The 54324-nt window shown below is 68.7% G+C and carries 56 protein-coding genes (2 of these 56 running past the window's edge); 35 read left to right on the top strand and 21 right to left on the bottom strand.

The features are described from left to right. On the top strand, window positions 1-461 hold the 3' portion of the coding sequence (locus tag Q7J39_RS05925; protein ID WP_304821410.1) for a Coq4 family protein. Its footprint begins 307 nt before the window's first position; 461 of the gene's 768 nt are visible here — the last part of the coding sequence; its start codon lies beyond the left edge, outside the window; the stop codon is at window positions 459-461. Window positions 462-484: 23 nt separating this feature from the next. On the opposite strand, the gene Q7J39_RS05920 is transcribed toward Q7J39_RS05925, so the two are convergent. After that, window positions 485-664 (bottom strand): DUF4169 family protein, encoded by a 180-nt coding sequence (locus Q7J39_RS05920; protein WP_304821408.1) that lies wholly within the window; start codon window positions 662-664, stop codon window positions 485-487. Then, window positions 661-1548, bottom strand: coding sequence for a DUF6807 family protein (locus Q7J39_RS05915; RefSeq protein ID WP_304821405.1), 888 nt, complete (start codon window positions 1546-1548; stop codon window positions 661-663). The genes Q7J39_RS05920 and Q7J39_RS05915 overlap by 4 nt, the downstream gene beginning before the upstream one ends. Before the next feature lie 129 nt (window positions 1549-1677). Between Q7J39_RS05915 and Q7J39_RS05910 the strand changes: the two genes are divergently transcribed. Further along, complete coding sequence (locus Q7J39_RS05910; RefSeq protein WP_304821403.1) at window positions 1678-1914, top strand: DUF2171 domain-containing protein; 237 nt, start codon at window positions 1678-1680, stop codon at window positions 1912-1914. Between the two features lie 41 nt (window positions 1915-1955). On the opposite strand, the gene Q7J39_RS05905 is transcribed toward Q7J39_RS05910, so the two are convergent. Continuing rightward, entirely contained in the window at window positions 1956-3158 is a 1203-nt protein-coding gene (locus tag Q7J39_RS05905; protein WP_304821401.1) for a pyridoxal phosphate-dependent aminotransferase, read from the bottom strand. Window positions 3159-3295: 137 nt separating this feature from the next. Here Q7J39_RS05905 and Q7J39_RS05900 point away from each other — a divergent pair, with 137 nt between their 5' ends. The 9 genes from Q7J39_RS05900 (at window position 3296) to modA (ending at window position 10248) form a co-directional block, all read left to right on the top strand. Beyond that, on the top strand, window positions 3296-3709 hold the full coding sequence (locus Q7J39_RS05900) for a hypothetical protein (RefSeq protein WP_304821399.1): 414 nt from the start codon (window positions 3296-3298) through the stop codon (window positions 3707-3709). Between the two features lie 35 nt (window positions 3710-3744). After that, entirely contained in the window at window positions 3745-4464 is a 720-nt protein-coding gene (locus Q7J39_RS05895) for a TVP38/TMEM64 family protein (protein ID WP_304821397.1), read from the top strand. Between the two features lie 20 nt (window positions 4465-4484). Next, the gene (locus Q7J39_RS05890) at window positions 4485-4745 is read left to right on the top strand and encodes a hypothetical protein (protein WP_304821395.1); all 261 of its coding nucleotides are present in this window, start codon (window positions 4485-4487) and stop codon (window positions 4743-4745) included. Continuing rightward, window positions 4742-5029: a type II toxin-antitoxin system RelE/ParE family toxin gene (locus Q7J39_RS05885; protein ID WP_304821393.1), complete on the top strand. Its 288-nt coding sequence runs from the start codon at window positions 4742-4744 to the stop codon at window positions 5027-5029. Before Q7J39_RS05890 ends, Q7J39_RS05885 begins: the two co-directional genes overlap by 4 nt. 2 nt (window positions 5030-5031) lie before the next feature. Further along, entirely contained in the window at window positions 5032-5652 is a 621-nt protein-coding gene (locus Q7J39_RS05880) for a glutathione S-transferase family protein (RefSeq protein WP_304821391.1), read from the top strand. A 215-nt stretch (window positions 5653-5867) separates the two neighbouring features. Further along, window positions 5868-7466: a 2-isopropylmalate synthase gene (locus Q7J39_RS05875; protein ID WP_304821389.1), complete on the top strand. Its 1599-nt coding sequence runs from the start codon at window positions 5868-5870 to the stop codon at window positions 7464-7466. Between the two features lie 153 nt (window positions 7467-7619). Then, the gene (locus Q7J39_RS05870) at window positions 7620-8504 is read left to right on the top strand and encodes a DMT family transporter (RefSeq protein ID WP_304821387.1); all 885 of its coding nucleotides are present in this window, start codon (window positions 7620-7622) and stop codon (window positions 8502-8504) included. A 49-nt stretch (window positions 8505-8553) separates the two neighbouring features. Beyond that, a complete protein-coding gene (locus Q7J39_RS05865; RefSeq protein WP_304821385.1) occupies window positions 8554-9369 on the top strand; it encodes a phytanoyl-CoA dioxygenase family protein in 816 nt (271 codons plus the stop codon). 105 nt (window positions 9370-9474) lie between these two features. Further along, window positions 9475-10248, top strand: coding sequence for a molybdate ABC transporter substrate-binding protein (gene modA, locus Q7J39_RS05860; RefSeq protein ID WP_304821383.1), 774 nt, complete (start codon window positions 9475-9477; stop codon window positions 10246-10248). A 163-nt stretch (window positions 10249-10411) separates the two neighbouring features. Here the strand turns inward: modA and Q7J39_RS05855 are convergent, their stop codons facing one another. Continuing rightward, window positions 10412-11935: an ABC-F family ATP-binding cassette domain-containing protein gene (locus tag Q7J39_RS05855; RefSeq protein ID WP_304821381.1), complete on the bottom strand. Its 1524-nt coding sequence runs from the start codon at window positions 11933-11935 to the stop codon at window positions 10412-10414. 376 nt (window positions 11936-12311) lie between these two features. Here Q7J39_RS05855 and Q7J39_RS05850 point away from each other — a divergent pair, with 376 nt between their 5' ends. From Q7J39_RS05850 to rodA, 5 genes are read left to right on the top strand one after another with little or no spacing between them, the layout of a single operon-like run. After that, complete coding sequence (locus tag Q7J39_RS05850) at window positions 12312-13355, top strand: rod shape-determining protein (protein ID WP_215341221.1); 1044 nt, start codon at window positions 12312-12314, stop codon at window positions 13353-13355. Window positions 13356-13414: 59 nt separating this feature from the next. Further along, window positions 13415-14542, top strand: a complete 1128-nt coding sequence (gene mreC, locus Q7J39_RS05845) for a rod shape-determining protein MreC (RefSeq protein ID WP_304821378.1) — start codon at window positions 13415-13417, stop codon at window positions 14540-14542. Beyond that, window positions 14539-15054 (top strand): hypothetical protein, encoded by a 516-nt coding sequence (locus Q7J39_RS05840; RefSeq protein WP_304821376.1) that lies wholly within the window; start codon window positions 14539-14541, stop codon window positions 15052-15054. The genes mreC and Q7J39_RS05840 overlap by 4 nt, the downstream gene beginning before the upstream one ends. Window positions 15055-15066: 12 nt before the next feature. Next, window positions 15067-17058 carry a penicillin-binding protein 2 gene (gene mrdA, locus Q7J39_RS05835; protein ID WP_304821374.1) on the top strand — a complete coding sequence of 664 codons (1992 nt, stop codon included), beginning with the start codon at window positions 15067-15069 and terminating at the stop codon, window positions 17056-17058. Then, window positions 17055-18212 (top strand): rod shape-determining protein RodA, encoded by a 1158-nt coding sequence (gene rodA / locus Q7J39_RS05830; RefSeq protein WP_304821372.1) that lies wholly within the window; start codon window positions 17055-17057, stop codon window positions 18210-18212. The genes mrdA and rodA overlap by 4 nt, the downstream gene beginning before the upstream one ends. Window positions 18213-18369: 157 nt before the next feature. Here the strand turns inward: rodA and pip are convergent, their stop codons facing one another. Both pip and Q7J39_RS05820 read right to left on the bottom strand, forming a co-directional pair. Beyond that, window positions 18370-19362: a prolyl aminopeptidase gene (pip, locus tag Q7J39_RS05825; RefSeq protein WP_304821370.1), complete on the bottom strand. Its 993-nt coding sequence runs from the start codon at window positions 19360-19362 to the stop codon at window positions 18370-18372. Between the two features lie 10 nt (window positions 19363-19372). Continuing rightward, window positions 19373-20383, bottom strand: a complete 1011-nt coding sequence (locus Q7J39_RS05820; RefSeq protein WP_304821368.1) for an alpha/beta fold hydrolase — start codon at window positions 20381-20383, stop codon at window positions 19373-19375. A gap of 96 nt (window positions 20384-20479) precedes the next feature. Between Q7J39_RS05820 and Q7J39_RS05815 the strand changes: the two genes are divergently transcribed. Genes Q7J39_RS05815 through Q7J39_RS05805 form a run of 3 tightly spaced genes read left to right on the top strand, consistent with a single transcriptional unit; the run spans window position 20480 to window position 22326 of the window. After that, complete coding sequence (locus Q7J39_RS05815; RefSeq protein ID WP_304821366.1) at window positions 20480-21697, top strand: multidrug effflux MFS transporter; 1218 nt, start codon at window positions 20480-20482, stop codon at window positions 21695-21697. 32 nt (window positions 21698-21729) lie between these two features. Next, a complete protein-coding gene (locus tag Q7J39_RS05810) occupies window positions 21730-22020 on the top strand; it encodes a type II toxin-antitoxin system RelE/ParE family toxin (protein WP_304821364.1) in 291 nt (96 codons plus the stop codon). A 9-nt stretch (window positions 22021-22029) separates the two neighbouring features. Continuing rightward, window positions 22030-22326, top strand: a complete 297-nt coding sequence (locus Q7J39_RS05805) for an addiction module antidote protein (RefSeq protein WP_304821362.1) — start codon at window positions 22030-22032, stop codon at window positions 22324-22326. A gap of 88 nt (window positions 22327-22414) precedes the next feature. Here the strand turns inward: Q7J39_RS05805 and Q7J39_RS05800 are convergent, their stop codons facing one another. Both Q7J39_RS05800 and Q7J39_RS05795 read right to left on the bottom strand, forming a co-directional pair. Continuing rightward, the gene (locus tag Q7J39_RS05800; protein ID WP_304821360.1) at window positions 22415-23404 is read right to left on the bottom strand and encodes a sensor histidine kinase; all 990 of its coding nucleotides are present in this window, start codon (window positions 23402-23404) and stop codon (window positions 22415-22417) included. 189 nt (window positions 23405-23593) lie between these two features. Beyond that, window positions 23594-23902 carry a hypothetical protein gene (locus Q7J39_RS05795; RefSeq protein WP_304821358.1) on the bottom strand — a complete coding sequence of 103 codons (309 nt, stop codon included), beginning with the start codon at window positions 23900-23902 and terminating at the stop codon, window positions 23594-23596. Between the two features lie 267 nt (window positions 23903-24169). On the opposite strand from Q7J39_RS05795, the gene Q7J39_RS05790 reads away from it, so the two are divergent. Continuing rightward, entirely contained in the window at window positions 24170-24811 is a 642-nt protein-coding gene (locus Q7J39_RS05790) for a glutathione S-transferase family protein (RefSeq protein WP_304821356.1), read from the top strand. A 65-nt stretch (window positions 24812-24876) separates the two neighbouring features. On the opposite strand, the gene Q7J39_RS05785 is transcribed toward Q7J39_RS05790, so the two are convergent. From Q7J39_RS05785 to Q7J39_RS05775, 3 genes are read right to left on the bottom strand one after another with little or no spacing between them, the layout of a single operon-like run. Further along, window positions 24877-25221, bottom strand: a complete 345-nt coding sequence (locus Q7J39_RS05785) for a DUF423 domain-containing protein (RefSeq protein WP_304821354.1) — start codon at window positions 25219-25221, stop codon at window positions 24877-24879. Window positions 25222-25225: 4 nt separating this feature from the next. Next, window positions 25226-26656: an amidase gene (locus tag Q7J39_RS05780; protein ID WP_304821352.1), complete on the bottom strand. Its 1431-nt coding sequence runs from the start codon at window positions 26654-26656 to the stop codon at window positions 25226-25228. Window positions 26657-26659: 3 nt separating this feature from the next. Then, on the bottom strand, window positions 26660-27940 hold the full coding sequence (locus tag Q7J39_RS05775; protein WP_304821351.1) for an aminotransferase class III-fold pyridoxal phosphate-dependent enzyme: 1281 nt from the start codon (window positions 27938-27940) through the stop codon (window positions 26660-26662). 82 nt (window positions 27941-28022) lie between these two features. Between Q7J39_RS05775 and Q7J39_RS05770 the strand changes: the two genes are divergently transcribed. Next, window positions 28023-29021, top strand: coding sequence for a DUF1176 domain-containing protein (locus tag Q7J39_RS05770; RefSeq protein ID WP_304821349.1), 999 nt, complete (start codon window positions 28023-28025; stop codon window positions 29019-29021). 4 nt (window positions 29022-29025) lie between these two features. Here the strand turns inward: Q7J39_RS05770 and Q7J39_RS05765 are convergent, their stop codons facing one another. Continuing rightward, window positions 29026-29649: an exopolysaccharide biosynthesis protein gene (locus Q7J39_RS05765; protein WP_304821347.1), complete on the bottom strand. Its 624-nt coding sequence runs from the start codon at window positions 29647-29649 to the stop codon at window positions 29026-29028. A gap of 110 nt (window positions 29650-29759) precedes the next feature. On the opposite strand from Q7J39_RS05765, the gene Q7J39_RS05760 reads away from it, so the two are divergent. Then, window positions 29760-30926 (top strand): MFS transporter, encoded by a 1167-nt coding sequence (locus Q7J39_RS05760; protein WP_370689997.1) that lies wholly within the window; start codon window positions 29760-29762, stop codon window positions 30924-30926. Here the strand turns inward: Q7J39_RS05760 and Q7J39_RS05755 are convergent. Further along, complete coding sequence (locus Q7J39_RS05755) at window positions 30892-31524, bottom strand: hypothetical protein (RefSeq protein ID WP_304821345.1); 633 nt, start codon at window positions 31522-31524, stop codon at window positions 30892-30894. The two genes, Q7J39_RS05760 and Q7J39_RS05755, sit on opposite strands and share 35 nt — an antisense overlap. Before the next feature lie 116 nt (window positions 31525-31640). Here Q7J39_RS05755 and Q7J39_RS05750 point away from each other — a divergent pair, with 116 nt between their 5' ends. From Q7J39_RS05750 to Q7J39_RS05735, 4 genes are all read left to right on the top strand, one after another. Beyond that, window positions 31641-32657, top strand: coding sequence for an NAD(P)-dependent alcohol dehydrogenase (locus Q7J39_RS05750; protein WP_304821343.1), 1017 nt, complete (start codon window positions 31641-31643; stop codon window positions 32655-32657). A gap of 117 nt (window positions 32658-32774) precedes the next feature. After that, on the top strand, window positions 32775-33299 hold the full coding sequence (locus Q7J39_RS05745) for a VOC family protein (protein WP_304821341.1): 525 nt from the start codon (window positions 32775-32777) through the stop codon (window positions 33297-33299). Further along, window positions 33299-33943, top strand: a complete 645-nt coding sequence (locus Q7J39_RS05740; RefSeq protein ID WP_304821339.1) for a carboxymuconolactone decarboxylase family protein — start codon at window positions 33299-33301, stop codon at window positions 33941-33943. Before Q7J39_RS05745 ends, Q7J39_RS05740 begins: the two co-directional genes overlap by 1 nt. 130 nt (window positions 33944-34073) lie before the next feature. Next, entirely contained in the window at window positions 34074-35078 is a 1005-nt protein-coding gene (locus Q7J39_RS05735) for a PhoH family protein (protein WP_304821337.1), read from the top strand. Between the two features lie 7 nt (window positions 35079-35085). On the opposite strand, the gene cysN is transcribed toward Q7J39_RS05735, so the two are convergent. Both cysN and cysD read right to left on the bottom strand, forming a co-directional pair. Further along, complete coding sequence (cysN, locus tag Q7J39_RS05730; RefSeq protein WP_304821335.1) at window positions 35086-37017, bottom strand: sulfate adenylyltransferase subunit CysN; 1932 nt, start codon at window positions 37015-37017, stop codon at window positions 35086-35088. After that, window positions 37017-37955, bottom strand: a complete 939-nt coding sequence (cysD, locus tag Q7J39_RS05725) for a sulfate adenylyltransferase subunit CysD (RefSeq protein WP_304821333.1) — start codon at window positions 37953-37955, stop codon at window positions 37017-37019. Before cysD ends, cysN begins: the two co-directional genes overlap by 1 nt. Before the next feature lie 202 nt (window positions 37956-38157). On the opposite strand from cysD, the gene Q7J39_RS05720 reads away from it, so the two are divergent. The 4 genes from Q7J39_RS05720 (at window position 38158) to Q7J39_RS05705 (ending at window position 43512) form a co-directional block, all read left to right on the top strand. Then, window positions 38158-39669 carry an AlkA N-terminal domain-containing protein gene (locus tag Q7J39_RS05720; RefSeq protein WP_304821331.1) on the top strand — a complete coding sequence of 504 codons (1512 nt, stop codon included), beginning with the start codon at window positions 38158-38160 and terminating at the stop codon, window positions 39667-39669. After that, entirely contained in the window at window positions 39650-40189 is a 540-nt protein-coding gene (locus Q7J39_RS05715) for a methylated-DNA--[protein]-cysteine S-methyltransferase (RefSeq protein WP_304821329.1), read from the top strand. Before Q7J39_RS05720 ends, Q7J39_RS05715 begins: the two co-directional genes overlap by 20 nt. 304 nt (window positions 40190-40493) lie before the next feature. Continuing rightward, a complete protein-coding gene (locus Q7J39_RS05710) occupies window positions 40494-40721 on the top strand; it encodes a hypothetical protein (RefSeq protein WP_304821327.1) in 228 nt (75 codons plus the stop codon). A 175-nt stretch (window positions 40722-40896) separates the two neighbouring features. Beyond that, window positions 40897-43512 (top strand): polar localization protein TipN, encoded by a 2616-nt coding sequence (locus Q7J39_RS05705; RefSeq protein WP_304821325.1) that lies wholly within the window; start codon window positions 40897-40899, stop codon window positions 43510-43512. A gap of 205 nt (window positions 43513-43717) precedes the next feature. Here Q7J39_RS05705 and Q7J39_RS05700 read toward each other — a convergent pair whose 3' ends face one another. After that, window positions 43718-44035 (bottom strand): heavy metal-binding domain-containing protein, encoded by a 318-nt coding sequence (locus tag Q7J39_RS05700; protein WP_304821653.1) that lies wholly within the window; start codon window positions 44033-44035, stop codon window positions 43718-43720. A 184-nt stretch (window positions 44036-44219) separates the two neighbouring features. On the opposite strand from Q7J39_RS05700, the gene Q7J39_RS05695 reads away from it, so the two are divergent. From Q7J39_RS05695 to Q7J39_RS05685, 3 genes are all read left to right on the top strand, one after another. Next, window positions 44220-44681 (top strand): DUF4112 domain-containing protein, encoded by a 462-nt coding sequence (locus tag Q7J39_RS05695; RefSeq protein ID WP_304821323.1) that lies wholly within the window; start codon window positions 44220-44222, stop codon window positions 44679-44681. A gap of 35 nt (window positions 44682-44716) precedes the next feature. After that, window positions 44717-45145: a DUF4112 domain-containing protein gene (locus Q7J39_RS05690; protein WP_304821321.1), complete on the top strand. Its 429-nt coding sequence runs from the start codon at window positions 44717-44719 to the stop codon at window positions 45143-45145. Window positions 45146-45242: 97 nt separating this feature from the next. Continuing rightward, window positions 45243-46529: a SulP family inorganic anion transporter gene (locus Q7J39_RS05685; protein ID WP_304821319.1), complete on the top strand. Its 1287-nt coding sequence runs from the start codon at window positions 45243-45245 to the stop codon at window positions 46527-46529. On the opposite strand, the gene Q7J39_RS05680 is transcribed toward Q7J39_RS05685, so the two are convergent. The 3 genes from Q7J39_RS05680 to Q7J39_RS05670 all read right to left on the bottom strand — a co-directional run bounded on the left by Q7J39_RS05680 (window position 46510) and on the right by Q7J39_RS05670 (window position 50899). Then, on the bottom strand, window positions 46510-47232 hold the full coding sequence (locus tag Q7J39_RS05680) for a M23 family metallopeptidase (RefSeq protein ID WP_304821317.1): 723 nt from the start codon (window positions 47230-47232) through the stop codon (window positions 46510-46512). The genes Q7J39_RS05685 and Q7J39_RS05680 overlap by 20 nt on opposite strands. A gap of 83 nt (window positions 47233-47315) precedes the next feature. Next, window positions 47316-49472 carry a methylmalonyl-CoA mutase gene (scpA, locus tag Q7J39_RS05675; RefSeq protein ID WP_304821315.1) on the bottom strand — a complete coding sequence of 719 codons (2157 nt, stop codon included), beginning with the start codon at window positions 49470-49472 and terminating at the stop codon, window positions 47316-47318. Then, entirely contained in the window at window positions 49469-50899 is a 1431-nt protein-coding gene (locus Q7J39_RS05670; RefSeq protein WP_304821313.1) for a methylmalonyl-CoA mutase family protein, read from the bottom strand. The genes scpA and Q7J39_RS05670 overlap by 4 nt, the downstream gene beginning before the upstream one ends. A 139-nt stretch (window positions 50900-51038) precedes the next feature. On the opposite strand from Q7J39_RS05670, the gene Q7J39_RS05665 reads away from it, so the two are divergent. Together Q7J39_RS05665 and Q7J39_RS05660 are read left to right on the top strand one after the other, a co-directional pair. After that, window positions 51039-52043 carry a nitronate monooxygenase family protein gene (locus Q7J39_RS05665; RefSeq protein ID WP_293492533.1) on the top strand — a complete coding sequence of 335 codons (1005 nt, stop codon included), beginning with the start codon at window positions 51039-51041 and terminating at the stop codon, window positions 52041-52043. A 66-nt stretch (window positions 52044-52109) separates the two neighbouring features. Next, complete coding sequence (locus tag Q7J39_RS05660) at window positions 52110-53138, top strand: alpha/beta hydrolase (RefSeq protein ID WP_304821310.1); 1029 nt, start codon at window positions 52110-52112, stop codon at window positions 53136-53138. Here the strand turns inward: Q7J39_RS05660 and Q7J39_RS05655 are convergent. Both Q7J39_RS05655 and Q7J39_RS05650 read right to left on the bottom strand, forming a co-directional pair. Continuing rightward, a complete protein-coding gene (locus tag Q7J39_RS05655; RefSeq protein ID WP_304821308.1) occupies window positions 53135-53938 on the bottom strand; it encodes an ABC transporter permease in 804 nt (267 codons plus the stop codon). The two genes, Q7J39_RS05660 and Q7J39_RS05655, sit on opposite strands and share 4 nt — an antisense overlap. A gap of 4 nt (window positions 53939-53942) precedes the next feature. Further along, window positions 53943-54324, bottom strand: the final stretch of a protein-coding gene (locus Q7J39_RS05650; protein WP_304821305.1) for a hypothetical protein. The gene runs 452 nt beyond the window's last position; only the last 382 of its 834 coding nucleotides appear in the window; the start codon falls outside the window, past its right edge — the gene reads right to left on this strand; it ends in the stop codon at window positions 53943-53945.

Genomic DNA, 54324 nt, shown 5'->3' with positions numbered 1-54324 from the left:
GCACCGAGCAACTGTCCGCCGAGGGCCTGGCCGAGATCAGCCGCATGGGCGACGACAAGGGCGTCGACCTGCAACACCCCTATGCCTGGATGGGTCGGCGCACCCGCGACGTTCACGACATCTGGCACATCCTCTCGGGCTATCACCGCGACGGCCTGGGCGAAGCCTGCCTGGTGGCCTTCTCCTACGCCCAGACCAAGGGCCTGGGTTGGGCCCTGATCGGCCTCGGCGCCGCTGTGCGCAGCCGCGGAACCGGCCAGCCCTACGCCAAGGCGATCTGGCAGGGCTATAGGCGGGGCAAGGCCGCCGCCTTCCTGCTGGGCGAGGACTATGACCGGCTGCTCAACGAGCCGCTGGAGGCCGCCCGCAAGCGCCTGAACATCACGCCCGCGACGCTCTACAACTCCATCCCGCAGGCGGCTCGCGACTGGAGCCCTGAGCAGATGGCGATGGCCGCCTGACGCCCGGCCGGGTCGGGGAGGGGCTAGTCCTTCTCCCGCTTGGCGCCGTCCAGCAGACGCACGACCTTGTCGGCCTGCGCCTTCTCCACGACCTTCTCGCCCTTGGTGCGGCCGAACTTGGCGCGGTTGGCGGCGGCCGTGACCTTGGCGGCGTCCTTGGCCCTGGCCTTCTTGGCCTTGTTGAAGTTGACGACGTCGTTCATCGCGCCGCCGACTCCCGGGGCTGGATGACCAGGGTGGATTCCAGGTGCAACGGCCGTTCAATCGGCACCGCGTAGGGCGCGCGGCCGGGGAAGACGCAGTTCTGCATCGACAACTCGCGGCGCAGGATCCAGCGGGTGATCGGCTGGCCCTGAGCCTTGCAGGCCAGACCCACGGCCCAGGCCGGATAGGCGGCGGCGACGGGCCAGGCAAAGCCCATGGCCGGACCGGCGGCGACGGCCTCGACGGCGGGCGTCACGTTTTCGCCGCGCGACGCGAAGCTCAGGCGGTCGGGCTGGACCAGGCGCAGGGAGAAGCCGCCATAGCCCTTCACGTCGTCGCTGCCGCCGAGCGAGAGGCCCGGCACGCGGGCGGTGATCTTGGTGTCGAACTCGATCCGCTGGCCGGCCCTGGTGGCGGGGCGAAGGGTGACCTGGGTTACCTCGCGGGCCACATAGGTCAGCTCGTTCTTGGAATTCACGATCCAGTCGACGTCGAGGGTCAGGACCCCGGACCCGTCCGGCTGCCCCTGGAACTTTGTGCCGCGCACGAAGAAGGTCAGGCCCTTCATGAACCAGCCATCGGCCACCACCTCGTCGCCCAGGCGGACCTGATGCCAGGACCAGAACAGGCCGCGCTGGTGCAGATGGTCGGCGGGGCGGTCCTCGGTCAGCACCGTGCCGTCCGGCGCATAGAGCGGATGGACATAGTTCAGCCGGCCGGGCTCGGCGGGGTCGTTGGTGCGGGTCCGGTAGACCAGCACCGTGCGGCCGTTGTCGGTCAGGGTGACGCTGTCGGGCGCCAGCTTGGCGTCGATGGCCGCCCGGGCGGTTCCGGCGGTCGACAACATCAGCAAGGCGGCTAGGGCGGAGGCGAGCTTGATCATGGGCGCAGCCTAGCTTTCCCGGCGCCGTCGCGCACCTAGGCGTCGATGAAACTTTGGAAAGCCCAACGACATGAAACTTGGCCGTGACCTCGGGTGTTTGACCGGAACACCATTCACGAGGAGACCCGTATGATCTCGACCTTAGACATCCGCGAGCACATGGAAGTTGTCGGCTCCGACGGCGGCCACGTCGGCAAGGTGGACCACGTCCTGGGCACGGATATCGAACTGTCCAAGATAGATTTTGGCTCCGGCCTCAAGCACCACCTGATCCCGCTGACCTGGGTCGAGCAGGTCGTGGACGACAAGGTGCAGCTCAACATGACCAAGGACGCGGCCAAGGCGGCCTGGCGCGAAAAGCCGTAGCGCGAAACTCCCTGCCCGGTTCGGGCAGGGAGGTCGGGGTCTTATTTCAGCGAGGCGCAGAAGCGTTGGATGCGCCCGCAGGCGTCCTCCAGCACACTGTTGGCGGTGGCGTAGCTGATGCGGAAGTAGGGCGAGAGGCCGAAGGCCGCGCCGAACACCACCGAGACGCCCTCCTGCTCCAGCAGTTCGACGGCGAAGTCGGCGTCGCTGCCGATCACCTTGCCGCTGGGCGCCGTCTTGCCGATCAGCTTTTCCACCGACGGATAGACGTAGAAGGCGCCTTCCGGGGTCGGGCAGTGCAGGCCGCTGGCCTGGTTCAGCATGGAGACCACCAGGTCGCGGCGCTGTTCGAACAGCTTGGCGTTGGGCTTGATGAAGTCCTGCGGGCCGTTCAGCGCCTCGACCGCCGCCCATTGCGAGATGGAAGAGGGGTTCGACGTCGTCTGGCTCATGACCTTGGCCATGGACTTGATCAGGGCCTCCGGGCCGGCGGCGTAGCCGATCCGCCAGCCGGTCATGGCGTAGGCCTTGGAGACACCGTTCATGGTCAGGGTGCGGTCGTAGAGGGCCGGCTCCACCTGGGCGATGGTCCAGAACTGGAAATCGCCGAACACCAGGTGCTCGTACATGTCGTCGGTGAGGATCCAGACGTGCGGATGGCGCAGCAGCACGTCGGCGATCGCCCGCAGCTCAGCCTTGGTATAGGCCGCGCCCGAGGGGTTGGAGGGCGAGTTCAGGAAGACCCACTTGGTCCTGGGCGTGATGGCGGCTTCCAGGTCGGCGGGCTGCAGCTTGAAGCCGGTGGCGTCGGAGGTGGCCACGGCCTTTGGCGTGCCGCCGGCCAGCAGCACGATATCCCAGTAGCTGACCCAGTAGGGCGTCGGGATGATCACCTCGTCCCCCGGGTTCAGGGTCGAGAGCATGGCGTTCCAGATCACCGGCTTGCCGCCGGGCGAGACGTTCACCTGGGAGGTCTTGTAGGTCAGGCCGTTCTCGCGCTGGAACTTGGCCACGATGGCTTCCTTCAGCTCAACAATGCCGTCGACATTGGTGTACTTGGTCTTGCCGTCGCGGATCGCCTTGATGGCGGCTTCCTTGATGTTCTCCGGCGTGTCGAAGTCGGGCTCGCCCGCGGCCAGGGAAATCACGTTCCGGCCCTGGGCTTTGAGTTCGCGGGCTTTCGCGTCCGCCGCCAGGGTGGCGGAGGGACTAACGCGGGACAGCGCGGCGGATTCAAGCGACATGGCGGGGAAACTCCCGGTCGAAGGGTTTAAGAGGAACGGGCCGGGGTGTAGCCGAAGGGGGCGGCAAGGCAAAGCCGCGAAGCGTCCGGAACACCCATTCGCCGCGCCCGTTTGCCCAAAGGTCACAGGAGACCCCCATGAAACGCGCCGCCTTCGCCGTTCTCGCCGTCCTCTCCCTGGCCGCCTGCGGGCGCAAGGCCGAGGGCCCGCCGCCGCCGCCGCCGATCGGCGGACCGCCGCCCACGCCGCCCAAGCCCCTGCCGCCGCCGGCCTCCTATATCGGCCGCTGGGCGGCGACCGCGCAGCTCTGCGCCACCGGAGCCTGGGTGTTCGAGGCCGACAAGGTGTCCACCGCCGGCGAGGTGAGCTGCCAGTTCGGGTCCGTGTCGCCGACCCCTACCGGCTACGTGATCCAGGCGAGCTGCACGGCGCAGGCCCCGCCGCAGGCCAAGACCTTCACCCTGACCCTGCTCGGCGGCACGCCGCCATCGATGACCGTGGCGGGCGGACCGTGGTCGGCCCCGGTGACCCTGCATCTCTGCGCCGGCTGACTTGACCCTTCGGCGGCGATAGGCGAGGGCAGGCCATGCGTCGCCTTTTCCGCTTCGTGACCGAAATGGACGCCCAGGCGTGGCGAACGCTGGCGGTGTCCTTCGTGCTGTTCGGCGGGGTGGGGATCGTCTTTCTGTTCGGCGCCCAGGTGCTGGGCTTCAACGGCGAGGCCACGGTCGAGCAGTGGCTGGGGGCGGCGAGCGGTCCCTGGGCCCTGCCGGCGGCCGTCGCGGCCTTCGCGCTGCTGGCCTTCATCGGCGTGCCGCAGTTCATGCTGATCGCCGCGGCGGTGGTGGCCTTCGGACCGTGGACCGGATTCGCCTACAGCTGGATCGGCACCATGGTGTCGTCGCTGGTGGGTTTCTATCTGGGCCGGTTCGCCGGCGCCCGGGCGCTGGCGACCATCTCCGGCGAGAGCATGCAGCGCTTCATGGGCATGGTGGGGCGCAACGGCTTCCTGGCCAGCCTGATCGTGCGGCTGGTGCCCTCGGCGCCCTTCATCGTCGTCAACATGGCCGCCGGGGTGACGCCGATGAGGGTCATCCAGTTCGCGGCGGGGACCGCCATCGGCATCATCCCGAAGATCGGCCTGACCGCCTTCGCCGGAAATTCCATCGTCCAGGCGATGAAGGGCGGCAGCACCAAGCACATCGTCTGGCTGGTGGCCGTCGCCGCCCTCTGGATCGGCATCGGCTGGTTCGCGCGGCGGTGGCTGAAGTCACGGGAAGCTGACAAGGCTGACGGCGAGGGCTAGGCTCGGGGTTCGGAGGAGACATGAGTGTGCATGTGACCCTTGAACTGACCGATGATCAGAAGACGCGGCTGGATGATCTGGCGCGGCTTCAGGACTCTCCGGTTGAGGCGCTGCTGATGGACGCCGTCGAGCGCGTGCTGGACCACGACGCCTGGTTTCGCGCCGAGGTTCAGAAGGGCCTCGACGATCTTCGTGAAGGCCGCACGGTTTCCCAGGAAGAGGCCCTGGCCGAGAACCGGGCTCGTCGCGAACTTCTCCAGGCCAGGAAAGCGGCAGGTTGAAGGTCATCTGGGCGAGCAGCGCCCGAGAAGACGTCAACCACATCGTTCTCCATATCGCCGAGGACAACGTCGACGCCGCCCTGCGTATGGAAGACAGAATCGAGTCTGCTGTCGGTCGGCTGGACTCGATGTCCTTGCGAACACGTTCGGGACGGGTGAGCGGCACGCGAGAGTTGGGCGTGACCGGAACACCTTATGTCGTCGTACTTGCCATCACAGATGATGTGGTCGGTGTGGTGCGCGTCCTTCACGGCGCCCAGTCTTGGCCACCACAAGAGAGCTGATCATGCTGAAACTCTACTCCTTCCCCGGCACCATCAGCCTGGCCGTCCACATCGCCCTGGAAGAGGCCGGCGCCGACTATGAGCTGGTGAAGGTCGATTTCCTGACGAACGAGCAGCGGTCGCCGGAGTACCTCGCCCTCAACCCCAAGAGCCGGGTCCCGGCCCTGGTGACCGAGCGCGGCGTGCTGACCGAGGCCCCGGCCCTGATGACCTATGTGGCGCAGGCCTTTCCGCAGGCGAAGCTGGCGCCGCTGGACGACCCCTTCGCCATGGCCCAGGTCCAGGCCTTCAACACCTATCTCTGCAGCGCCGTCCACGTTTCCGCCGCGCACCGCCATCGCGGCTATCGCTGGGCCGACGACCCCGTCGCCATCGCCGACATGCGGCGCAAGGCGCCCCTGGCGGTGGCCGAGCACTTCAGGCTGATCGAGACGGAGTACCTGGTCGGACCCTGGGTGATGGGGGAGGGCTACACGATCTGTGACCCCTATCTCTTCACGCTCACCGGCTGGCTGCCGCGCGACGGGATCGACATGGCCCAGTTCCCGAAGGTGTCCGACCACTTCGCGCGCATGGGCGAGCGCCCCGCCGTGAGGAAGGTTCTTGCGCAACTGGCCGCCTGAGGCCCATCCGGCGCAAGACTCTTGCGGTGAAGCCGCGGATTCTATAGATCGTCTCCCCATGCAATCGCATCTGCACAGCCAGCTTCTTCTTACGCTGGGGCTTAGCCGCCCCTGGGCGCCCCTTTAGGCTGCGCATCTTCGCGGCCGGGCGCTTCAGGGGATGACCCCGACGCTCGAGCCTTCTAAAACACCCCCGCGAAGAATGAAGTGATCCCATGACCGTATCCCCCGCCGATCAGGCCCCGTCCGCCAACGACACCGTTCGCAAGGAAAGCGACCGCGTCATCGTCTTCGACACCACCATGCGCGACGGCGAGCAGTCGCCCGGCGCGTCGATGTCGCTGGATGAGAAGCTGGAACTGGCCAAGATCCTCGAAGAGATGAAGGTCGACGTCATCGAGGCCGGCTTCCCCATCGCCTCCAACGGCGACTTCGAGGCGGTCCGCAAGATTTCCGAGATCGTCACCGAGAGCACCATCTGCGGCCTGGCCCGCGCCGGCATGGCCGACATCGAGCGCGCCGCCGAGGCGATCCGTCCGGCCAAGCGCGGCCGCATCCACACCTTCCTGTCCACCAGCCCCAGCCACCGCGACCACATCCTGCGCGCCAGCCAGGAAGACATCCTGGAGATGATCACCAGGTCGGTGACCCACGCCCGCAATCTGTGCGACGACGTGGAATGGTCGGCCCAGGACGCCACCCGCACCGAGCAGGACTTCCTGCGCCGCTGCGTCGACGCCGCCATCAAGGCCGGCGCCGGCACGGTGAACCTGCCTGACACGGTGGGCTATTCCTATCCCAGCGAATACGCCGACATCTTCCGGGACATCCTGGAGAACGTGGACGGCGCCGACCGCATCATCCTGTCGACTCACTGCCACAACGACCTGGGCCTGGCCGTCGCCAACAGCCTGGCGGGTGTTCAGGGCGGGGCGCGGCAGGTCGAAGTGGCCATGAACGGCATTGGCGAGCGCGCCGGCAACGCGGCCCTGGAAGAGGTCGTGATGGCCCTGAAGGTGCGCGGCGACCGGCTGCCCTACTTCACCAACATCGAGACCCAGCACATCACCCGGGCCAGCCGCTACACCTCGGCGATCACCGGCTTCCCGGTGCAGTTCAACAAGGCGATCGTCGGCAAGAACGCCTTCGCCCACGAGAGCGGCATCCACCAGGACGGGATGCTGAAGGACCGCGGCACCTACGAGATCATGAGCCCTGAGACCGTCGGCCAGGGCGCCTCGAACCTGGTGATGGGCAAGCATGCCGGCCGGGCGGGCTTCCGCGAGAAACTGAAGGAACTGGGCTACGAACTGGGCCAGAACGCCCTGAACGAGGCCTTCCAGCGCTTCAAGGATCTGGCCGACAAGAAGAAGCACGTCTTCGACGACGACATCATCGCCCTGGTGGACGACGCCCTGGCCAGCGGCGCCGACCGCATCCAGGTCAAGCACCTGCGCGTGGTGGCCGGCACCGAGGGCCCGCAGCAGGCCGAGCTGACCGTGACGGTCGACGGGGTCGAGAAGTCGGGCGCCGCCACCGGCGACGGTCCGGTGGACGCGGTGTTCAACGCCATCCACCAGGTCGTGCCCCACACCGCCATCCTGCGCCTGTTCCAGGTGCATGCGGTGACCGAAGGGACCGACGCCCAGGCCCAGGTCTCGGTGCGTCTGGAGGAGGACGGCCGCATCGCCACCGGCCAGGCCGCCGACACCGACACCCTGACCGCCTCGGCCAAGGCCTATATCAACGCGCTCAACAACCTCCTGGTCCGCAAGGAAAAGAGCGCGCCGGACGCCATCGCGTCAGGGTTCTAGCTCCGTAAGAGCTGTCATCCCGGTTTCCGCGGGAGCGGAAGACCGGGACCTATAGGCGCCGATTTTTCCTGATGGCCCCGCACGTCTGGGTCCCGGACTGGCGCTGCGCGCCCTCCGGGATGACGCTTGGGGTGGGCGAGGAGCCCTGTTGTCATGCTCTGGATACTTCTGACGGTGGCCGCCGCGCCGCTGCAGGTGGCCCGCAACGCCCTGCAGCGCGGCCTGGTGGGCGACGCCGGGCCCTGGGGCGCGACCCTGGTGCGCTTCCTGTTTGGCCTGCCGTTCTCGCTGGCGATCTTTGCGGTGGTGGCGGTCCTGACGCCTGGCGCCGAGCCGCATCTGTCGGTCCGGTTCGCCATCGCCGTGGTGGCCGGCGCCATCGCCCAGGTCAGCGCCACGGCGGCCCTGCTGATGGCCATGCGCCATTCCGGGTTCGCGGTGGCGACCTTCATGCAGCAGGCCTCCCTGCCCATCGCGGCGGTCATGGGCTGGCTGTTGTTTGGCGACCATCTGGGGCCCATCCAGTGGGGCGGGTTGGCGGCCACCACGATCGGTCTACTGGTGCTGTCCTGGCCCCGGGGCGATGAGGCCCGGGCGGGGGCCCTGAGCGGCTCGTTGTTCGGCCTGGCCTCTGGCGTCGCCTTCGCGGTGGCGCTGAACGGCTATCGGCAGGCGGGTCTGGCGCTGGACGCCGACCATCCGATCTATTCGGCGACGGCGGCGCTCTGCGTCGCCCAGACCCTGCAGTCCATCGTGCTGAGCGCCATCCTCGCCGTCACCCGGCCCCAGGCCCTGCGCTCGGTGGCGGGATCCTGGAAGCAGTCCCTGGGGGCGGGGTTCTTCGGCACCGCGGCCTCGGCCTTCTGGTTCTCGGCCCTGGCCCTGGCGCCGGCCGGCCAGGTGCGCGCCATCGGGGTGATCGAGGGGCCGATCGCCGCGGCGGCCGGTCGCAGGCTGTTCAAGGAGAAGCTGACCCTGGACCAGATCGCCGGCGGCGCGGCCACGGCCATCGGTGTGGTGATGACAGCCCTGGGGTAAGGCGGGCTATGCTGCATCGTCCGCCGAAAGAGCGGGGAGGGAACACGCCATGGCCTTTGACGCCGACGCCCACACCGAGGCCCTGCACCGCGACGGCTACACGGTGATCGAGGACTTTTGCGATGCAGACACGCTGACGGCGATCCGTCGGGGCCTGGCGCCGCACATGGAGCAGCACCGGGGCCGCAACGACTTCGAGGGCTTCGCGACCGAGCGGGTCTACACCCTGGTGGCGCGGGGCAAGGTGTTCGAGAAGGTCACCGAGGATCCCCGGCTGCTGGCGATCCTCGACCGGTTCCTGCAGCCGGGTTACCTGCTCTCGGCCAGCCAGGCGATCTGCATCTATCCGGGCGAGAGCGCGCAGGCTGTCCACACCGACGACGGCTTCTACCGCCTGAAGCGGCCCCGTCCGCCGGCCTCGATGAGCCTGATCGCGGCGGTGGACGACTTCACGCAGGACAACGGCTGCACCGAGGTGATCCCCGGCAGCCACCTGTGGAGCGACGAGGAGGTGGCGGCGCTCAAGCCGTCGGATCTGCCGGGCCTGCTGAAGCCGATGGTGATGCCGGCCGGTGCGGCCATCGTCTTCCAGGCCACCCTGCTGCACCGGGGCGGCGCCAACCGCAGCCAGGCGCCACGCCAGGCCTTCACCAACCAGTATTGCGAGCCCTGGGGCCGGACCCAGGAGAACTTCTTCCTTGGTGTGCCACAGACCCTGGTGAAGACCATGTCGCCGCGACTGCAGCGGCTGCTGGGCTACGACATCTGGCCGCCGTTCATGGGCCACGTGACGGCGTCGCATCCGCTGAAGACGCTGGAGGCGGGTTACGTGCCGCCGGTGCTGGTGGACCGGGTTGGGGACTAGGCGCGACGGCTGGGCGCGGCGGCTCGCCTGTCCCTATATTCGGCGTTGTCCATCGGCCACATTCGAGCCAGCGTCCAAGGCGTTGCTCCCTCAGAGGAAATTTTTGTGAAGCTCATCCGCGCGATCGCAGTCCTTGCCGCCGCCTGGACGCTCGCGGCCGCCCCGGCGCTGGCCGCCGACAAGCCGGTGACCGTCTTCGCCGCCGCCTCGCTGAAGAACGCCCTGGACGAGGTGGGCGCGGCCTATGCCGCCAAGACCGGTGGGGCGGCGCGGTTCTCCTATGCCGGGTCCTCGGCGATCGCTCGCCAGATCGAGCAGGGGGCGCCCGCCGACGTCTATATCTCCGCCGATAGCGACTGGATGGACTATCTGGCCGGCAAGAAGCTGATCGTCACGGCCAGCCGCCGCGATCTGCTCACCAACCGCCTGGCCCTGATCGCGCCCAAGGGCGCCAAGGCCAGCCTGAAGATCGGCAAGGGCATGCCGCTGGCCAAGGCGCTGGGCGCGGGACGCCTGGCGGTCGCCGGGCCCGATGTGCCGGCCGGCCGCTACGCCAAGGCCTCGCTCATCAAGCTGGGGGTCTGGGACAGTGTTTCGGGCAGGCTGGCCCAGGCCGAGAATGTACGGGCCGCCCTGCAGTTCGTGGCCCGCGGCGAGGCCCCGTTGGGCGTCGTCTACGACACCGACGCCAAGGTGGAGCCGAGGGTGAGGATCGTCGGTCTGTTCCCCGACGCCAGCCACCCCCCCATCGTCTATCCGGCGGCCCTGGTGGCCGGGAGCAGCAACCCGCGGGCCTCGGCCTTTCTGAGCTTCCTCAATGGGCCGGAGGCCGGCGCGGTGTTCAGGAAGTACGGGTTCGTGGTCCTGCCGCGGAGGTGAGCCTCCCAATTCCTCCCCCTTCGGGGGAGGGGGACCGCGAAGCGGTGGAGGGGGTTAGGGCCGTGCAAGCGGCGAGGCCCAAGCCCCCTCCGTCTCGCAGGCTTCGCCCGCGATCCACCTCCCCCGAAACGCGCTGGCGCGCTGGGGGAGGAATTTCGAGGGTCTACTGGGCCTCGAAGAACGCGTCAGGCCCTTCGACCTCGATCAGCTTGCCCCTGCGGATCTCCATGAACCGTGTCGCCGCCGCCCGGGTGAAGTAGCGATCGTGGGAGACGAACAGGCAGGCGACATCGGAGGCCTCGAGCTGAGCCTCCAGGGCTTCCTGGCCCTCGATATCCAGGTGGTTGGTGGGTTCGTCCAGCAGGTAGAGGTTGGGCTTGGCCAGCTGCATCTTCAGGAAGGTCAGGCGCGCCCGCTCGCCGTGGCTGAGGTCGGCGATCGGCCCCTTGATGCGGTGATAGGGGAAGCCCGCCTTGGCCAGCAGGGCGTTGGCGTCCTTGGTGGTCGCCCCGTCGACGGCGGTCAGATAGTCCAGCAGGCTGGTCTTCAGGGGCAGTTCGGCCATCTTCTGATCGAAATAGACCAGCCGGGCCTGCGGGTTGAAGCGCACCGGCGCCTGGCCGTCATAGTGCTCCTGGTCCGGATCGAAGGCGCGGGCGAGCGCATTGAGCAGCATCGACTTGCCGGCGCCGTTGACGCCGAGGATGGCGATACGGTCGCCGGTCGCCACGTTCAGCCGGTCGATGGTGAACAGCTTGCGGCTGCCATCGGGCACGGTGACCGTGTGGCCCTGGATGCGCAGGGCGACCTTGGCGTCGATCTCGCCGTCGTGCAGTTCCAGTCGCCGCTCGCGGGCGACATAGCTCTCGGTGCGCTCGGTCTCGATGCGGTCGATGCGCTTCTCGGTGGCCTTGGCGCGCTTGTGGAACTTGTCGTTCTTCACGCCCCAGATCCGGTAGCGGGTGGCCATCTTCTCCAGCCGCTCGATCTCCTTGCCCTCCAGCTGGCGGCGCACGGCGTCGGCGGCGTCGCGGTGCAGCAGCTGCTCGCGGGCGCGGCTGAAGGGGACGCTGAAGGAATGGGCTCCGTCCGAGCGCAGGAAGATGGTCCGCGTGGTGGTCCGTTCCAGGAACTCGCGGTCGTGGCTGACGATCAGCATGGGCAGGCGGTCGTCGTCGGCCAGCCAGCTCTCCAGGGTGTTGATGTTGGAGAGGTCCAGGTGGTTGGTGGGTTCGTCGAGGATCAGCAGGTCGGGTTCGGCCAGCTTGGCCGCCGCGGCGATCAGCATCAGCCGCTGCCAGCCGCCGCTCAAGCTTCCGAAGGTTTGCTGGGCGGTCTCGTAGCTGACCCCGATCTCGTCCAGCAGGACATCGACCTTCCAGTCCTCGCTGCCGTCGGTGAGGGGCAAGGCGCTTTCCAGCACCTCGCGCACGGTCTTGTCGCCGAGGCCCGGCGGCACGTCCTGCGGCACGTAGCCGATCTTCAGGCCGCGCGACTTGATGATCTGGCCCTCATCCAGCTCAAGCTCGCCCAGCAGGCATTTGAGCAGGGTGGACTTGCCCGCGCCGTTCTCGCCCACCAGGGCGGTGCGCGCGGCGTCGAGCTGCAGGGAGACACCCTCGAAGACCTTGCTGGCCCCGTAAAGGAACCGCGCTTTCTCGACCCCGAGAACCGCCTGACCGGACATGTGAGCGCCCTCCGGCCGCAAGCTTCAGTGGACGAGGGTTCTAGTCCCCGCGCGGCTTCGAAGCTGTCACTTCGAAGCGACACAGGCCATCCATCTTGGCCCGCGCGACCGGCGATCGGAGCCCGGCGCCCGATCGGTGTTCGCCTCGCCGCGGTCGACGGGGCAGCTTCACCAGAACGTGTGCGGGCGGTGGGGTGAGGTGGTTTAGCAGCGGCTGTCATTAAGCCTTGAAATCAACCCATTGGCAGGGCACACGCATGGGGTCCTGCAAACGGAGGCTGAAGCGCTGGGCGGCTTGATTCTTCAAGGCGCTGGGTGAGGCGGCTCAAGTCTTCGCAGACCAGCAGTCACCGTCTCCCACCCATCAGGGCTCTGCATGATCTCGTCCCTCTTCGGCGCTATCTCCAACGACATCGCCATCGACCTCGGCACCGCCAACACCCTCATCTACATGAAGGGCAAGGGCATCGTGCTGAACGAGCCCTCGGTGGTGGCGTTGCGTAATGTCGGCGGTCGCAAGATCGTCCACGCCGTGGGCATAGAGGCCAAGCAGATGCTGGGCCGCACGCCCGGCCACATGGAGGCCATCCGCCCCATGCGCGACGGGGTCATCGCCGACTTCGAAGTCGCCGAGGAGATGATCAAGTACTTCATCCGCAAGGTTCACAACCGCAAGGGCTTCGTGAACCCCAAGGTCATCGTCTGCGTGCCGTCCGGCGCGACCGCCGTGGAACGCCGCGCCATCAACGACAGCTGCCTGAACGCCGGCGGCCGTCGGGTCGGCCTGATCGACGAGCCGATGGCCGCGGCCATCGGCGCCGGCCTGCCCATCCATGAGCCCACCGGCTCCATGGTGGTGGACATCGGCGGCGGCACCACCGAGGTGGCCGTGCTCTCGCTGTCGGGCATCGTCTATTCGCGTTCGGTCCGGGTCGGCGGCGACAAGATGGACGAGGCGATCATCAGCTACATGCGCCGCAACCATAACCTGCTGATCGGTGAGACCACCGCCGAACGCATCAAGAAGGAAATCGGCACCGCGCGGGCTCCGGCCGACGGCGAGGGCCTGTCCATCGAGGTCAAGGGCCGCGACCTGATGCAGGGCGTGCCGCGCGAAGTGCGCATCAGCGAGAAGCAGGCGTCGGACTCCCTGGCCGAGCCGGTGGGTCAGATCGTCGAGGCGGTGAAGATGGCCCTGGAAGCCACGCCGCCGGAACTGGCCTCCGACATCGCAGACAAGGGCATCATGCTCACCGGCGGCGGCGCCCTGCTGCGCGGCCTGGACGCCGAGATCCGCGACCACACCGGCCTGCCGGTGACGGTGGCCGACGATCCGCTCTCCTGCGTGGCGCTGGGCTGCGGCAAGGTGCTCGAACATCCCAAGTGGATGAAGGGCGTGCTCGAATCAACGCTGGCGTAATACTTGCAGATCGGCGTGGGGAAACGGGGCGTCCCGTCACCCTGAGGACGGGCGGCTAGGTGGCTTTTCGAGAAAGTCCGTTTGGCGAACTGAAGGTGCCGCTGGCGTGGACCGCCGCGGTGGCTCTGATCGTGGCCGTCGTCGTGGCCGTCGCCCTGCTGATGTCCGACCGCCGAGAGACCTTTCAGTCGGAAGCCTATGGCGTCACGCGCCAGGTGGGCGATGCGGTCGCCGCCCCGGTCAGTGGCGCGCTCGCCGCGCCGGGCCGCTGGACCGGCCTGGGCATGGAGAACATCCGCGACTACCTGTTCGCGGTCTCCGAGAACCGCAAGCTCAAGGCCGAGCTCAAGGAAGCCCGCCAGTGGCGGGACGTGGCCATCGCCCTGCGCGACACCAATGACCGCTACAAGTCCCTGCTGGGCCTGAAGACCGAGCCGCCGATCCCGATGGTCGCCGCCCGCACGGTGACCGACAGCCGCGGCCCCTTCGCCAACACCCGCCTGGCCAACGCCGGCGTGGAGAAGAACATCCAGCCCGGCAATCCGGTGATGAGTGAGAGCGGCCTGGTGGGCCGCGTCATCGGGGTGACCCGGGGCGCCAGCCGAATCCTGCTGCTCACCGACATCGCCTCGCGCACCCCGGTGATGATCGACCGGACGAATGCGCGGGCCATCCTGACCGGCGATGGCGGCCCCAATCCCAAGCTCGACTACCTGCGCGGCAAGGCGCCGGTGCAGCAGGGCGACCGGGTGCTGACCTCCGGCGACGGGGGGGTTCTGCCGCGCGGCCTGCCGGTGGGCGTGGCCGTGAAGGGCCTGGACGGCCGCTGGCGGGTGATCCTGGCCTCCGACGCCGCTCCCATCGACTTCGTCCGCATCCTGCTGTTCCAGGACTTCTCCCAGCTGGAGAAGGCCCAGAAGGACGAGCTGGACAAGATGCCCGTGCCGCCGCCGTCCGGACCCGTCGCGGGCGTGGGCGTGGCCCCGGTTCCCGGCGCGCCCGTCGCCAAGCCGCCGACCACCATCACCGCGACCACCGTGACGCCGGCCAAGCCGGCTACGCCCAAACCCGCGACCCCGAAACCCGCCGCGCCCAAGCCCAAGCCCGCTGCGCCCAAGCCGCCTGCGCCAACCCCGGCCCCGACCCCCGCGCCCACCGCGACCGCCCCGGCGGAGGCGCCATTTTGAGCCTCTCAGCGGCCCGTCCTCTGGATCCGTGGCGCTGGCTTGGCTTTCCCATGCTCCAGTGCCTGGGCTGGACCCTGGCGTTTGGCATTCCGCTGAGGGTCTTCACCCTGCAACTGCCTGAGCCGGTGTTCTGCATGGTCCCGGCCTTCGCCTGGGCGGTGATCCGGCCTTCGATCCTGGCGCCCTTCGGCGTGCTGCTGATGGGGCTGATCCTCGACATCTTCTGGGGCTCGCCGGTCGGGCTGTGGGCCCTGTCCCTGCTGACCGCCTATGGCGTGATCCTGCTCTGCCGCAACTGGCTGGTGGGGCAGAGCCGGCCGATGATGTGGGCCTGGTTCGCCGCGGCCTGCGCCATCGCCAGCCTGGCGGGCTTCCTGTTCACGCGGCTGGACGCGCGCGCCTCGCCCAGCCTGATCGCGGTGTTCTGGCAATTCCTCGCCACAATCCTGCTCTACCCCTTCGCACACCGGCTCATCGACAGGTTCGAGGATGCCGATGTTCGGTTCCGATAGGACGTCGGGCGCATGAGCGAGCCCTCTATCTTCTTCACCGAGGTCAATGAGCGGCAGGGGGTCTTCCACCGCCGCGCCTTCCTGATGGGCGGCCTGTCGGGCCTGGGCCTGCTGGCGCTCACCGGACGCCTGGCCCACCTCCAGCTCGTGGAGGCCCAGCGCTACGAGAAGATGTCGGCCTCCAACCAGTTCAACTTCCGGCTGGTGCCGCCGCCCCGCGGCCTGATCGTCGACCGCAACGGCGTCATCCTGGCCTCCAACCGCCCGAACTTCCGCCTGCTGGTGGCCAAGGACGGGAAGATGGATCCCGAGGGAACGCTCAAGACCCTGGCCCACTTCGTCCCCCTGGACGCCGCGCGCCAGGCCCGTCTGACCAAGGATCTGATCCGCGCGCCCAAACGCTCACCGGTCTCGGTGATGGAGGATATGAGCTGGGAGCAGTTCTCCGCCATCAATGTCCGCGCCCCGGAATTGCCCGGCGTCACCGCCGACATGGGCGAGGTCCGCGTCTATCCGCACGGCGGGGCCTTCGCCCACGTGATCGGCTACGTGGCCAAGGTGAACAAGGAAGACCTGCAGCCCACCGGCCCCAACTCCGAGGCCATCATGCTGCACCCCGGCTTCCGGATCGGACGCCAGGGCGTCGAGAAAGCCTTCGACCTGCGCCTGCGGGGGCGGCCCGGCGCTCAGAAGGTGGAGGTCGACGCCAACGGCCGCGAGGTCCGCCAGGACTCCGGCGGCGACATTCCCGCCACTCCGGGCGCTGAAATCCAGCTTTCCCTCGACGCCGATATCCAGACCCGCGCGCTTGAGGTCATGGGTGACGAGAGCGGGGCGGTGGTCATGCTCGACTGCCGCACGGGCGATGTGCTTTGCATGGCCTCGGCCCCCAGCTTCGACGCCAACCGCTTCGTGCGCGGCATGACGGGTTCGGAGTACCGGGCGCTGGCCAACTATGAACGCAAGCCGCTGCTGGACAAGGCCATGTCAGGCCTCTACCCGCCCGGCTCGACCTTCAAGCCGACGGTGGCCCTGGCGGCCCTGGAGGCGGGCGTCGACCCGGAAATCCGGGTCAACTGTTCGGGCGGCTGGTACTATGGCGGCCGCACCTGGCGCTGCTGGAAGCATGGCGGGCACGGCTCGCAGAACATGCACGACGCCATCAAGAACTCCTGCGACATCTACTTCTACCAGACGGCCCTGAAGGTCGGGCCCGACCCCATCGCGCGGGCGGCCCATGCGCTCGGCTTCGGTCAGGTCTTCGACCTGGGCATTCCCGGCCAGAAGAAGGGCATCGTCGGCTCGCGGGAATGGAAGCGCAAGGCGGTCAAGCGCGAGCCGGTCTGGCAGCCGGGCGACTCCGTCAGCTACGGGATCGGCCAGGGCTATGTGAACGTCAACGCCCTGCAGCTGGCGGTGATGACCGCGCGGCTGGCCAACGGGCGCAAGGCGTTGAACCCTCGCCTGGTGCGCTCGATCGGCGGCAAGGAGCTGCCCAGCGGCGCGGCCGTGCCCGACCTGCCGTTCAAGCAGGAGCACGTCGACTATGTGCGCGGCGCCATGATCGCGGTGGCCAACGATGTCACCGGCACCGCCTATCGGCAGAGTCAGCTCGGGCTCGGGGATGTGATGATGGCCGGCAAGACCGGCACCGCCCAGGTCCGCAGCTATGACAACGTCGCCGACCGCAACTCGGCCAGCGTCCAATGGAAGCTGAAGGACCACAACCTGTTCGTCGCCTTCGCGCCCTATGACGCGCCGCGCTATGCGATCTCGGTGATCGTCGAGCACGGCGGCCTGGGGGGCGCCACGGCCGGTGCGCCGCGCGCCCGCGAGGTGATGCGGGTGGCCCTGCTGAAGGATCCGGAGATCCGCGCCCGCATCGAGAAGCCCCTGCCGATGCCCGAGCTCACGCCGGACGGCCTGGCCGAAGGCGCGGCGCCCGAGGCGCCTGTCGCCGCCGCGCCGCCGACTGCGGCGCCGCCGCCGGGAGACCGCATATGACCGTCAGCGCGCTGACCCGGCCCGGCGAACGCGACCGGCTTGTCGTCAAGTTCAGCGAGATCGACTGGCTGTTCTCGCTGGCCCTGTGCCTGATCGCCGGGGCCGGGGCCCTGATGATGTTCTCCATCGCCGGCTCCTCCTGGGAGCCGTGGGCCGGGGCGCACCTGCTGCGCTTCGGCATCATGTTCGTGATCATGGTGGTTCTTGCCATGGTCGATCTGCGGGTCTGGTTCGCCATCGCCTATCCCCTCTATGGGGTGGGGCTGGTGCTGCTGATCCTGGTGGAGGCGATCGGCGACGTGCGCATGGGCGCGCAACGCTGGCTGGATCTCGGGCCGCTGGGCAGCTTCCAGCCGTCGGAGGTGATGAAGCTGGGGATCGTGCTGGGCCTGGCGCGGTTCTATCACTCGATCTCCGCCGATGACGCCCGCTTCTCCTGGTGGCTGCTGGTGCCGGTCCTGATGATCGCCGCCCCGGTGGTCCTGGTGGCGCACCAGCCCGACCTGGGCACCGCCATGCTGATCCTGATGACCGGGGTCGCGGTGGTGGTGCTGGCCGGCCTCGACTGGCGGGTGATCGCCACGGGCCTCGGCGCCGCGGCGGTGTCGGTGCCGCCGATGGTGATGTTCGTGCTGCACGACTACCAGCGCAAACGCATCTTCACCTTCCTGGACCCGGAGAGCGACCCGTCGGGCTCCGGCTACCACATCCTGCAATCGAAGATCGCGCTCGGCTCCGGGGGTTTCCTCGGCAAGGGCTACGGCCTGGGCTCGCAGAGTCAGCTCAACTTCCTGCCCGAGAAGCAGACCGACTTCATCTTCGCGACCCTGGCCGAGGAGTTCGGCTTCGTGGGCTGTTTCTCGGTGCTGTTCCTCTACGCCGTGGTGATCTTCATGGCCCTGCGCACCGCCGCGCTCGCCCACTCCCACTTCGGGCGGCTCTCAGCCGCCGGGGTGACGGCGACCTTCGCCCTCTATGTGATGATCAATGGCGGCATGGTCATGGGCCTGGCGCCGGTGGTCGGCGTGCCGATGCCGATGCTGTCCTACGGCGGCACCGTCATGGCGACGGTGATGATCGGCTTTGGCCTCGTCCAGGCCGTCCGCGTCCACCGCTATTCGGAAGTCACCAGCGGCAAGGGCAGCTTCCTCTAACCACACTTCCTTCCCCCTCGATGGGGGAAGGGCAGGGATGGGGGTGAGTGCAGGGTGGTGGGCTGAGATAGAGGTCGGCGCCGACCTAGGCGTTCGCCCGAACTCAGCAGGTACACCCCCATCCAACCTTCCCCCATCGAGGGGGAAGGCTTGAGCCTTAAACCGAGAACGCCTGGTCCGTCGCGCGCACCAGCCCATCGACGATGCCCGGTTCCGTCGAGGCGTGGCCGGCGTCCCAGACCACCTCGAAGCGGGCCTCGGGCCAGGCGGTCTTGAGGGTCCAGGCGCTCTCCATGGGCGTGACCACGTCGAAGCGGCCCTGGACGATCCAGCCGGGAATGCCGCGGATCTTGCCGATGTTCTTCAGGATCCAGCCGTCCTCGCTGAAAAAGCCCTTGTTGGCGAAGAAGTGGCACTCGATCCGCGCAAAGGCGATGGCGAAGTCGATCTCGTTGAACTTCGAGGGCCGGGCTTCCGGGCCGCGGATGGAGATGGTGTCACCCTCCCACTGGCTCCAGGCCGCGGCGGCCTCGGCCTGGACGCGGCGGTCTGTGTGGGTCAGGCGGCGGTGATAGGCGGTGACCAGGTCGCCGCGCTCGGCCTCCGGGATCGGGGCCAGGAATTTCTGCCAGGCGTCGGGGAACAGGAAGGACGCGCCGTCCTGATAGAACCACCGCAGCTCCCGCTGGGTCAGCAGGAAGACCCCGCGCAGGACCAGGGCCTCGACCCGCTGCGGATGGGTGATGGCGTAGGCCAGGGCCAGGGTCGAGCCCCAGGAGCCGCCGAACACGGTCCACTTCTCGACGCCCAGATGAATGCGCAGGCGCTCGATGTCGTCGATCAGCGACCAGGTGGTGTTGTCGTCCAGGCTGGCGTTGGGCCGTGACTTGCCGCAGCCGCGCTGATCGAACAGCACCATCTTCCACTTCGACGGGTTGAAGAACCGCCGCATGGTCGAGTTGATCGCCCCGCCGGGGCCGCCATGCAGGATCACGCAGGGCTTGCCCTCGGGATTGCCGCAGACCTCGTAGAAGATCTCGTGCTCGCTCCCGGTCGGCATCCACCCATAGGTGAAGGGCTCGCTCTCCGGGAACAGGCCGCGCCGGTTCGTGGAGGAGGAGAGGGCGGGCGGCGGGGTGTTGCGTTCCATCCCCCGCAGTCTAGCGCGGGAAGCGGCGGTCCATCCAGCCGAGGATGAGGTCATTGACCTCTTTGGGCTTTTCTTGCTGCGTCCAGTGGCCGGAATCCTTCACCAGCACCTTCTCAAGATCACCGATCGCCTCCTCCATGCCGTCGGCCATGGCCGGCGAGAGCACCACGTCCTTCTCGGCCATGATCATCAGGCAGGGGATGCCGTCGACGCGGGTGGGCAGGTCGGCGGACCGCTCCCAGTTGCGGGTGAAGTTGCGGTACCAGTTGATGCCGCCGGTGAAGCCGGTGGCCTCGAAGGTCTCCACGAAGGCGGCCAGTTCCTCAGGCGTCAGCAATTGGTTGGCGGTGTCGGACTTGTCCCAGGCGTTCAGCAGGTCGCCGAAGGCGAAGGTCGACTGGCCCTCCGGCGCGGCCGAGGACATGTCGAGGCCCGCCCCGGCGTCCATGGGGGTGGCGTCGGGCTTGCGCATGAAGAAGCGCATGGTCTTGTCGGCGTCAGCGCCCAGGACCGCGTCAGCCACGCCCGGCTTCTGGAACCAGACGATGTACATGTCCTCGCCGAACGCCATGCGCATGGCCGCGATGGGGTCGAAGGGCGAGCGGCGCATGAAGGGGGTGTTCAGTCCGATCACCCCGGCGCAGCGGTCGGGATGCATCAGCGGCATCTGCCAGACGATGATGCCGCCCCAGTCGTGGCCGCAGAAGATCGCCTTGTCGATCTTCAGGTGATCCATCAGGCCGACCAGGTCGCCGGTCAGGTGCTCCATGTCGTAGTCGGTCACCGCGTCGGGGCGGGAGGTCAGGCCGTAGCCGCGCTGATCGGGCGCGATGGCCCAGCGCCCGGCGGCCTCGCAGGCGGCCAGCTGGTGGCGCCAGGAGAAGGCCAGTTCCGGGAAGCCGTGGCAGAAGATGATCGGCACGCCTTGCCCGCGCGGGCCCACCTCATAGTAGGCCATGTCGATGCCGTTGACGGCGGCGTGCTGCACGGGCGGCATCTGGCGGGCGAGGGCGGCGGACATGGGCGGCGTTTCCTTGTGCGTTTGACCCATGGTGCAGGGCTTCCGGTCGGGGAAGGCAAGCCTTCCCACCTCGACGAACCGGGTTAGAACCAGACCATGAACGATCCCCGCGCGCCGTACGTCCCGGAAAAGACCCCCTGGGGCCTGGTGATCCTGCTGGGATCCCTGACGGCCTTCGCGCCGATGTCCATCGACATGTATCTCTCCAGCCTGCCGGCGATCGGGGCGGATCTTGGCGCCAGCCCGGCCCAGACCCAGGGCACCCTGGCGGCCTTCTTCGCCGGCATGGCCATCGGCCAGTTCATCTACGGACCGGCCTCCGACCGCTTCGGCCGCCGTCCGCCCATTGTGGTGGGGGTGGCCATCTACATCCTGGCCTCCATCGCCTGCGCCCTGGCGTCATCGCCGGAGATGTTGATCGGCGCGCGGTTCATCCAGGCCCTGGGCGGCTGCGCCGGCGGCGTGGTGGCCCGCGCCGTGGTCCGCGACCGCTTCAACCACACCGAGACGGCGCGGATGCTGTCGCTCATGACCCTGATCATGGGCCTGGCGCCCATCCTGGCGCCCCTGCTCGGCGCGGCCCTGCTGGTGGCCGGCGGCTGGCGGCTGAACTTCTGGTTCCTGGCGGCCTTCGGCCTGGTGGTGGGCGGCGCCTCCCTGTGGCGGATGAAGGAGTCGCGCTCGCCCGAGACCCTGGCCCAGGCCATGTCGGAGAGCCCCTTCGGCGCCTATATGGCCCTGCTGAAGCAGCGGCGCCTGATCGGCTACTGCCTGGCCGGGGCCCTGAACGGGGCGACCCTGTTCACCTACATCTCCGCCTCGCCGGAACTCCTGATGGGGACCTATGGCGCCACGCCCACCCAGTTCCCGTGGCTGTTCGGCCTGAACGCCGCCGCCGTCATCGGGTCAAGCCAGATCAACCGCTACGCCCTGCGCCGCGCGACGCCGGACGAGGTGCTCAGCCGCGCGAGCCTGGCCTCGGTCTTCGCCGGCGCCCTGCTGGCGCTGGCCGCGGTCACCGGCATCGGCGGGCCGTGGACGGTCCTGCCCATGCTCTTCATCCTGCTGGGGACCTACGGCTTCATGCAGGGCAACACCATGGCCGGCGCGCTCAACGTCGACACCCGCCGGGCGGGCTCCGTCTCGGCCCTGATGGGCGGCGCCTCCTTCGGGGTCGGCGCGCTCGCCTCAGGCCTCACCGGCCTCCTGCACGACGGCACAGCGCGGCCCATGGCCCTGACCATGTTCATCGCCCTGATCGGCTCGGCCCTGGCGCTGCGGTTCCTGGCCCTGCCGAGGAAGGGCGAGGGATAACATTGTCAGTCTGTATCTTGTAGGATACGATTGTGATCGAAGTTCGCGAGACAGAGGCTTATGCCGCCTGGTTTGACGCGCTTGGGGATGCGCAGGCCCGCGCACGGATACTGATCCGGATCCGCCGCCTGTCCTTGGGCAATCCGGGCGACGTAAAGCCTGTGGGCTCCGGGGTGAGCGAGATGCGGATTGATTATGGTCCGGGCTACCGGGTCTATTTCGTTCGCCGAGGCGACACCTTGGCGATCCTGCTGGCGGGCGGTGACAAGCGGACGCAAAGCCGGGACATCGCCGCGGCGATCGCTCTGGCGGCGCGGCTTTAGGAGCAGATGATGGCGAAGACCGAAACCGTGACAACCCGTGTTTGGGACCCCGCCGAGCATCTGAAGACCGAGGCCGATGTGGCCGCCTACCTGCAGGCCTCCCTGGATGAGGGCGACACCGGCCTGATCATGGCGGCGCTCGGCGACATCGCCCGCGCCCGTGGCATGTCGGAGGTGGCCCGCGCCGCCGGGCTTGGCCGCGAGAGCCTCTACAAGGCGCTCTCCAAGGACGGCAATCCGGAGTTCGCCACCGTGCTGAAGGTGGTGCAGGCCCTCGGGCTGAAGCTCACGGCGACCGCCGCCTAGGTCGTGTGGCCATAAGATCGAAGAGGGGAGGCGCGCTTCGCCGAACTCCGGTGCGACAAGGCTTGGGCGACCCGCAGCGGTCGCCGTGTCAGGTCTGGCGCGACGCGGAGGGACTCGGCCAGGTCAACCGGGCGCTCGCGCCGGGGTCGGCCGACTGAAGCGACCACTGCCCGCCCAATTGTCGCGTCAGCGCGGTGATGATCCGCAGCCCCAGACTTCCGAGTTCGGCGGTCGCCGTTCCGGAGACGCCCACGCCGTCGTCGGCGATGACCAGGGTTCGAACCGCCCCGTCGTCGGACAGCTCGATCGTGATCTCGCCGGGACGATCGGGGAAGGCATGCTCCAGGGCGTTGTTCACGCATTCCAGCATGATCAGGACGACCGGCGTGGCTTCCTCGGCTGACAGCACCACCCCGCCGCTGGAGATGGATACGGCGACATCGTCGCGGGCGGCCGCCTGCAGCGCGTCATCGACGATGGAGCGCGCCAGGGACTCAAAGGCGGTGGCCTGCCGCTCGGCGTCAGCCAGGCTTCTCTGGATCTGGGCCACCAGGGCGGTGCGCGCAGACGCGTCGGCCAGGGCCTTGCGGGCGCCCGGATCGGTCGAGGCGCGCGCTTCCAGGCTCAGCAGCGCGCTCACCACCTGGATATTGTTGGAGACCCGGTGCTGCACCTCCCGCAGCAGGATGTCGCGGCTCTCGGCGAGGGCGGCGTTGCGCTCGACCTCGCGCGACAGCCGCCGCGACGCGCCGTCCATGCCGACGATGAAGAAGATGTCGACCGCCGCGACGAAGATGTAAAAACCCAGGGCGACCAGGGTGGCGACGCCGATGTCAAAGCCTGGCGGACCGATCCAGAACCACCAGGCGGCCAGGCCAGACAGGGTGGCGGTCAGGATGGCAGGCCGCGGGCCGGCATAGTAGGCCACCAGCACCACGGCCGGGAAGAAGGTCAGGTAGGGAAAGCCCGGCGGGAACCAGTGCGCCAGCGCGAAGCGCAGGGTGAAGGCCACACCCCAGGCGAGGAGGGCCAGCAGGTAGCCTCGCCACGCGGGGTGTCGGAAGAAATCTTGAGGCATGCGGCTCCCGGCAGGGCGCGCGGAGAGCGGCGGCTACCTCTACCTATCGAAGCTACCCCCAGAAAGTCCATTCCGGAAGCCCGCCGAGATCAAGCGCGGCTCGGGGCGAAGGCTTCGGGAGCGGGAAGGGGACGTGCTTCGGGTCCGAGACGGGTGGATTTCAGACCTTCGAGGCAGGCGCGCCTGATCTCACGGCGCGATACGCGTCGAGCGCGTCTGGATCGATCTCCACTCTGACATTCTCGGCCTGGTGGGTGTTCGAGCCGCGTTGCTCACGTCTGATACCCAATATTCCTCGCGCGTCTCGGCATCGATGAAGTTGCCGCGCACACCTCGACCTCCGATGCTCGCGAGTTCGCGGCCTCGGTATCGAACCGTCTTTCCCGTTTTCGAGAACTCGGCCCAGCCGATGCGAGCAGGGACGCCATCGATGTCGCCGTCCTTGTTCTCGATGTACATGAGCCGTCGACCGAGGCCGCGAGTAAGCTGGTTCTTCATGGCAAGGCCAGTTTTCGCCCGAGCCGCGCAGCTTCGCAATATCACTTGGACGTTGGCAACGGGTCGTGAGCGGTCGCGACCAGAGTCGCCGCAAGCAGACGTTCAGCTAAATGGCCCGGATGCGGACCTTGTCGACGTCGGCTGAGGGTGGGTTGCAGACCTCCTATCCCGCCCATCGCCTTGTTCCCAAAGCTACGGCGCTCCACGTCCGATCTGCTCGAGATTGCCTCTCCCGCGCTCAGCTGGTCTGATCCCTTTGGGGGCGCCATGCGAGCAGCGGATTTACCTACGGTCTACGGCGCGTCCTACAGCGTCTATGTGCAGGCCTTACGGCTGACGCTTTGGGCGAAGGGAGTCGGGTACAATCTGGTAGAGGTTGATGCTTGGACGGAGGGCAAGCAACCGGCCTATCTGACGCGCCATCCCTTCGGTCGTATTCCGGCCTTCCAGCATGGCGATGTGCGCCTCTATGAGACGGCGCCTACTTGTCGATACGTAGACGAGGCGTTCGAGGGACCAGCCTTGCAGCCGAGCGCGCCATCCGGGCGCGCATCGATGGGCCAGGCAATTTCCATCATGGACAACTATGCTTACCGCACGCTGGTCTGGGGCTTGTACGTCGAGCAAGTGGAAGGCCCGCGCCGCGGGCGAAGGCCAGACCCGGTGCGGCTCGACGCCTCACGTCGTGAAGCTCGGGTGTGCCTGGCGGCGCTTGAAGCCATCTCGCCGGAAGGGGAATGGCTGAGCGGCGATACACTTTCCCTTGCGGACCTCCACGCCGCGCCGATGTTCCGCCTCTTCGCCGAAGCCCCCGAATTCGACGAGCTGATGTCCAGCCACCCCCGGCTGCTCAAGTGGTCTGATCGCATCAATACAGCTACGCAACCCGCCGGGCTGTTTGAACGCTAGGGCGCCGACCCAACTGTCCGCAACGGGTCGATCCCGGTCTTCGCTCTCTGGTCGAACAGCGGGCCCTAGGCCTTCGGCCGGCTCCAGGCCAGCGCCGCCCAGCCGGCCATGAAGGCAAGGCCCCCCAGGGGGGTGATGGCGCCCAGCCAGCGGGGCGCGCCCAGGCCCATGGCCCACAGCGAGCCGGAGAACAGCACCAGGCCCGCCAGGAACAGCGGCGGCGCCAAGGCCGCGCCGCGGCCGAACCTCTGGGCGGCGGCGAACACCGCCAGCATGTGGACGAAGCCGTAGAGGGCGCCGGTCTTCAGCCACTCCTGGGCTTTCGGATCGGTGATCCCGTGGGCGGCGAAGGCGCCGAAGCCGACGCAGAGGAAGCCGCCGATGGCGGCCAGGCGAAACCAGGGACCCATGGACCTACCCCCAGACCGCGGGACGGCGGCCTTTCCAGGGGGCTTCCTTCTCAAGTTGCGCGGCCAGGCGGAAGAGGGTGGCTTCGTCGGCGTAGCGGGAACTGAACATCATGCCGATGGGCAGGCCGTTCGAATCCATCTCCAGGGGCAGGGAGATGGAGGGCTGGCCGGAGAAGTTCATCGGCGGCGTGAAGGGGAAGACCTGGCCCTGGCGGCGGTTGACCTCCTTGGGCTCCAGGTTGACCGGGTCGATGAAGCCGACCTCCGGCACGGGCGTGCCCAGCACCGGGCAGAGATAGATGTCCCAGTCCTCGAAGAAGGCCAGGGTGAAGCGGTTCAGGGCGCGCAGGTCCTGCAGGGCGCGGAAGGCCTGGGCGCCGGTCACCCGGCGGCCGCCCTTCAGGGAGGCCCAGGTCAGGGGCTCCAGCTCGTCCTGTTCCGGTTCGCGGCCCACCTCATCGATCAGGCGCTCCATGCCGCCGGCGAAGTTGGCGCCGCTCACCGGGCCGCGGGCGGCGTAGAGGGCGCGGTAGTCGATGCCCAGACCCTTCTCCACCACCTCGTGGCCCAGGCCCTTCAGCAGGGTGGCGGTGCGTTCCAGGGCCGCCTGGATCTCCGGGTCGATGGGGCGGCCGTTGGCGGTCTCGCTGGACCAGGCGATGCGCAGCTTGCCGGGCGAGGTCTCGATCTCCTGCGCATAGGGCCGCGCCTTCGGCGGCAGGGCGTAGGGCGAGCCCACCTCGGGTATGCCGGTGACGTCCAGCATGACGGCGCTATCGCGCACCGTCCGGGTCACCACATGGTCCACCACGAAACCGGCCGCGTAGTCGTAGGCGTCGGGCAGGTTGGGCACCCGGTCGCGATTGACCTTCAGCCCGACCAGACCGCAGCAGGCGGCCGGGATGCGGATCGAGCCCAGGCCGTCGCTGGCGTGGGCCATGGGCACGATGCCCGCCGCCACCGCCGACGCCGCGCCGCCCGAGGAGCCGCCGGAGATGTGGGCGGGGTTCCAGGGATTGCGGCAGGGGCCCAGCAGGGCGCTCTCCGTCGTGCCGGTGATGCCGTATTCCGGCGTGTTGGTCTTGCCGAGCGGGATGACGCCGGCCTGGCGGTATCGCCGGGTCAGGCCGCCGTCCTGGGCGTCGACGATGTGGCGGGCGAACTTGCTCCCTGACGTGCGAGGCCAGCCGGCCACCGGCATGCCCAGGTCCTTGATCAGGAAGGGCACGCCCTTGAACGGGCCGTCGGGCAGCGGGCCCTTGGCGCGGTCGCGGGCTTCGTCATAGGCGGTGTGGACCACCGCGTTCAGCGTGCCGTTGTGCCGCTCGATGCGCGCGATGGCGGCGTCCACCAGCTCCAGGGGCGTCACCTCGCCCTTGGCCACCATCTGGCCCAGGGCCACGCCGTCGTGCTCGGAATAGTCGCTGATCGGCATGGTCTAACCTTGGCTGGAGGGCATGAGGAAACTCATCTTGGCGACCGGTGCGAGGCTGGGACCCTGGGTCTTCAGCACCGCGAAGGAGGCTTCGGCGGCGTCGAGGGCGGCGTCGATGTCGGCCTCGGTCATCGCCGCGCACATGAACATGTTGTGCCACGGGTGGACGTAGACGCCACGGTTCAGCATCTCGCTGGACCAGCAGAAGCCCTTTCGCAGGTCGGGATCGTCGTCGAACAGGAACAGCGGCATCTGCACCGGCCCCGAGACCCGGAAGCCGAAGCCGGCCGCCGTCGCCCGCTCGCGAAGGCCGTCGGCCAGCCGGTCGCCCAGGGTCTGCAGGCGCTCCAGATAGTCGGTGTCGCGCACCAGGCGCAGCGTCTCCAGGGCCGCGGCCATCGGGGCGGCCTGGTACCAGAAGGAGCCGGTGACATAGATCTGCGAGGCGGCCTTCCGGGCCTTGTCGGCGCCCAGCATCATCGAGATCGGATGGCCGTTGGCCAGGCACTTGCCCCAGGTCGACAGGTCCGGCTGCACCCCGATCCGCGACCAGGAGAGGTCGCGCGACAACCGCAGGCCCGCGCGGACCTCATCGACGATCAGCAGGGCGCCGGTGGCGTCGCAGATTTCGCGGGCCTTGCGGGCATAGGCCAGATCGGGGTCGGCCTGGTCGATAAAGGCGTCGTGCTTGAAGGGGGCGGCGAAGATGCCGGCCAGGTCATCGCCCGCCTGGGCGGCGGCCGCCTCCAGGCTGGCCACGTCGTTGTAGTCGCAGAAGATCTGGTGGGCCTGATCGCTGGGCACCGTGCCCGCAGGGCGGTTGACGCACCAGGTGGCCGCGCCGTGATAGGCCCCCTTGGCCCGGATGATGGTCTTACGCCGGGTGTGCTGGCGGGCGGTGGAGAGCGCCATGGAGGTGGCGTCCGTGCCGTTCTTGCAGAAGATCGCCCAGTCGGCGTGGGTCACCAGGGCGGTCATCTCCTCCGCCAACCGCACCATCAGTTCGGTGGGGCCGGTGAGGGTGTCGCCGAGGCCCAGCTGGCGCACATAGGCCGCATCGATCTCCGGATGGGCGTAGCCGAACAGGTTGGGGCCATAGGCGCACATGAAGTCGAGGTAGCGATGGCCGTCCACGTCCCAGAGGTGGGCGCCTTCGCCACGCGCGAAGAACTGCGGATAGTCGTCGGGCAGCAGGCCCACCGACTGGTGACCGTACATGCCGCCGGGAATGACCGCGGCGGCGCGTTCGCGCAGGGCGCGGTCTCGGCTGTTGGCTCGGCTCATGCTGGTCCCCTGTCCTTCGCCAATTGCCATGGCTTGATCAGACCTTACGCTCCGCGCGGGACTCGGCAACCGGGAGCGGACCATGAGGGCGATGATCTTGGGCTTGCTGGCCGCAATGGTGGCGACCACCGCCACGGCCGCGAGCAAGAGCTTCCAGGACTGGACGGTGGTCTGCGACAACACCCGCGCCTGCTCGGCCTTCGGCTTCTCGGAGGACAGCTTCGAGGACCGCCCCTTCCTCCATGTCCGGCGGTCGGGCGAGGCCAACGCCGCGCCGGTGATCCGGCTGGTCCTGGTGGGGGAGGCCGATGCGCCGACCCCTTGGGCCGTGAAGGTGGACGGTGAGCCGGTTCCCGGCGTCGCGCCCAAGGCGCAGGGCGACGCCGATGTGGTCCTGACGCCGGCCCAGGCCGCGGCCCTGCTGGCGGCGATCCGCAATGGCCGCAAGCTCAGCCTGGCCCCGGGCCGCGGCGACATCCTGCTGACCGGCGTCTCGGCGGCCCTGCGCTGGATGGACGACCAGCAGCAGCGGGCCGGGACCGTGACCGCCCTGGTGGCCAAGGGCCCAAGGCCCGCCTCGGCGGTCCCCGCGCCGCCGCCGGTTCCCCTGGTTCGGCCAGGGCCCGCGGTGTCCCAGGACAGGCTGCCCGACAAGCTCCCGCCTGGGATGCGCGCCCAACTGGGGGAGGACTGCGACGCCCAAGTCCCGAAGTACTACCGCGCGATCATCGCCCGCCTGTCGCCCGGTGTGATCCTGTTCGGGGAGCTCTGCTATCTCGGCGCCTACAACGAGATCTACGCCTTCATGCTGGCCGACGAGCAGGGCGGGAATGTCCGCCAGGCGCAGATCCCCAATCTGGATGGCTCGTCCACAAACCTGCTGATGAACGTCGACTTCGACGCCGAAACCCAGACCTTGAGCAACTTCGACAAGGGCCGGGGGATCGCCGACTGCGGCGGGGTCAATAGCTGGATCTGGGACGGCAAGGCTTTCCGGGTCAGCGACCAGTCCGAGATGCCGGCCTGCCGGGGCCTCTCGGCCGAGGAATGGCCGGTGCTGTTCCGCTCCCGCCGGAAGTAAGCGGCTAGAACATTCCCATCAGGGTGCCGAAGAAGGCCATGATCGCGGCGATGATCGCCTTGGACAGCACGCCAAGGACCACGATGCTGACCGCGGCCATCACCCAGCCGATGATCGCCGCATAGCCGTCCCGTTCCGCCGTTCCGATGGCGAAGGCGGCGATGGCGAAGGAGGGCAGCATGTTGCCGAAGGGGATCGGCAGGAAGACGATGATGGAGAGCGAGAAGCAGATCGCCCCCATCAGCCGGTCGGCGAAGCGATTGTACATGAAGGTCAGGCGCGGCTTCAGCCGCCGCTCCAGCCGCTCCAGGTGCGGCATCAGCTTTTCCGACAGGTTGCGGAAGTCCGACATGCTCATGGTTCGCGCCAGCAGGGCTTTCGGCAGCCACAGGGTGCGCCGTCCCAGCATCCACTGGGCGGTGATGAAGGCCAGGGGGGCGCCGAGGATGGCCGAGACCCCGGGCGGCATCGGCAGGACCAGGGGGGCGGCGAACACGAACATCAGGGCGCCGAAGGCGCGGTCGCCGAAGGTCTCCAGGATGTCGGCCACCGACACCTTGCGAGTCTTGCGCTGCCCGATCAGGACGAGCAGTTCGGAGACACTGGCGGCATGGGCTTTGTCGGTCATCGCAACCCTGGCGCTATCATGCTTGCGCGTCGCTGCGGAAGGCCTTCTGCGATCACTTCGCACTACCGATTGCACGATGGCGAAATCGGCGTCCGACTCGGGCTAGCAGGATGACGATGTCCAGCCCGGTGCGCCTTGGCCTGTTCTATGGAGCCATCTTCATCGGGGGCGGCGCGGCCTCGCCCTACATCCCGGTCTGGTTCGACCATCGTGGGCTGAGCGGCGCCGAGATCGGACTGATCCTGTCGGCCCCGCTGCTGGCCCGGACCGTCACCGCGCCGCTGCTGGCCATGTGGGCCGACAGCTTCGCCCTGCGCCGCACACCGCTGATCCTGATGGGCCTGGTCATGGCGGCTGGCTACGCCCTGATGGTGGCGCCCCTGGGTTTCGCCTGGTGGTTCGGCCTGTGGTTCATCGCCTCGACCATGTACGCGACGGTCGGGCCGCTCACCGACGTGGTGGTCCTGGCCCGGTCGCAGAAGGACGGCTTCAACTATGGCTGGCCGCGGGGCATCGGCTCGGTGGCCTTCATCATCGCCAATATCGGCATGGGCCTGATCCTGGCGCGGGGCTCGCCGGAACTGGTGCTGGTCTGGATCACGGTGTCGGGTCTGCTGGTGGCCTTCGGCGCCCGCTATTGGCTGCCGCCGGACCCGGTGCGGGTCGGCGGCGGGACGGCCGTGCTGGCCGAGCGGATGGCGGGACTGCGCGACCTGTTCCGCGACAAGGACTTCATGCTGGTGGTGATCTCCGCCGGCCTGATCCAGTCAGCCCACGCCTTCTACTACTCGTTCTCGACCCTGGCCTGGCGCGACCAGGGGATACCCGAGGCCATGACCGGCCTGCTGTGGGGGGTGGGGGTCGCGGTCGAGGTGATCTTCCTGTGGTTCATGGAGCCGTGGCGGCGGCGGTTCGGGGCGCGCAACCTGCTGGTCCTGGGCGGGGTGGCCGCCGTGGTGCGGTGGGGCGCCCTGGCGCTGTCGCCGCCGCTCTGGCTGGTGTTCCCGATCCAGGCCCTGCACACCTTCACCTATGCGGCGACCTTCATCGGCTCCCTGCAACTGGTGGACCGGCTGTCCAAGCCCAGCAACGCCTCGGCGGCCCAGACCATCAATTCGGCGCTGTCGGGCGGGGTGCTGAGCGGGGTGGCGACCATCGTCTCCGGCGCGCTGTTCGACCGCATCGGCGCGCACGGCTATTTCGTCATGGCCGCCATGTCGCTGGCGGGGCTGGCCGGCGCGGTCAGGCTGTACGGCGTTCGGCGGCTGGACGGCTAATCGCGCTCGCCATGGCGCGGATGGAGGCCCGCACGGCCTGGTCGACTTCCAGGAGCGATCCGCTGGCCCCGTCGGCGAACTCGCGGGCCTGAGGCACGTGCAGGAAGGCGACCGACGGGGCCGCCTGCTCGGCCAGCAGCCGGTAGAGGGTGAAGTTGCACAGATAGTCGCCGGCGTCGTCCGACAGCCTCGCGGCCAGGTGCGAGCCGATCAGGGCGTCGAGGATCTCGGCGGTGGGGGCGGTCGCGGCGAGCGCGCCGGGACCGTCGGGCTTGATCAGAGAGCCTTCCCAGGTCTCGCCCCGGTCGTCGGGCTTGGCGCGGCCAGCGCGGTTGCGGCCCATGGTCTCCACGCGGAAGGCGTCGGACTCGGTCGCCACCCCCACCACCAGCACCGCGTCGGCCGCACGTTCGGCCAGGACGTCCTGGATGGCTTCCACCGATCCGGTCCAGGCCACGGGCAGGGTCAGGTACTCCACCTCGAAGCCGGGCGGGGCCCAGGCTTCCCGCGCCAGACCCTCGATGATCGCGCCGGAGGGATTGCGCGGAGCGGCGGGGAAGGAGCCGAAGCCGCAAACCAGAAGACGGGGCTGAGTCATGAAGCCGACTCTAGCGGCGGGATGTGGCGCTCGGAAGGCGGCTGACGCCACGACAGGGTTGCAGGCCGGCGGGATGGGGCGACTATGGCCGCAAAACAAAGACCGGAGGAACCGCCGTGCGTGCGTTGGAAGTAACCGCTCCCTGGGGCGGCGACCAGATCAGGGTCGTCGAAAGGCCCGATCCGACGCCGGGGCACGGTCAGGTCCTGGTGCGCATGAAGGCGGTGTCGCTGAACTATCGCGACATGCTGATGATCAACGGCATGTACAGCCGCGGGTCCGGCCAGGCCGGGACCATCACCCCTTTCTCTGACGGTTGCGGCGTGGTGGAGGCCATTGGGCCGGGGGTCACCCGCGTGGCGGTGGGCGACCGGATCGCCACCCTGTTCTTCCAGAACTGGCCGTCTGGCCGCCCGACCCTGGAGAAGCTGTCGTCATCCCTAGGCTTCCCGATCCCCGGCGCGGGCTCGGAACTGCAGCTGTTCAGCCAGGAGGGCGTGTCCAAGGTCCCGGCCTATCTGAGCGACCAGCAGGTGGCGACCTTGCCCTGCGCGGCGCTGACGGCCTGGCGCGGCCTGTTCGAGGACGCGCGGCTGGAGCCCGGCGACACGGTGGTGCTGCAGGGCACCGGCGGGGTCTCGATCTTCGGCCTGCAGTTCGCCCACGCAGCCGGCTACCGGACCTTCATCACCTCGTCCTCCGACGACAAGCTGGCGCGGGCCAAGGCACTCGGCGCCGACCACCAGCACAACTACCGGACCGATCCGGAGTGGGGGAAGGCCGTGCGCGCGGTGACCGGCGGGGTGGGGGCCGACTTCATCATGGAGGTCGGCGGCGGCGGCACCATCCATCAGAGCCTGAGGGCCATTCGCATCAACGGCCACATCGCCATCATCGGCGTCGTCGCCGGGGCGGGGGAGGGGCTCAATCCCGGCGTCCTGATCAGCAATTCGGCGCGGCTGCAGGGCCTGTCGGTCGGCTCGCGGGAGATGTTCGAGGCCATGTGCCGGGCCCTTGAACTGCATCGCATCCAGCCGGTGGTCGACAAGGTGTTCCCGTTCACGCAGGTCGCCGCGGCCTTCGCCGCCATGGCCGCCGGCGAGCATTTCGGAAAGATCGTTCTCACCTTCTAGGCCGGGTTCAAGCGGAGTGATCCGGTCCGCCTGAGCCCGGCCTAGTTTCTAATTTTGGCGCGCGTCGGACGCTAAACCGGTGTCCACTTTAGCTGACGCGCTTAGCAGGAGGCGTACATGCGTACCAAGGGCATCAACCACCTGGCGCTCGTCTGCCGCGACATGGGCGAGACCGTGAGGTTCTACCGCGACGTGCTGGGCATGCCGCTGATCAAGACCATCGCCCTGCCGGACGGTGGTCAGCACTTCTTCTTCGACTGCGGGGGCGGCGCCAGCGTGGCCTTCTTCTGGTGGCCGGAAGTTCCAGCCGCGGCGCCCGGCATCGCCTCGGTGGCCAGGTTCCCGCAAAGCCCGAAGTCGGCCGTCGGCTCCATGAACCACGTGGCCTTCGACATGGACACGGGCGACCTGCAGGACAGCATAAAGCGGCTGCAGGCGGCGGGCGTCGAGGTCCTGCCGATGGTGGTCAATCACGACGACAGCGCCGCAGGCGTGGCGGCGGAGCTGCATCCGGGGGTGTTCGTGCGCTCGGTCTACTTCACCGATCCCAATGGCATCATGCTGGAGTTCGCGGCCTGGACGAAGGGGTTCGGGCCTGATGACGTGGCCCACGAACCGGCCGGCGCGGCGGTGGAAGCCTGATGCCCCGCCTGAAGCAGGTCTCGCGCGCGCAGGCCACGTCCGAGGTGGTGACCAGGACCTATGACCTGCTGTTCGGCGACCGAGATCCGGTGGCGCAGCCGGGCACGGCGACCGGGACGACCGGCGACTGGTGGACGGTGTTCGCCAACAGCCCCGACATCCTGCGGCATGCCAACCAGGGTTTCGCCCTCTACCGCACGCCGGACCGCAAGCTCGATCCGGTGCTGCGCGAACTGGCCCAGACCCGGGCCGGCTGGGCCCGCGGCAGCCAGTTCGTCTTCTCTCAGCACTGCAAGTCGCTGCGGGGCCTGAAGGTCTCCGAGGAGAGGATCGCCGCGGTGCCCAACTGGCAGGTGGCCGACTGCTATGACGCCAACGAGCGCGCGGTCCTGGCCTATGCCGATTGCCTGGTCCTGCAGGGCGGCCGGACGCCGGATGGCGTGTTCGCGGCGCTGCGGAGCTTTCTCGACGACGAGCAGATCCTGGAGCTGACCTACATCACCACGCTCTACGACATGCACGCGGTGATGAGCCGGGCCCTGCGCCTGGAATTCGACGACCGGGACGATCCCATCGTCGAGGTCGCCCCGCCCGAGGGCTTCAGCGCGCGGGACTTCCTCGATACGGGACGCCGCCCTGATTGAAATTTGCACGTTAAAGGTGGTGTTCGCAGGTATTCGAGCCAAAGGAGGCCGATCGGGCTTAAGTCTATTTTGAGTCTTCGAGCCCATCTTGTCGCCAGTTGATCAGTTGTGGCGGCTTTCGGAGATCTCCTTGGAGTTGCATCACGATTCGACCCGGGCGACGGCCTCCAAGGTCGTCAGCCTGCCGCCGCAGCTTGTCGAGCGGCTGCTCTCCGGGCAGGGGGCCTCGATCCGGCGCATCGAGCAGGCCCTGCGGCCCTATAGTGTGCGGGTCTCGCCGCGCCCGGACGCCCTGGCCCTGGCCGGCGAAGAGATCGCCGTGACCCTGGCGGCGGCGATCCTGGAGAAGATCGCTGAGCTGCTGCGCTCAGAGGGCGGTCACGAGGGCCTGGTGGAGGAAGCGATCGCCGCCGCCATCGGCCACGCCCTGAAGTTCGACCTGGCCTACAGGCTCAAGGGGATCAGCCAGGCGGTCCGGCCCATGTCGCTGAGCCAGGTGGGGTTCATGAACACCCTGCTGCATTCCGACAGGTCGCTGATCTTCGGGGTGGGTCCCACCGGCACCGGCAAGACCCACCTGGCCATAGCCGCGGGGCTCAGCCTGCTGGCCGAGGGCCGGATCAAGCATCTGGTGATGACCCGCCCGCGGGTGATGCTGGAGGGCGAGGTCATGACGGCGGCCCTGCGCGCCGAGACCGCCTATGACGAACAGCTCATCCCCATCGAGGACGAACTTCGCCAGCTCATCGGCCACGACGAGATCCAACAGCTGACCGAGCGGGGGATGATCGAGGTCATGCCGCTGGGGCGGATGCGCGGACGGACCTTCAACGACAGCATGCTGCTGGTGGACGAGGCCCAGAACATGACCGTGAGCAAGATGCGGATGGCCGCCACCCGCATCGGCCGCAACGGGCGGCTGGTGGTGACCGGCGATCCCGCCCAGGTGGACCTGACGGGCGGCGAGGAGGTGTCGGGCCTGACGCACCTGCTCAAGCTGGTGACGGGGACCGACCTGGCGGCCGTGCACCGCTTCGAGACCTACCAGATCATCCGCAACCCGGTGGTGGCCCGGCTGGAGGCCCTCTATTCCCAGGCCGCCGCCGGCGGCGCGGCGCTGCAGGCCGCCGCCTGAGCCGCCGCTAGATCGAGTAGTCCAGCTCGCCTTCCAGCCACGCGGTGATCTGCTCGGCGGCCTCGGTCGGCGATGTCTTGGTGGTGTCGATGCGGATTTCGGGAGCTTCGGGGGCCTCGTAGGGGCTGTCGATGCCGGTGAAGTTCTTGAGCTGTCCGGCGCGGGCCTTCTTGTAGAGGCCCTTCACATCGCGGGCCTCGGCCACGTCCAGCGGCGTGTCGATATAGACCTCGACGAAATCACCCTGGGCCTGAAGGTCGCGGGCCAGGCGGCGCTCGGCGCGGAACGGCGAGATGAAGCTGACCAGCACGATCAGGCCGGCGTCGACCATCAGCTTGGAGACCTCGGCGACCCGGCGGATGTTCTCGACCCTGTCCTCATCGGTGAAGCCCAGGTCCTTGTTCAGGCCATGGCGGACATTGTCGCCATCCAGCAAGTAGGTGTGGCGGCCGTTGGCGTGGAGCTTCTTCTCCACCAGGTTAGCGATGGTGGACTTGCCTGAGCCGGAGAGGCCGGTCAGCCAGACCACGCGGCCGCGCTGGCCCTTCAAGGCCGCGCGGGCGGCCTTGTCGACGTCGAGGGCCTGCCAGTGGACGTTCTGGCTGCGGCGTAGGGCGAAGTGCAGCATGCCGGCCGCCACCGTGCGGTTGGAGATCCGGTCGATGAGGATGAAGCCGCCGAGGTCGCGGTTCTCGGCATAGGGATCGAAGGCGATGGCGGCGTCGAGGCTGAGGTTGCAGACGCCGATCTCGTTGAGCTCCAGCCGCTTGGCGGCCAGGTGCTCCATGGTGTTGACGTTGACCTTGTACTTGGGCTCGGTGATCGAGGCGCCGACGGTGCGGGTTCCGATCTTCAGCAGGTAGGGACGGCCGGGCAGCATGGCCTCGTCGTCCATCCAGACCAGGGTGGCCTCGAACTGGTCGGCGACCGGCGGCGGGCTGGTGGCGATGGAGATGACGTCACCGCGGCTGATGTCGATCTCGGTGGTGAGGGTCAGGGTCACCGACTGGCCGGCGACGGCCTGATCGAGGTCGCCGTTGAAGGTGACGATGCGCTCGACGGTGCTCTCGCGGCCCGAGGGCAGGGCCTTGATCCTGTCGCCGGGCTTGATGACGCCGGTGGAGATGAGCCCTGAGAAGCCGCGGAAGTCGAGGTTGGGGCGGTTGACCCACTGGACCGGCATGCGGAAGGGGCGGCTCTGCAGGTCGTCCTCGACCGGGAGGGTCTCCAGCAGGGCCATCAGCGGCGGGCCGTCGTACCAGGGGGCGGCGTCCGAGTGCTCGGTGATGTTGTCGCCCTTGAGCGCCGACATCGGGATGGCGGTGAAGTCGGTGATGCCGATCTGGGCGGCGAAGGCGCGGTACTCGGCCAGGATGGTGTCGTAGGTCTCCTGGCTCCAGCCGACGAGGTCCATCTTGTTGATGGCCAGGATCACGTGGCGGATGCCCAGCAGGCTCACGAGATAGGAGTGGCGCCGCGTCTGGGTCAGGACCCCGCGGCGGGCGTCGATCAGGATCACCGCGGCGTCGGCGGTGGAGGCGCCGGTGACCATGTTGCGGGTGTACTGCTCGTGGCCAGGGGTGTCGGCGACGATGAACTTGCGCTTATCGGTGGAGAAGAACCGGTAGGCCACATCGATGGTGATGCCCTGCTCGCGCTCGGCGGCCAGGCCGTCCACCAGCAGGGCGAAGTCTATGTCGCCGCCCTGGGTGCCGACCCGCTTGGAGTCGGCTTCGAGGGCGGCCATCTGGTCGTCCAGGATCATCTTGGAGTCGTAGAGCAGCCGCCCGATCAGGGTCGACTTGCCGTCGTCCACCGAGCCGCAGGTGATGAAGCGCAGCAGGCTCTTGTGCTCGTGGGCCTGCAGGTAGGCGTCGATGTCCTGGGCGATGAGGTCCGACTGATGGGCCCCGGCCTTGCTGGAAACCTGGGCAGTCATCAGAAGTATCCTTCCTGCTTCTTCTTCTCCATCGAGGCGGCCTGGTCGTGGTCGATCGCCCGGCCCTGGCGCTCCGATGTGGTGGTGAGCAGCATCTCCTGGATGATGGCCGGCAGGGTGGCCGCGGTGCTCTCGACGGCGCCGGTGAGCGGGTAGCAGCCGAGCGTGCGGAACCGCACCGACTTCATCATCGGGGTCTCGCCGTCGCGCAGGGGCATGCGGTCGTCATCGACCATGATCAGCATGCCGTCGCGCTCCACCACCGGGCGCACCTGGGAGAAGTAGAGCGGCACGATGGGGATGTTCTCCAGGTGGATGTATTGCCAGATGTCCAGCTCGGTCCAGTTGGAGATCGGGAAGGCGCGGAAGTTCTCTCCCGTCGCCTTGCGCGTATTGTAGAGGCGCCAGAGCTCGGGGCGCTGGTTCTTGGGGTCCCAGCGGTGCTGGGCCGAGCGGAAGGACAGCACCCGCTCCTTGGCGCGGCTCTTCTCCTCGTCGCGCCGGCCGCCGCCGAAGGCCGCGTCGAACCCGTACTTGTCGAGCGCCTGCTTCAGGCCCTCGGTCTTCCACATGTCGGTATGCAGGGAGCCGTGGTCGAAGGGATTGATCCCCCGCTCGAGCGCTTCGGGGTTCTGGTAGACCAGCAGGTCGGCGCCCAGCTCGGCGGCCATCCGCGCGCGCATCTCGTACATGGCCTGGAACTTCCAGGTCGTATCCACGTGCAGGAGCGGGAAGGGCAGCTTGCCGGGGAAGAAGGCCTTCTGCGCCAGGCGCAGCATCACCGCGCTATCCTTGCCCACCGAATAGAGCATCACCGGGTTCTCACACTCGGCCACCACCTCCCGGAAGATGTGGATGCTCTCGGCCTCCAGGCGCTGGAGGTGGGTGAGGGTGGCCGGGGAGATCCCCGGCTTGGATGCGAGAGCGGCGACCGCCATCAGGAAACCTTGCAGTTCAACATCGGCCAGACCTTGGCCAGGCGGGTGACTTACGAGAGCCCCGCCTGGGTTACGACAGAGAATTCCTGACAGCGCGTCGAGGAAAGGGCCAGCGCCTTCGGTGTCCGAAAACCGCCACCGACCTGGGGGCGATGTCCGAAAACCGCGAGACTTCATCCCGTGAGCGGCAGACTATCAGCTCATGGATATGAACGACGACGCCTGCTATCGCGCCTTCTCGATGCGAGACGCCCGTTTCGACGGCCGCATCTTCGGCGCGGTGAAAACCACCGGCATCTATTGCCGTCCGGTCTGCCCCGCCCGCACGCCCAAGCGCGAGAACATCGCCTTCTACCCCTCCGCGGCCGCCGCGCAAGACGCCGGCTTCCGGCCCTGCCTGCGCTGCCGTCCGGAGACGTCTCCCGATCTCGGCTCCTGGAAGGGCACCTCCAACACCGTGTCGCGGGCGCTCTCGCTGATCGAGCAGGGGGCGCTGGACGAGGGCGATGTGGACGGCCTGGCCGAGCGGCTCGGGGTGGGGGAGCGCCAGCTTCGGCGGCTGTTCCGCCAGCACCTGGGCGCCTCGCCGGTGGCGGTGGCCCAGACCCGCCGGGTGCTGCTGGCCAAGCAACTGATCCACCAGACCCGCCTGCCGATGGCCGAGGTGGCGATGGCGTCGGGGTTCGGCAGCGTGCGGCGGTTCAACGAGACCTTCCAGCAACTGTTCGACCGCCCGCCCGGCGCCCTGCGGCGCTCCGGCGGCGCCGATGTCGCCGCCAGCGACGGCGCGGGGACCACGATCCGGCTGCCGTACCGCGCGCCCTATGACTGGGACGCCATGCTGGCCTTCTGGACCCTGCGCGCCATTCCCGGCGTCGAGACCGTGATCGGCCGTCGCTACGCCCGCCTGCTGCAGGTGGGCGACGCCCATGGCCTGGTGATCGTGGGGCAGGGGAGCGGCGACTGGCTGGAGGTCACCCTGCGCTTCCCGAAGGTCCAGGCCTGGCCCGCCGTCATCGCCAAGCTGCGCCGGGTGTTCGACCTCGCGGCCGACCCGGCCCTGATCAACGGACACCTGTCGGAGGACCCGGAACTGGCCGCCCTGGTGGCCCGGCGGCCGGGGCTGCGCGCGCCGGGCGCCTGGGATGGCTTCGAGCTTGCGGTCCGCGCGGTGCTGGGTCAGCAGATCTCCGTGGTGGCGGCCCGCAATCTGGCCGGCAAGATCACGGCGGCCTATGGCGCCCCGATCCAGGACGAGGCCGCCAATACGCTGGGCCTCACCCACCTGTTCCCGACGCCGGATCAACTGGCCCAGGCCGATGTGGAGGCGCTCGGCATGCCTCGGGCTCGGGGACGGTCGCTGGTCTCCCTGGCCGAGGCCGCCGCCGCCGATCCCGACCTGTTCGGCATCAAGCGCAGCCTGGAGGCGGCCGTGGCCCAACTTCGCGCCCTGCCGGGCATCGGGGAGTGGACGGCGCAATACATCGCCATGCGGGCTCTGCGGGAACCCGACGCCTTCCCCCACGCCGACCTCGGCCTGCTCCGCGCGCTCGAGGATGAAACCGGACAGAGGCCGACGCCGGCCGAACTGCTGACCCGCGCCGAACGCTGGCGTCCCTGGCGCGCCTATGCCGCCTCCCATCTCTGGGCGTCCGACGCGGCGCTTGATCCCAAGATCACCAAGGACAAGACCCATGACCAAGTCGCTGCCTGACGCCCTGATCCTCGACCGCGTGGAGACCCCGGTCGGCGTGGCCCTGATCGTCGTTGATGAGGCGGGCGTCCTGCGCGCCTTCGACTTCGCCGACTACGAAGCCCGCATGCGCCGGCTTATGGGCCGCCACTATCCCGGCATGGACCTCACCCCCGGCCGCGCGCCCGAGGCCCTGCGGGCGGCGGTGACCCGCTATTTCGAGGGGGATCTCGCCGCCTTCGACGGCGTCGCCTGGGCCACCAACGGCACGGCCTTCCAGCGCCAGGTCTGGGACGCGCTCTGCACCATCCCGGCCGGGCAGACCCTCAGCTACAAGGGCCTGGCCGAGCGGATCGGCAAGCCCAGCGCCATGCGCGCCGTGGGCCTGGCCAACGGCTCCAACCCGGTGGCCATCGTGGTGCCCTGCCACCGGGTGATCGGCGCGAACGGGTCGCTGACCGGCTACGGCGGCGGCTTGCCCCGCAAGAAGTGGCTGCTCTCCCACGAGGGCGCGGCGTTCAAGGACGCGGCGGCGGCGTGAGGTGTCCGGAATACCCACGACGTCATCCCGGCCGCAGCGAAGCGGAGAGCCGGGACCCAGGGGGCCAGCCTGCCGCCCCTGGGTCCCGGATCGGCCTATCGGCCGTCCGGGATGACGGAGGATTGTTCGGAGAGATGAGGGTTGCCGGCACATCTGTCGCCTCAATCCCCAGGTTTCAGGGCCGATCCGCCCCGCCTCCCTGTTACATGACGAAAATTTCACGTTACATGGCGTCGCACCACGGCGGCGCTTGCCGTATATCGGCGATAGACGGAATCGCATCGGGCTCGGGGAGGTGTTCGACGTGCAGACATTGACCGAAATCGTTGCGGCCGTGGTGGTTCATTCCTCCGCTGTCGCCTACTCGCACTTCGGGGTGGCCATCGAGTCTCCGAAGATCGAGCACCCCATCCCCGCCGAACGCACCATCGCCCGCACCGCCGCGCCCCGGCGCGCCGCCGTGAAGGTGCTGGAGCGGGTCCAGAAGGCGTCGGACTGCCCCACCCAGAAGGCCCAGGTCGTCAAAACCTGACGCCCCATTTTGGGACTCCGCGACAATCGGTCTTCAACGGGCCTGATTCCGTCCAATGACGCTTTCCGCGCGCCCTGTTCGCCGGTAATCCTTTCGGTTGGGGCGCGAATTTCGGGCCGCGCGGAGTTTCGCGCCGGCCCGGTCGCGGGTTGAAGGCGCTTGAGACAGGCCGCGAATGAAGATCAAGAAGCGGCATCCGCCGGTAGATTTCCAGAGCCTGACCGACGAGGACGCCACACAGCGCCTGAGCGCCGCCGCGCCTGAGGCCAGCCCTGACCTTGATCTTGCCGCCGCCGTGCCTCCAATCACCGCCCCGGAGGCCGAGCCGCAGGGCTCGGCGCCGCTGTCGCCGATCCCGCCCGTCGCCGACCTCACCCCCGCCAACGTGCAGATTCCCGCGCCGCGTCCCGAGCCTGCGCCGGCCCGGACGATCCGCGCCGACCTGCCGTCGCCCTGGCCCATCTATCTGGCCGCCCTGGTGGTCTCGGTCCTGTGGGCCCTGGCGCCCATCGCCTTTGCTTTCGGCTATCGTCGGGCCGTGTCGCCCTTTGATTTCGACCCCTTCGCGCTGACAGTGCTGGCGGCCATGGCCGTCGGGCCCGCGGCCTTTGTCTGGATCGCGGCCTACATGATCCGCCAGGGTCAGAAGCTGGGCGCCGAGGCCCGCCGCGCCAAGCAACTGGCTGATGAGATGGTCAGCCCCGCCATGTCCGCCGGTGCGAGGGCCAGCGACGTGGTCCAGGCGGTGCGCGAGGAGATCGTCCGGGCCGGAACCGCCGCCGACGAAGCCCGGGAGACCCTGCTGGCCCTGCGCCAGGCCCTGGCCTCGGAAAGTGAACACCTGATCGAGGCCACCTCCACCAGCGCCCGCTCCGCCGGCGAGCTGACCGGCGTGCTCGGCCAGGAGCGCACCCAGATGCTGAGCCTGACCCAGGCCCTGGACGCCCAGGCCGGCGCCGTGGCCGACGCGATCACCAAGCAGGCCCGCATGGTGGCCGAGGCGTCGGATCTCGCCGAGACCCAACTTCGCGAGGCCGAGGCCGCGCTGGCCGCCCGCGCCGCCGACCTGGCCGCCGCGGCCGGGGAGGCCAGCGACGCCGCCCGCACCGCCGGGGAGGACCTGACGCGCCACATCTCCCGCCTGGAGACCGCCGGGGTCGGGGTCAGCGACCAGATCCGCGGCGTCGAACAGGGCCTGACCGAACAGCGCGCCGGCCTGGTCACCGTGGCCCACGCCCTGCGGGCCGACCAGGAGGCTTTCGGAGCCCAGTCGGAGACCCACGCGGCCCAGCTGTCGGAGTTCATCAGCCAGGCGAGGCTGTCCACCGCCGAGATGGGCGACCGCGCCGTCAAGGGCGGCGAGGCCCTGCGCGAGCTGATCGCCGAGGCCGCCGAGCAGTTCCGGGAGCTGGCGGAGTCGGCCAAGGCCGAGCGCGATGAGTTCGGCCAGTCGACCCTGCACTCCATGGAGGCGGTCTCCCAGGCCGCCGCCGAGGAGCGCCGCAAGCTGGAGGAACAGACCCGGGCCTCGATCGAGGGCCTGGGGCAGGCGGCCGAGGAGACCCGCAAGGCCGCCGAGGCCCATGCCATCACCGCCCGCGAGCAGGTGGACCAGCTTTCCGAGGCGGCCTTCAGCGCCGGCCAGAAGGCCAACCAGGTCTTCGAACAGCGTCTGGCCGAGGCCCGCGACCTGATCGAACGCTCCGCCCAGATGGTCGAACAGGCCGGCGCCGCCACCGCGCGCAAGCTGGAGGAGGGGGCGGTCGCCGCCCGCGCCACCCTGGACGAATTGGCCGGCATGATGGCCGACATCGAGGCCCGCGCCACCCGCCTGCCGGCCGCCGCCCGCGGTCAGGCCGAGGAGGTGCGGCAGGCCGTGGCCGACAGCATCGATGACCTGATGGAGCAGGCGCGCCGCACCTCCGACGAGACCCAGGCCATCGACGCGGCCTTCCAGGAGCGCGTGCGCCGCAATTACGAGATGCTCAGCGAGGCCGTGCGGCTGATGGGCACGGTGGCCGGCGGCGCCGGCAGCGTGGCTCCGCCCCAGCCGGCCCAGATGCGCGAACGCATCACCGCCCCGCCGCCGCCGCGCTCAAGCCGCCGCCGGGAGCCCGAGCCCGACCCGGAGACCCTGTTCGCCGACATCGAGGACGATGAGGACGACGAGGCCCTGGAGCTGACCCTGCCGGTCGAGCCCGCCGCTCTCCGGTCGCGCGCCCCCGAGCCCCTGCCGGAGCCGGAGCCGCCCGCCCGGCGTCGGCTGCGCCTGACCCCGACCGCGACGGACGAAGAATTCTCCAACGTCTTCGAACAGGCCGCCGGCCGTCCGCCGGCCGCGCGTGAGCCCGCCCCGGCCGTCGAGGATGCGGCGGACGAATGGACCTGGAAGGACCTGCTGTCCTCCATCGACGAGGGCGGTCCGGCCCGCAAACCCGGCCTGGAACAGGTGTTGGCCGCCGAGGTCGCGGCCATGGGGATCGATCCCGTCGCCCTGCTGCCCCGGGGCCGCATCGACGAGATCAGCGCCGCCATCCAGGTGGAGGATGTCGACGGCGCCCGTGAGGTGGTCCGCAAGCTGGCGCCGGCCGCCACGCGGCGTCTGGCGCGCCGCCTGTTCACCGACGAAACCCTGCGCCGCCAGGTGGTGACCTATCTCAACGGCTTCCAGGACATGCTGGACGACGCCGCGGCCCGCGACCCTCAGGGCTTCGAGGTGGGGCAACTGCTGGCCAGCGACGCCGGCCGCACCTACCTGCTGTTCGACGCCGCGGCCGGGGATCTGGTCTAAGCCTTTCCCTCTCCCCATGCGGGGTCGCGCTCCGCTCTCAGAACCACAACTCCGTCATCCCGGACGCCGATAGGCGATCCGCGACCCAGGTGACGGGGCCGGGCTCCTGGGTCCCGGCTCTCCGCTTCGCTGCGGCCGGGATGACGTGATGGGGGTTTCGGCGAGGTCAGCGAACCCAGGCCCCCCAAAGGGGAGAAGGGCCTCGCTACAAAATCACCGCCGAGCCGTTGACCGAGACCATCAGCATCGAACCGTTGGGGCCGACGGTGTTGTAGTCGAGGTCGACGCCGACGATGGCGTTGGCGCCCAGGGCGCGGGCCTCGGCCTCCAGGTTCTTCAGCGCCTCGGCGCGGGCCTGGGCCAGGACGCGTTCATAGCCCTTGGAGCGGCCGCCGATGAAGTCGCGGATCGCGTTCATCAGGTCCAGCACCACATTGGCCCCCAGGATGGCCTGGGACGACACCATGCCCAGATGCTGACGCACGGGACGGCCCTCGATGAAATGGGTGGTGACGATCAGCAGAGGCGGTTCGTTCTTGGCCATGGTGCAAATATAGGGTGAAACGGGCGCCATCGGGAGGCGCCCTCCCGCGATAAGCGCAAAGGCCGCCCCTGGTTTAGCCTGTTGGGCGAAAACACCCCGCGCGGGCTTTGAGGCGGGGCCCGCATGCGGCACAGTGATCCGGTCTAGTCCCTAGGAGCGGTGAATGCTTTTCGCGCAGTCGCACATCGACCTGCACAACATCCGCAACAGCATCGAGCGGACGAAGAAGCTTTCCGACAACGTCGTGGGGATCGGGCCGTTCGGCGTGGGTCTGGACGGCCTGCTGACCTGGATTCCCGGGGCCGGCGCCCTCTACAGCCTGGGGGCCGGCGCCATCATGATCTTCGACGGGGTGCGGGCGCGGGCCGAGCCGACCGTCCTGCTGCAGATGTTCGCCATCATCGCCATCGACACGCTTGTGGGTGAAGTCCCTGTGGCTGGGAAAATCGCCGACATCCTGTTCACCGGCCACAAGTGGTCGGCCGACATGCTGCTCAAGCACATGGAGGACACCATCTACTTCGAGGGCACGCGAAAAGACGCCGCCAACAGTCCGGAATACAAGGATGTTCTGTCGCGCATCCGCGCGGGCAAGGAAAAGCGCCGGGTCGTGTTCCTGGGCTAGGTGCAGCTTTCCGTAAAGGAGCGCGTTGAGCGCGGATGGCGGTTTCACGAGATCGAGCTCACCAGTCCTGGCGCGCCGCCGAGCGCGTGAAGGGCCTGTCGGACCGCTTGATCGGGGTCGGTCCGTTCGGGATCGGTCTCGATGGGGTGCTGGCCTGGGTGCCGGGCCTGGGGACCGCCTACAGCCTGGCGGCCGGCGGCCTCCTGATCCTCTCCGGCGTCACCGGCGGCGCCTCGCTGGCCACCTTGCTGCGGATGGGCGCCTATCTGGCGGCGGACTCGGTGTCGTCCACCGTGCCGATCGCGGGCTGGGCCATCGACACCCTGTTCCCCGCCCACCTGATGGCGGCCAAGGCCCTGCAGAAGGACATTGAGAAGCGGCATGGCCCGGCGGAGATGCCGCTGGGCTGGGGCGGCCGGAAGAAGGCGCCCAAGGGCAAGCTGCGGAACATCACACCGCGATAGGGTCGGGGCCGCGCTTGATCTGCCGCAAGGCGCGCGTCCGGCGGTTGGGGTATCCTTCAGCCCCGCGCATCCCGCCTGGGAGAGTCTGGGAACTGACATGACGCAAGCAGCGCAGCCGCGGTTCACGGGCGTCTTCACCCCCAAGCTGGCCACCATCTTCGCCGAGGGGTACGGCCTGAAGGACCTGCGGGCCGACGCCGTGGCAGGCCTTACGGTGGCCATCGTCGCCCTGCCGCTCTCCATGGGCATCGCCATCGCTTCGGGCGTATCGCCGGACCGGGGCCTCTACAGCGCCATTGTGGGCGGGTTCCTGGTTTCGGCCCTGGGCGGCAGCCGCTATCAGATCGGCGGTCCGGCCGGCGCCTTCATCGTCCTGGTGGCGGCCACGGTGGCCCTGCATGGGATCGACGGCCTGATCCTGGCCACCTTCCTGTCGGGCCTGATGCTGACGCTTGGCGGGCTCCTGCGCCTGGGCGCCCTGATCCGCTACGTGCCCCACGCCGTCACGGTGGGCTTCACCACCGCCATCGCCGCGGTCATCACCGCCAGCCAGCTCAAGGACCTGTTCGGCCTGCGGCTGCCCGGCGCCGAGCCGGGAGAGTTCGGGCCCAAGGTCCTCGCCCTCGTCCAGGCCCTGCCGAGCACCAACGCCGAGGCCCTGGCGGTGGGGGTGGCCTGCATCGCCATCGCCTTCGCCGTCCGCCGCTGGCGGCCCGCCTGGCCGGCCCTGCTGATCGGAGTGGTGATCGCCACCCTGGCGGCGGCCCTCCTGCACCTGGATGTGGAAACCATCGGCAGCCGGTTCGGCGGGATCCCCAGCGGCCTGCCCATGCCCCATCTGCCAGCGATGACGCTGGACAAGCTGTGGGCGGTGATGCCGGTGGCGGCGGCTTTCACCCTGCTGGGGGGCATCGAGAGCCTGCTCTCGGCCAAGGTCGCCGATGGCATGAGCGGCCACCAGCACCGGTCCAATATCGAACTGGTGGCCCAGGGTGTCGGCAATATGGGCGCAGCCCTGTTCGGCGGCATCTGCGTCACCGGCACCATCGCGCGCACCGCCACCAATGTACGGGCCGGGGCCAGGGGGCCGGTGGCGGGCATGCTGCACAGCCTGTTCCTGCTGGGCTTCATGATGCTGGCCGCGCCGCTGGCGGCCTATGTGCCCCTGGCGGCCCTGGCCGGCATGCTGGTGGTGGTGGGGTGGAACATGGCCGAGAGGGCGGAGTTCGCCCGGCTGGTCTCGGTGTCCTGGCGGACGGCCGCGGTGCTGCTGGCCACCTTTGGCCTGACCCTGGCGCGGGACCTGATCACCGGCATTTCGGCCGGCTGCATCCTGGCGGCCCTGTTCGCGCTGGAGGCGCGGTTCAGGACGCGGCGAGCCTGATGTTCTTGGGGTAGATCCGCTCGCCTGTCAGGGCGGTGTCCAGCAGCAGCTGGGTCGGATTGCGCATCTCGCGCGGCGGGGCCGATCCCACCGGCCACTGGATGTTGCGGGTGACGCCGGAGGCATAGGTCTCGGTGTGAAGCTGGGCTGTGCCGCTGACCACCCCGATCGGCTGGCCGCCGGCGACGCGGTCGCCCACCTTCAGGCCGCGGGCGGCCAGGCTGTTGGCGCGGACCTCGCCGTAGAGGGCCACATAGTCCTTGTGCTGGATCAGGATGGCGTAGGTCTTCTCGCCGCCCAGGGAGGCGGCGCGGGCCAGGAAGGGGTAGAAGTTGACGATCCTGCCGTCCTCCATCGCCACCACCGCGTCGCCCTCGGCGGCGGTCAGGTCGACGCCGACATGACGGCGGGTCTGGGGCTTGGAGGGGTCGGCCGGGCGCCGAGTGTCGAAGCTGCGCAGCGGCGCGCCCTGGACCTTGCCGTCAAACAGGTGGGCGGGGGCCACGGTGGCCTGGGAGAGGCTGGTGACCACCGGCCAGTAGCGATGCGTCACCGTGCTGCTGGCCATCGGAACCGGCGCGCGCAGGGGAACCGGAGCGGCGAGGGTGCGTTCACGGACAGGAGCCGTAGCGCTGGCGACCTGGGTCAGGGCAAGACCGCCTAGCCCGATGAGGGCGAGCGCGAGCGCTTTCGTGTGGACCAAGGCCATTCCCTCCGACGTTCGAGGGAACCATCACCGAAATGGGTTTGCGGCGCAACCCGCCTGCGGCGACAGGCCGCCGCCAGCTAGACCATGTCCAACTGGGCGTAGCCGAGCTGTTCGTTGAGCCTGTCCAGCACCTCGATGGCCGCCTCGGGCACCACCGTGCCGGGCGTGAAGATCGCCGCGACGCCGGCCTGGCGCAGGGCGTCGAAGTCCTCGGGCGGGATGACGCCCCCCACCACCACCAGGATGTCGGCGCGGCCCAGCCTGGCCAGTTCGTCCTTCAGCTCCGGCACCAGGGTCAGGTGGCCGGCGGCCAGGGAACTGGCGCCCACCACATGGGCGCCGTCCGCCACGGCCTTGGCCGCGGCCTCGGCCGGGGTCTGGAAGAGGTTGCCGATATCGACCTCGAAGCCCAGGTCGGAGAAACCCGAGGCGATCACCTTCTGGCCGCGGTCGTGGCCGTCCTGGCCCATCTTGGCCACCAGGATGCGGGGCTTGCGGCCGTCGGCCTGGGTGAAGGCCAGGGTCATGGCCTTGGCCTTGTCGCTGGCCGGCGTGGCGCCGGCCTCGCGCAGATAGACCCCGGTCACCGCGAAGGCCTCGGCGGAGTGGCGCTTGAAGGCGTGCTCCAGGGCCAGGCTGATCTCGCCCACCGTGGCCTTGGCCCGCGCCGCATTGACCGACAGCTCCAGCAGGTTGGCGGTCCCGCGCGCGCCCTCGGTGAGGGCGGTCAGGGCGGCCTCGACGGCGGCCGGGTCGCGCTCGGCCTTCAGGCGGGCGAGCTTCTCCAGCTGGCGCTCGCGGACGGCGGAGTTGTCCACCTTGAGCATCGGGATGACTTCGGCGATGTCGGACTTGTAGCGGTTCACGCCGACCACGCTCTGGCGGCCTGAGTCGATGCGCGCCTGGGTGCGGGCGCTAGCCTCCTCGATGCGGCGTTTGGGCAGGCCGTCCTCGATGGCCTTGGCCATGCCCCCCAGGGCTTCGACCTCGGCGATGTGCTCCAGGGCCCGCGCCGCGAGATCGGCGGTCAGGCGCTCGACATAGAAGGAGCCGCCCCAGGGATCGACGACGCGGGTCTGGCCGCTCTCCAGCTGCAGGAAGAGCTGGGTGTTGCGGGCGATGCGGGCGGAGAAATCGGTCGGCAGGGCCAGGGCCTCGTCGAGGGAGTTGGTGTGCAGGCTCTGGGTCTGGCCGCCCACCGCCGCCATGGCCTCGATCAGGGTGCGGGGCACGTTGTTGTAGACGTCCGAGGCCGCCAGGCTCCAGCCGCTGGTCTGGGTATGGGCGCGCAGGGAGAGCGAGCGGCTATCCTTGGGATCGAACTCGTCCTTCATCAGCTTGGCCCACAGCAGGCGGCCGGCGCGCTGCTTGGCGATCTCCATGAAGGCGTTCATGCCGGCGTTCCAGAAGAACGACAGGCGCGGCGCGAACTGGTCGACGGTCATGCCGGCGGCCACGCCGGCGCGGACATACTCGATGCCGTCGGCCAGGGTGTAGGCCAGCTCCAGGTCCAGCGTCGCCCCGGCTTCCTGGATGTGATAGCCGCTGATCGAGATCGAGTTGAACTTCGGCATCTCGCGCGAAGTGTATGAAAAGATATCCGAAATGATCCGCATCGAAGGCAAGGGCGGATAGATGTAGGTGTTGCGGACCAGGAACTCCTTGAGGATGTCGTTCTGGATGGTGCCCGACAGCTTGTCGTGGCTGACCCCCTGTTCCTCGGCGGCCACGATGTAGAGGGCCAGGACCGGCAGGACCGCGCCGTTCATGGTCATCGACACGCTCATCTTGTCGAGCGGGATGCCGTCGAACAGGGTCCGCATGTCCAGGATCGAGTCGATGGCGACGCCCGCCATGCCGACATCGCCCTTCACGCGGGGGTGGTCGCTATCGTAGCCGCGGTGGGTGGCCAGGTCGAAGGCGATGGACAGGCCCATCTGACCGGCGGCCAGGTTGCGGCGGTAGAAGGCGTTGGAATCCTCGGCCGTGGAGAAGCCCGCATACTGGCGGATGGTCCACGGGTTGGTGAGGTACATGGTCGGATAGGGACCGCGCACGAAGGGGGCCAGGCCCGGATAGCCGGCCAGGTCGTCCAGGCCCGCGATGTCGGCGGCGCCATAGGCGGATTTCACGGCGATGCCCTCGGGCGTCTCCCACGACGGGGCCGCGGGGACGGGCGGGACGGCGACGTGCTCGTCGAAGGCCAGGGTGGCGAAGTCGGGGAAGTTGCTCACGCCTTCACCTCATAGGGTTCGGCCAGACGAACAGGGGTCAGGGCCGGACAATGACTGTCGGGTCCGGGAAGGCGGGGCGAGGGGGCCTCGACGGCCTTGGGGGCCGCCCGCTCCACCTCGACCGGCGCCTGATCGGGCTGCGGGAAGGCGGTGACGCCGACGATCTTCAAGGGGCCAGCCGCGATACGCGCCTCGCGCACCCTGGCGGTCTCGGCGGCGATGTGGCCGTCGGAGAGGGCCGCGATCAGGCCGCCCTTGGCCTCGATGGCCTGGAAGGCGGCCCAGGCGGCGCGGGCGATCTCGTCGGTCAGCGCCTCGACATAGCCGGAGCCGGCGCCCGGATCGGCGACGCGGCCGAGATGGGCCTCTTCCATCAGCACCAGCTGGGCGTTGCGGCTCTGACGGCGGGCGAAGGCGGTGGGCAGGCCGAGCGCGTCGGTGAAGCTGCCCAGCACTACGGCGTCGGCCCCGCCGATGCTGGCGCCGACCGCCGAGGCGGTGAGGCGCAGCATGTTGGTCCAGGGATCGTGGGCGGCCAGCATGCGGTGGGAGGAGCGGGCCTCAATGCGCGGCGCGGCGGTGACGCCACAGGCGGCGGTCACCCGCGACCAGACGGCGCGCGCGGCGCGCAGCTTGGCCAGGGTGGCGAAATAGTCGGCGTCCGCGGCCAGTCCGATGACGATCCGCCCGAAAGAATCCTCCATGGCGAGGCCCGCGCGGACCAGGGCCTTGGCGTAGGTGAGGGCCGACGCGATGGCGAAGGCCAGTTCGCCGGCCTCGCCGCCGCCCGCCTCATGGACCACCTGGCCTGAGGCCAGGAACAGGCCGGCGTCCGGATAGGCATTGGCCAGGCGGCGCGCGACGGTGGCGGCCGAGACCATGTGGCTCTCGATCGGCCCCGGACTCTCGCCGGCGCGGGCGAAGGCGCTGAGTGGGTCAAGATGGAAAAAGAGCTTGGCGGTGGGCGACCCCTTGGCGGCGGCGCCCAGCCAGTCGGCGGCCGCAGGGCCCAGGAACCCGGCGTCCAGGGCCACGGGGGCCAGTTCCAGCAGGACCCCGTCGAGCACACGGGCCAGGCCCTGGGCTGAGCCCACGGCGACGCCGGTCTGCCCGGTGGGATCGATGCGGATCAGAGCCGACGCCGCGCCGCCCTCCAGGTCCGTCATCAGGTCGGCATTGGCCTGGACGGCGTCAGGATGGGTGACGCGGCCGCGGATGTCCCAGGGCCGATCAGCGTCGAAGGGGCGCTGGGTGAAGGCCGGCGCCTGGTCGGAGCCCTCATACAGGGGCGCGATGGGCAGGCCCTCGGCCGTCTGGCGCTGGAGGCTCTCGAAGGGCGCGTCCTTCAGGGTCTTCTCCACCAGGGCGCGCCAATCGGCGGCGGTGGCGGGGGGGAAGGCGGCGGTGAGGGTGGCGAGATCAGTCATCGCGGCCCAGATGTGCTCCCGGCGCGCCCCGCGTCAAGTTCACGCCGGGGCAGGTGGAGAGACCGGCTTGCACGATCCCGCGTCTTGCGTATACGGTGTAAAAATAAGATCCAAACGCATTATCAGAGGAAACATCTCCATGGCCCTGCCGCCCATTCTCTCCGAGCGTCTGCGTATTCCGGTGATCGCCTCGCCGCTGTTCATCATCTCGGGCCCGGAGCTGGTGATCGCCCAGTGCAAGGCCGGGATCGTCGGTTCCTTCCCCGCCCTGAACGCGCGGCCGGTGAGCCAGCTGGACGAGTGGCTGGCCCAGATCACCGAGGAACTGGCCGACTGGGACCGCAAGAACCCGGACCGTCTGTCGGCGCCCTTCGCCGTGAACCAGATCGTGCACAAGTCCAACAATCGGCTTGAGGAAGACGTGGAGCTGGCGGTGAAGTACCGCGTGCCGATCACCATCACCTCGCTGGGCGCGCAGCAGTCGGTCAATGACGCGATCCATTCCTACGGCGGCATCGTCCTGCACGACGTCATCAACGCCAAGTTCGCCCGCAAGGCCGTGGAAAAGGGCGCCGACGGCCTGATCCCGGTGGCCGCCGGCGCCGGCGGCCATGCGGGCGGCCTGTCGCCCTTCGCCCTGATCCAGGAACTGCGCGAGTGGTTCGACGGCCCCATCGCGCTGTCAGGCGCCATCGCCAACGGCCGCGCCATCCTGGGCGCCCAGGCCATGGGCGCGGACCTCGCCTATATCGGCTCGGCCTTCATCGCCACGGAAGAGGCCCGCGCCGTCCAGGGCTACAAGGACATGATCGTCGAGAGCAGCGGGGAAGACATCGTCTATTCCAGCCTGTTCACCGGGGTGCACGGCAACTATCTGCGTCCGTCCATCGCCCGCGCCGGCCTCGATCCCGACAACCTGCCCCATGGCGATCCTTCGAAGATGAACTTCGGCTCTGGCGGCAACACCGAAGCCAAGGCCTGGAAGGACATCTGGGGCTGCGGCCAGGGCATCGGGGCGGTGAAGTCCATCCCCACCGCCGGCGAACTGGTGGACCGCCTGGCCGCCGAGTACGAGCAGGCCAAGGCGGAACTCGCCGCCAAGACCTCGCTGACAAGCGGCAAGGTGCTGATGGCCGCCGAATAGCCAAGCTCAGGCTTGAAATCGCTCGCCAATGAGTTGCATTCTCCCTGAGGGATCAGGGGGAATGCCATGGCGGTTACTCGTGTCTACTTCGCGACCAACAGGGACCTGCTGCCCGGCAACCGTGCCGGAGTCTTCGGCAAGACCTTCAATCCCGATGGGGTCGCCGCCCTGCGGTTCGGCCATGCGGACTTCGCCGACGCCGCAGCGCCCAAGGTCGAGGTCTATCCGGAGAAGATCAAGGCGGGGGAGGCGGTGGTTCTGGGAAGCGAGCGCTTCCTGAAGAGCCTGCACGGGGTCATGGCCAACGGCGCCACCGACACCCTGATCTTCATTCACGGCTTCAACGTCAGCTTCATGGGCGCCCTGGCGGCCGGCGCCGATCTGGCGCGTCAGGTGACCGTCGAGGGGCGTCCCCTGAATGTCGTGGTGTTCAGCTGGCCCTCGGACGGTTCGGCTGTTCCGCTGATGGCCTACTACAGCGATCGTGAAGACGCGCGGGCCACCGGGCCGGCCATCGCCCGGGCCTTCCTGAAGCTACGGGACTTCGTGAAGGACCAACTCAAGCCGGAGGAGTACTGCCAGCGCCGCCTGCACCTGCTGGCCCACAGCATGGGCTGCTACGCGCTACGCCAGGGCCTGCAGGCCATTCTCGCCAAGGAACCGCGCAGCCTGACCCGCATGTTCGACCAGATCCTGCTCGCGGCGCCGGATGAGGATGACGACGCCTTCGAGCGCGAGGACAAGTTGAAGGCCTTGCCCAGTCTGGGACGGCAGGTGACCGTCTATCACAACCCCTTCGACCGCGCCCTGCTGGTCTCCGACACCACCAAAACCAATCCGGATCGGCTGGGCTCGGACGGGCCGCGGCTGATCGATGTGCTGCCGAAGAAGGTGGTGGTCGTCGATTGCCGCAGCATCGCCGCCGGGGCCGACGACCTGTCGCGGCACAGCTATTACATCAACAGCCGGGCGGTCTCCGTCGACATCGCCAGGGTGATGGCGGGGCAAGAGCCGGAGGGCTTTCCCAACCGCGAATACCTCACCACGCGCCGCGCCTGGCGCCTGGTGGGGGAATTGGCCGCCGAGGTCATCTAGCTGCCGGTCGAGGTATATTTCGACACCCCGAACCGCCAGGCCAGGAACGCCAGCCCCAGAAAGACAAAGCCCGCGACCGGCGCGAGCGGCAGGAACCAGTCTGGCGCGCCCAGTGGATCGCTGCGGCCCAGGATCGCCAGGACCGGGAAGTAGGCGACGCAGGCCAGGGGCACGATGAAGATCAGGAAGGTGCGGAACCAGCGGGCGTAGAGGCTCAGCGGGAACTGGCCGGCATAGACCCCGCCATAGGTGAGCGCATTGACCGCCTCGAGGCTCTCCACGGTCCAGAAGGCCATGACCGCCTGGAGGACGAAGAGGGCGCTGAAGAAGGCGATCCCGCCCGCCACCGTCCAGAGCGCCAGGAGGGCGGCCTGGGGCGTCCAGACGAAGTTCAGGGTGGAGGTGGCGATGGTCAGGATGATCGCGGCCTGGAAGAAGCGCCCGAAGCGGCTGATCCGGAAATCGTGACCCACCAGCTGCAGGGCCGCCGAGCGGGGCCGCAGCAGCAGGCGGTCGAAGGCGCCGGTGCGCACGAAGTCCGTCCCGAAGACGTCGAAGCCTCGGGTCAGGAAGTCGGCGAAGGAGAAACTGATGCCGATCAGGGCGTAGAAGAACATCACCTCACCGAAGGACCAGCCCTTCACCGCCCCGAAACGGTCGAAGAGCGCCCAGATGGAGACAATCTCGATGGCTGTCGAGGCGAGCTGGCCGGTGGTCAGCATGATGGCCGAGGCCGGGTACTGCATCTGGCTGCGCATCGAGGCCGAGAAGTAACGGCCGAGCAGGGCGAGCGCGTTCATCGGACTAGCCTCCCTGCACTTCGAGGCGGGCCATGACGCGGCCGAGCCACCACCGCCCCACCGCGATGAACAGCACCGTCCAGAACACCTGCAGGCTGATGCCCAGCCAGGCCATCTGACCGGCCAGGGCGGCGAAATAGATGCGGTTGGGGATATCCAGGGTCCCGGCGAAGGGCTGAACGAGGAGAGCGACGCGCATGGCGTCCGGATAGAGCGACAAGGGCAGCAGGTTGCCGGTGAATATGACCACCAGCGGCTGCATCAGGATGTTGACGCCGCGGGCGTTCAGGGTGGCCACCACGACGATATTGATCAGCATGATGATGGCGCAGGCCAGGGCGATGGCCAGGGTCTCCGACAGCGTGAAGAGCAGGGCCGCCGACAGA

This window comes from Phenylobacterium sp. (assembly GCF_030651185.1).
Lineage (GTDB): Bacteria > Pseudomonadota > Alphaproteobacteria > Caulobacterales > Caulobacteraceae > Phenylobacterium.
This window is presented reverse-complemented; position numbering and strand designations above follow the sequence as displayed.

Excerpts from the sequence above, each read along its gene's own strand:
- Q7J39_RS05660 (WP_304821310.1), top strand. The coding sequence starts at position 52,110 with ATGGCGGTTACTCGTGTCTACTTCGCGACCAACAGGGACCTGCTGCCC.
- Q7J39_RS05685 (WP_304821319.1), top strand. The coding sequence starts at position 45,243 with ATGACGCAAGCAGCGCAGCCGCGGTTCACGGGCGTCTTCACCCCCAAG.
- Q7J39_RS05755 (WP_304821345.1), bottom strand. The coding sequence starts at position 31,524 with ATGACTCAGCCCCGTCTTCTGGTTTGCGGCTTCGGCTCCTTCCCCGCC.
- Q7J39_RS05780 (WP_304821352.1), bottom strand. The coding sequence starts at position 26,656 with ATGCCGATCAGCGACTATTCCGAGCACGACGGCGTGGCCCTGGGCCAG.
- Q7J39_RS05920 (WP_304821408.1), bottom strand. The coding sequence starts at position 664 with ATGAACGACGTCGTCAACTTCAACAAGGCCAAGAAGGCCAGGGCCAAG.
- Q7J39_RS05875 (WP_304821389.1), top strand. The coding sequence starts at position 5,868 with ATGACCGTATCCCCCGCCGATCAGGCCCCGTCCGCCAACGACACCGTT.
- Q7J39_RS05775 (WP_304821351.1), bottom strand. The coding sequence starts at position 27,940 with ATGAGCCGAGCCAACAGCCGAGACCGCGCCCTGCGCGAACGCGCCGCC.
- Q7J39_RS05695 (WP_304821323.1), top strand. The coding sequence starts at position 44,220 with ATGCTTTTCGCGCAGTCGCACATCGACCTGCACAACATCCGCAACAGC.
- Q7J39_RS05705 (WP_304821325.1), top strand. The coding sequence starts at position 40,897 with ATGAAGATCAAGAAGCGGCATCCGCCGGTAGATTTCCAGAGCCTGACC.
- Q7J39_RS05785 (WP_304821354.1), bottom strand. The coding sequence starts at position 25,221 with ATGGGTCCCTGGTTTCGCCTGGCCGCCATCGGCGGCTTCCTCTGCGTC.
- Q7J39_RS05665 (WP_293492533.1), top strand. The coding sequence starts at position 51,039 with ATGGCCCTGCCGCCCATTCTCTCCGAGCGTCTGCGTATTCCGGTGATC.
- Q7J39_RS05760 (WP_370689997.1), top strand. The coding sequence starts at position 29,760 with ATGACGATGTCCAGCCCGGTGCGCCTTGGCCTGTTCTATGGAGCCATC.
- rodA (WP_304821372.1), top strand. The coding sequence starts at position 17,055 with ATGACCGTCAGCGCGCTGACCCGGCCCGGCGAACGCGACCGGCTTGTC.
- pip (WP_304821370.1), bottom strand. The coding sequence starts at position 19,362 with ATGGAACGCAACACCCCGCCGCCCGCCCTCTCCTCCTCCACGAACCGG.
- Q7J39_RS05905 (WP_304821401.1), bottom strand. The coding sequence starts at position 3,158 with ATGTCGCTTGAATCCGCCGCGCTGTCCCGCGTTAGTCCCTCCGCCACC.
- Q7J39_RS05910 (WP_304821403.1), top strand. The coding sequence starts at position 1,678 with ATGATCTCGACCTTAGACATCCGCGAGCACATGGAAGTTGTCGGCTCC.
- Q7J39_RS05915 (WP_304821405.1), bottom strand. The coding sequence starts at position 1,548 with ATGATCAAGCTCGCCTCCGCCCTAGCCGCCTTGCTGATGTTGTCGACC.
- mrdA (WP_304821374.1), top strand. The coding sequence starts at position 15,067 with ATGAGCGAGCCCTCTATCTTCTTCACCGAGGTCAATGAGCGGCAGGGG.
- Q7J39_RS05820 (WP_304821368.1), bottom strand. The coding sequence starts at position 20,383 with ATGTCCGCCGCCCTCGCCCGCCAGATGCCGCCCGTGCAGCACGCCGCC.
- Q7J39_RS05800 (WP_304821360.1), bottom strand. The coding sequence starts at position 23,404 with ATGCCTCAAGATTTCTTCCGACACCCCGCGTGGCGAGGCTACCTGCTG.
- Q7J39_RS05805 (WP_304821362.1), top strand. The coding sequence starts at position 22,030 with ATGGCGAAGACCGAAACCGTGACAACCCGTGTTTGGGACCCCGCCGAG.
- Q7J39_RS05770 (WP_304821349.1), top strand. The coding sequence starts at position 28,023 with ATGAGGGCGATGATCTTGGGCTTGCTGGCCGCAATGGTGGCGACCACC.
- Q7J39_RS05740 (WP_304821339.1), top strand. The coding sequence starts at position 33,299 with ATGCCCCGCCTGAAGCAGGTCTCGCGCGCGCAGGCCACGTCCGAGGTG.
- Q7J39_RS05865 (WP_304821385.1), top strand. The coding sequence starts at position 8,554 with ATGGCCTTTGACGCCGACGCCCACACCGAGGCCCTGCACCGCGACGGC.
- Q7J39_RS05815 (WP_304821366.1), top strand. The coding sequence starts at position 20,480 with ATGAACGATCCCCGCGCGCCGTACGTCCCGGAAAAGACCCCCTGGGGC.
- Q7J39_RS05765 (WP_304821347.1), bottom strand. The coding sequence starts at position 29,649 with ATGACCGACAAAGCCCATGCCGCCAGTGTCTCCGAACTGCTCGTCCTG.
- Q7J39_RS05690 (WP_304821321.1), top strand. The coding sequence starts at position 44,717 with ATGGCGGTTTCACGAGATCGAGCTCACCAGTCCTGGCGCGCCGCCGAG.
- Q7J39_RS05850 (WP_215341221.1), top strand. The coding sequence starts at position 12,312 with ATGATCTCGTCCCTCTTCGGCGCTATCTCCAACGACATCGCCATCGAC.
- Q7J39_RS05870 (WP_304821387.1), top strand. The coding sequence starts at position 7,620 with ATGCTCTGGATACTTCTGACGGTGGCCGCCGCGCCGCTGCAGGTGGCC.
- Q7J39_RS05655 (WP_304821308.1), bottom strand. The coding sequence starts at position 53,938 with ATGAACGCGCTCGCCCTGCTCGGCCGTTACTTCTCGGCCTCGATGCGC.
- Q7J39_RS05745 (WP_304821341.1), top strand. The coding sequence starts at position 32,775 with ATGCGTACCAAGGGCATCAACCACCTGGCGCTCGTCTGCCGCGACATG.
- Q7J39_RS05900 (WP_304821399.1), top strand. The coding sequence starts at position 3,296 with ATGAAACGCGCCGCCTTCGCCGTTCTCGCCGTCCTCTCCCTGGCCGCC.
- cysN (WP_304821335.1), bottom strand. The coding sequence starts at position 37,017 with ATGACTGCCCAGGTTTCCAGCAAGGCCGGGGCCCATCAGTCGGACCTC.
- Q7J39_RS05890 (WP_304821395.1), top strand. The coding sequence starts at position 4,485 with ATGAGTGTGCATGTGACCCTTGAACTGACCGATGATCAGAAGACGCGG.
- Q7J39_RS05795 (WP_304821358.1), bottom strand. The coding sequence starts at position 23,902 with ATGAAGAACCAGCTTACTCGCGGCCTCGGTCGACGGCTCATGTACATC.
- cysD (WP_304821333.1), bottom strand. The coding sequence starts at position 37,955 with ATGGCGGTCGCCGCTCTCGCATCCAAGCCGGGGATCTCCCCGGCCACC.
- Q7J39_RS05715 (WP_304821329.1), top strand. The coding sequence starts at position 39,650 with ATGACCAAGTCGCTGCCTGACGCCCTGATCCTCGACCGCGTGGAGACC.
- Q7J39_RS05855 (WP_304821381.1), bottom strand. The coding sequence starts at position 11,935 with ATGTCCGGTCAGGCGGTTCTCGGGGTCGAGAAAGCGCGGTTCCTTTAC.
- Q7J39_RS05880 (WP_304821391.1), top strand. The coding sequence starts at position 5,032 with ATGCTGAAACTCTACTCCTTCCCCGGCACCATCAGCCTGGCCGTCCAC.
- Q7J39_RS05790 (WP_304821356.1), top strand. The coding sequence starts at position 24,170 with ATGCGAGCAGCGGATTTACCTACGGTCTACGGCGCGTCCTACAGCGTC.
- Q7J39_RS05720 (WP_304821331.1), top strand. The coding sequence starts at position 38,158 with ATGGATATGAACGACGACGCCTGCTATCGCGCCTTCTCGATGCGAGAC.
- Q7J39_RS05670 (WP_304821313.1), bottom strand. The coding sequence starts at position 50,899 with ATGACTGATCTCGCCACCCTCACCGCCGCCTTCCCCCCCGCCACCGCC.
- Q7J39_RS05895 (WP_304821397.1), top strand. The coding sequence starts at position 3,745 with ATGCGTCGCCTTTTCCGCTTCGTGACCGAAATGGACGCCCAGGCGTGG.